This window comes from Amycolatopsis sp. NPDC000009, assembly GCF_055563465.1.
The window spans coordinates 181,570-239,240 of record NZ_JBVHDI010000005.1; the positions used below are offsets into that span (position 1 = coordinate 181,570).

The 57,671-nt window shown below is 68.9% G+C and carries 46 protein-coding genes (2 of these 46 only partly in view); 22 read left to right on the forward strand and 24 right to left on the reverse strand.

Annotated elements, in window-relative coordinates:
- Nucleotides 1-2,708, forward strand: the 3' portion of a protein-coding gene (cobN, locus tag ACZ3HL_RS16835; RefSeq protein ID WP_465531870.1) for a cobaltochelatase subunit CobN. 874 nt of this gene lie to the left of the window's left edge; only the last 2,708 of its 3,582 coding nucleotides appear in the window; the start codon falls outside the window, past its left edge; its stop codon occupies nucleotides 2,706-2,708.
- Nucleotides 2,709-2,912: 204 nt separating this feature from the next.
- Here cobN and ACZ3HL_RS16840 read toward each other — a convergent pair whose 3' ends face one another.
- A complete protein-coding gene (locus ACZ3HL_RS16840; RefSeq protein ID WP_465531872.1) occupies nucleotides 2,913-4,001 on the reverse strand; it encodes a dihydrofolate reductase family protein in 1,089 nt (362 codons plus the stop codon).
- A gap of 939 nt (nucleotides 4,002-4,940) precedes the next feature.
- On the opposite strand from ACZ3HL_RS16840, the gene ACZ3HL_RS16845 reads away from it, so the two are divergent.
- A complete protein-coding gene (locus ACZ3HL_RS16845) occupies nucleotides 4,941-6,512 on the forward strand; it encodes an ABC-F family ATP-binding cassette domain-containing protein (protein ID WP_465531874.1) in 1,572 nt (523 codons plus the stop codon).
- Between the two features lie 60 nt (nucleotides 6,513-6,572).
- On the opposite strand, the gene paaE is transcribed toward ACZ3HL_RS16845, so the two are convergent.
- Genes paaE through paaZ form a run of 6 tightly spaced genes read right to left on the reverse strand, consistent with a single transcriptional unit; the run spans nucleotide 6,573 to nucleotide 12,302 of the window.
- Entirely contained in the window at nucleotides 6,573-7,643 is a 1,071-nt protein-coding gene (gene paaE, locus ACZ3HL_RS16850) for a 1,2-phenylacetyl-CoA epoxidase subunit PaaE (protein ID WP_465531876.1), read from the reverse strand.
- Nucleotides 7,643-8,131: a 1,2-phenylacetyl-CoA epoxidase subunit PaaD gene (paaD, locus tag ACZ3HL_RS16855; RefSeq protein WP_240594874.1), complete on the reverse strand. Its 489-nt coding sequence runs from the start codon at nucleotides 8,129-8,131 to the stop codon at nucleotides 7,643-7,645. The genes paaE and paaD overlap by 1 nt, the downstream gene beginning before the upstream one ends.
- Entirely contained in the window at nucleotides 8,125-9,051 is a 927-nt protein-coding gene (gene paaC, locus ACZ3HL_RS16860; protein ID WP_465531878.1) for a 1,2-phenylacetyl-CoA epoxidase subunit PaaC, read from the reverse strand. Before paaC ends, paaD begins: the two co-directional genes overlap by 7 nt.
- Nucleotide 9,052: 1 nt before the next feature.
- Complete coding sequence (gene paaB / locus ACZ3HL_RS16865; protein ID WP_005168080.1) at nucleotides 9,053-9,337, reverse strand: 1,2-phenylacetyl-CoA epoxidase subunit PaaB; 285 nt, start codon at nucleotides 9,335-9,337, stop codon at nucleotides 9,053-9,055.
- On the reverse strand, nucleotides 9,337-10,275 hold the full coding sequence (paaA, locus tag ACZ3HL_RS16870) for a 1,2-phenylacetyl-CoA epoxidase subunit PaaA (protein ID WP_465421870.1): 939 nt from the start codon (nucleotides 10,273-10,275) through the stop codon (nucleotides 9,337-9,339). Before paaA ends, paaB begins: the two co-directional genes overlap by 1 nt.
- Entirely contained in the window at nucleotides 10,272-12,302 is a 2,031-nt protein-coding gene (gene paaZ, locus ACZ3HL_RS16875) for a phenylacetic acid degradation bifunctional protein PaaZ (protein WP_465531880.1), read from the reverse strand. Before paaZ ends, paaA begins: the two co-directional genes overlap by 4 nt.
- Nucleotides 12,303-12,504: 202 nt before the next feature.
- On the opposite strand from paaZ, the gene paaI reads away from it, so the two are divergent.
- The 3 genes from paaI to ACZ3HL_RS16890 are packed head-to-tail and all read left to right on the forward strand — an operon-like array spanning nucleotide 12,505 to nucleotide 14,767.
- On the forward strand, nucleotides 12,505-12,894 hold the full coding sequence (paaI, locus tag ACZ3HL_RS16880) for a hydroxyphenylacetyl-CoA thioesterase PaaI (RefSeq protein WP_465421904.1): 390 nt from the start codon (nucleotides 12,505-12,507) through the stop codon (nucleotides 12,892-12,894).
- Nucleotides 12,891-14,177, forward strand: coding sequence for a phenylacetate--CoA ligase PaaK (gene paaK, locus ACZ3HL_RS16885; protein ID WP_465531882.1), 1,287 nt, complete (start codon nucleotides 12,891-12,893; stop codon nucleotides 14,175-14,177). Before paaI ends, paaK begins: the two co-directional genes overlap by 4 nt.
- On the forward strand, nucleotides 14,174-14,767 hold the full coding sequence (locus ACZ3HL_RS16890) for a TetR/AcrR family transcriptional regulator (RefSeq protein ID WP_126737382.1): 594 nt from the start codon (nucleotides 14,174-14,176) through the stop codon (nucleotides 14,765-14,767). Before paaK ends, ACZ3HL_RS16890 begins: the two co-directional genes overlap by 4 nt.
- A gap of 27 nt (nucleotides 14,768-14,794) precedes the next feature.
- Here the strand turns inward: ACZ3HL_RS16890 and ACZ3HL_RS16895 are convergent, their stop codons facing one another.
- Complete coding sequence (locus ACZ3HL_RS16895; protein WP_410650827.1) at nucleotides 14,795-15,061, reverse strand: hypothetical protein; 267 nt, start codon at nucleotides 15,059-15,061, stop codon at nucleotides 14,795-14,797.
- A 186-nt stretch (nucleotides 15,062-15,247) separates the two neighbouring features.
- On the opposite strand from ACZ3HL_RS16895, the gene ACZ3HL_RS16900 reads away from it, so the two are divergent.
- Nucleotides 15,248-15,763, forward strand: coding sequence for an NUDIX domain-containing protein (locus ACZ3HL_RS16900; RefSeq protein WP_465421877.1), 516 nt, complete (start codon nucleotides 15,248-15,250; stop codon nucleotides 15,761-15,763).
- Nucleotides 15,760-16,425, forward strand: coding sequence for a TetR/AcrR family transcriptional regulator (locus ACZ3HL_RS16905; protein WP_465531884.1), 666 nt, complete (start codon nucleotides 15,760-15,762; stop codon nucleotides 16,423-16,425). The genes ACZ3HL_RS16900 and ACZ3HL_RS16905 overlap by 4 nt, the downstream gene beginning before the upstream one ends.
- On the opposite strand, the gene ACZ3HL_RS16910 is transcribed toward ACZ3HL_RS16905, so the two are convergent.
- A complete protein-coding gene (locus ACZ3HL_RS16910) occupies nucleotides 16,352-17,380 on the reverse strand; it encodes an AraC family transcriptional regulator (protein ID WP_465484140.1) in 1,029 nt (342 codons plus the stop codon). The two genes, ACZ3HL_RS16905 and ACZ3HL_RS16910, sit on opposite strands and share 74 nt — an antisense overlap.
- A gap of 78 nt (nucleotides 17,381-17,458) precedes the next feature.
- Here ACZ3HL_RS16910 and ACZ3HL_RS16915 point away from each other — a divergent pair, with 78 nt between their 5' ends.
- The 4 genes from ACZ3HL_RS16915 to ACZ3HL_RS16930 all read left to right on the forward strand — a co-directional run bounded on the left by ACZ3HL_RS16915 (nucleotide 17,459) and on the right by ACZ3HL_RS16930 (nucleotide 22,715).
- The gene (locus ACZ3HL_RS16915; RefSeq protein WP_465531886.1) at nucleotides 17,459-18,562 is read left to right on the forward strand and encodes a winged helix DNA-binding domain-containing protein; all 1,104 of its coding nucleotides are present in this window, start codon (nucleotides 17,459-17,461) and stop codon (nucleotides 18,560-18,562) included.
- Nucleotides 18,563-18,686: 124 nt separating this feature from the next.
- Nucleotides 18,687-20,144 (forward strand): flavin-containing monooxygenase, encoded by a 1,458-nt coding sequence (locus ACZ3HL_RS16920; protein ID WP_465532237.1) that lies wholly within the window; start codon nucleotides 18,687-18,689, stop codon nucleotides 20,142-20,144.
- Entirely contained in the window at nucleotides 20,141-21,808 is a 1,668-nt protein-coding gene (locus tag ACZ3HL_RS16925; protein WP_465531888.1) for a GMC oxidoreductase, read from the forward strand. Before ACZ3HL_RS16920 ends, ACZ3HL_RS16925 begins: the two co-directional genes overlap by 4 nt.
- A gap of 86 nt (nucleotides 21,809-21,894) precedes the next feature.
- Nucleotides 21,895-22,715, forward strand: a protein-coding gene (locus ACZ3HL_RS16930; protein ID WP_465531890.1) for an IS5 family transposase whose coding sequence is annotated in 2 segments (ribosomal slippage) — nucleotides 21,895-22,237 and nucleotides 22,237-22,715 — 822 coding nt in all. Because the reading frame shifts where the segments join, the coding sequence is not laid out codon by codon here.
- A 133-nt stretch (nucleotides 22,716-22,848) separates the two neighbouring features.
- On the opposite strand, the gene ACZ3HL_RS16935 is transcribed toward ACZ3HL_RS16930, so the two are convergent.
- Entirely contained in the window at nucleotides 22,849-24,333 is a 1,485-nt protein-coding gene (locus tag ACZ3HL_RS16935; RefSeq protein WP_465421889.1) for a chitinase, read from the reverse strand.
- 161 nt (nucleotides 24,334-24,494) lie between these two features.
- Here ACZ3HL_RS16935 and ACZ3HL_RS16940 point away from each other — a divergent pair, with 161 nt between their 5' ends.
- Complete coding sequence (locus ACZ3HL_RS16940) at nucleotides 24,495-26,867, forward strand: Tex family protein (protein WP_465421891.1); 2,373 nt, start codon at nucleotides 24,495-24,497, stop codon at nucleotides 26,865-26,867.
- Between the two features lie 66 nt (nucleotides 26,868-26,933).
- Here ACZ3HL_RS16940 and ACZ3HL_RS16945 read toward each other — a convergent pair whose 3' ends face one another.
- Both ACZ3HL_RS16945 and ACZ3HL_RS16950 read right to left on the reverse strand, forming a co-directional pair.
- A complete protein-coding gene (locus ACZ3HL_RS16945) occupies nucleotides 26,934-28,664 on the reverse strand; it encodes an acyl-CoA dehydrogenase (RefSeq protein WP_465531892.1) in 1,731 nt (576 codons plus the stop codon).
- A 25-nt stretch (nucleotides 28,665-28,689) separates the two neighbouring features.
- Complete coding sequence (locus ACZ3HL_RS16950) at nucleotides 28,690-30,027, reverse strand: serine hydrolase domain-containing protein (RefSeq protein ID WP_465531894.1); 1,338 nt, start codon at nucleotides 30,025-30,027, stop codon at nucleotides 28,690-28,692.
- Nucleotides 30,028-30,299: 272 nt separating this feature from the next.
- Here ACZ3HL_RS16950 and ACZ3HL_RS16955 point away from each other — a divergent pair, with 272 nt between their 5' ends.
- Nucleotides 30,300-31,988, forward strand: coding sequence for a DEAD/DEAH box helicase (locus tag ACZ3HL_RS16955; protein ID WP_465531896.1), 1,689 nt, complete (start codon nucleotides 30,300-30,302; stop codon nucleotides 31,986-31,988).
- Nucleotides 31,989-32,339: 351 nt separating this feature from the next.
- Here ACZ3HL_RS16955 and ACZ3HL_RS16960 read toward each other — a convergent pair whose 3' ends face one another.
- The 5 genes from ACZ3HL_RS16960 to ACZ3HL_RS16980 all read right to left on the reverse strand — a co-directional run bounded on the left by ACZ3HL_RS16960 (nucleotide 32,340) and on the right by ACZ3HL_RS16980 (nucleotide 37,135).
- Nucleotides 32,340-33,272, reverse strand: coding sequence for an acyl-ACP desaturase (locus tag ACZ3HL_RS16960; RefSeq protein ID WP_465531898.1), 933 nt, complete (start codon nucleotides 33,270-33,272; stop codon nucleotides 32,340-32,342).
- Between the two features lie 90 nt (nucleotides 33,273-33,362).
- Nucleotides 33,363-34,370, reverse strand: coding sequence for an iron-siderophore ABC transporter substrate-binding protein (locus tag ACZ3HL_RS16965; RefSeq protein ID WP_465531900.1), 1,008 nt, complete (start codon nucleotides 34,368-34,370; stop codon nucleotides 33,363-33,365).
- Between the two features lie 27 nt (nucleotides 34,371-34,397).
- The gene (locus tag ACZ3HL_RS16970; protein ID WP_465531902.1) at nucleotides 34,398-35,291 is read right to left on the reverse strand and encodes an ABC transporter permease; all 894 of its coding nucleotides are present in this window, start codon (nucleotides 35,289-35,291) and stop codon (nucleotides 34,398-34,400) included.
- On the reverse strand, nucleotides 35,278-36,060 hold the full coding sequence (locus ACZ3HL_RS16975) for an ABC transporter ATP-binding protein (protein WP_465422296.1): 783 nt from the start codon (nucleotides 36,058-36,060) through the stop codon (nucleotides 35,278-35,280). Before ACZ3HL_RS16975 ends, ACZ3HL_RS16970 begins: the two co-directional genes overlap by 14 nt.
- Nucleotides 36,061-36,076: 16 nt before the next feature.
- On the reverse strand, nucleotides 36,077-37,135 hold the full coding sequence (locus ACZ3HL_RS16980; protein ID WP_465531904.1) for an ABC transporter substrate-binding protein: 1,059 nt from the start codon (nucleotides 37,133-37,135) through the stop codon (nucleotides 36,077-36,079).
- 216 nt (nucleotides 37,136-37,351) lie between these two features.
- Here ACZ3HL_RS16980 and ACZ3HL_RS16985 point away from each other — a divergent pair, with 216 nt between their 5' ends.
- Nucleotides 37,352-38,872, forward strand: a complete 1,521-nt coding sequence (locus tag ACZ3HL_RS16985; RefSeq protein ID WP_465532239.1) for a sensor histidine kinase — start codon at nucleotides 37,352-37,354, stop codon at nucleotides 38,870-38,872.
- Here the strand turns inward: ACZ3HL_RS16985 and folP are convergent.
- A complete protein-coding gene (folP, locus tag ACZ3HL_RS16990; RefSeq protein WP_465422294.1) occupies nucleotides 38,869-39,735 on the reverse strand; it encodes a dihydropteroate synthase in 867 nt (288 codons plus the stop codon). The genes ACZ3HL_RS16985 and folP overlap by 4 nt on opposite strands.
- Before the next feature lie 159 nt (nucleotides 39,736-39,894).
- Between folP and ACZ3HL_RS16995 the strand changes: the two genes are divergently transcribed.
- Both ACZ3HL_RS16995 and ACZ3HL_RS17000 read left to right on the forward strand, forming a co-directional pair.
- A complete protein-coding gene (locus ACZ3HL_RS16995; protein ID WP_465531906.1) occupies nucleotides 39,895-41,055 on the forward strand; it encodes a glycoside hydrolase family 88/105 protein in 1,161 nt (386 codons plus the stop codon).
- 143 nt (nucleotides 41,056-41,198) lie between these two features.
- A complete protein-coding gene (locus ACZ3HL_RS17000) occupies nucleotides 41,199-42,203 on the forward strand; it encodes an ArsR/SmtB family transcription factor (RefSeq protein ID WP_465531908.1) in 1,005 nt (334 codons plus the stop codon).
- A gap of 49 nt (nucleotides 42,204-42,252) precedes the next feature.
- Here ACZ3HL_RS17000 and ACZ3HL_RS17005 read toward each other — a convergent pair whose 3' ends face one another.
- Nucleotides 42,253-43,824 carry an alkaline phosphatase D family protein gene (locus tag ACZ3HL_RS17005; RefSeq protein WP_465422291.1) on the reverse strand — a complete coding sequence of 524 codons (1,572 nt, stop codon included), beginning with the start codon at nucleotides 43,822-43,824 and terminating at the stop codon, nucleotides 42,253-42,255.
- A 43-nt stretch (nucleotides 43,825-43,867) separates the two neighbouring features.
- The gene (locus ACZ3HL_RS17010; RefSeq protein ID WP_465422290.1) at nucleotides 43,868-44,524 is read right to left on the reverse strand and encodes a hypothetical protein; all 657 of its coding nucleotides are present in this window, start codon (nucleotides 44,522-44,524) and stop codon (nucleotides 43,868-43,870) included.
- A gap of 143 nt (nucleotides 44,525-44,667) precedes the next feature.
- On the opposite strand from ACZ3HL_RS17010, the gene ACZ3HL_RS17015 reads away from it, so the two are divergent.
- The 4 genes from ACZ3HL_RS17015 to ACZ3HL_RS17030 all read left to right on the forward strand — a co-directional run bounded on the left by ACZ3HL_RS17015 (nucleotide 44,668) and on the right by ACZ3HL_RS17030 (nucleotide 51,887).
- Complete coding sequence (locus ACZ3HL_RS17015; RefSeq protein ID WP_465422289.1) at nucleotides 44,668-47,619, forward strand: AfsR/SARP family transcriptional regulator; 2,952 nt, start codon at nucleotides 44,668-44,670, stop codon at nucleotides 47,617-47,619.
- Between the two features lie 107 nt (nucleotides 47,620-47,726).
- Nucleotides 47,727-48,953, forward strand: a complete 1,227-nt coding sequence (locus ACZ3HL_RS17020) for a hypothetical protein (RefSeq protein ID WP_465422288.1) — start codon at nucleotides 47,727-47,729, stop codon at nucleotides 48,951-48,953.
- Between the two features lie 233 nt (nucleotides 48,954-49,186).
- Nucleotides 49,187-50,572, forward strand: coding sequence for an FAD-binding oxidoreductase (locus tag ACZ3HL_RS17025; protein ID WP_465531910.1), 1,386 nt, complete (start codon nucleotides 49,187-49,189; stop codon nucleotides 50,570-50,572).
- A 94-nt stretch (nucleotides 50,573-50,666) separates the two neighbouring features.
- The gene (locus tag ACZ3HL_RS17030; RefSeq protein ID WP_465532241.1) at nucleotides 50,667-51,887 is read left to right on the forward strand and encodes a glycoside hydrolase family 88 protein; all 1,221 of its coding nucleotides are present in this window, start codon (nucleotides 50,667-50,669) and stop codon (nucleotides 51,885-51,887) included.
- A gap of 502 nt (nucleotides 51,888-52,389) precedes the next feature.
- Here ACZ3HL_RS17030 and ACZ3HL_RS17035 read toward each other — a convergent pair.
- On the reverse strand, nucleotides 52,390-52,914 hold the full coding sequence (locus tag ACZ3HL_RS17035) for a DUF4396 domain-containing protein (protein ID WP_465531912.1): 525 nt from the start codon (nucleotides 52,912-52,914) through the stop codon (nucleotides 52,390-52,392).
- 236 nt (nucleotides 52,915-53,150) lie between these two features.
- Here ACZ3HL_RS17035 and ACZ3HL_RS17040 point away from each other — a divergent pair, with 236 nt between their 5' ends.
- Nucleotides 53,151-54,167, forward strand: coding sequence for an autoinducer 2 ABC transporter substrate-binding protein (locus ACZ3HL_RS17040; protein ID WP_465531914.1), 1,017 nt, complete (start codon nucleotides 53,151-53,153; stop codon nucleotides 54,165-54,167).
- 1 nt (nucleotide 54,168) lies between these two features.
- Here ACZ3HL_RS17040 and ACZ3HL_RS17045 read toward each other — a convergent pair whose 3' ends face one another.
- Nucleotides 54,169-55,374, reverse strand: a complete 1,206-nt coding sequence (locus ACZ3HL_RS17045; RefSeq protein ID WP_465531916.1) for a DUF6923 family protein — start codon at nucleotides 55,372-55,374, stop codon at nucleotides 54,169-54,171.
- A gap of 4 nt (nucleotides 55,375-55,378) precedes the next feature.
- Nucleotides 55,379-56,143 carry a bestrophin-like domain gene (locus ACZ3HL_RS17050; protein WP_465531918.1) on the reverse strand — a complete coding sequence of 255 codons (765 nt, stop codon included), beginning with the start codon at nucleotides 56,141-56,143 and terminating at the stop codon, nucleotides 55,379-55,381.
- A 425-nt stretch (nucleotides 56,144-56,568) separates the two neighbouring features.
- Here ACZ3HL_RS17050 and ACZ3HL_RS17055 point away from each other — a divergent pair, with 425 nt between their 5' ends.
- Nucleotides 56,569-57,594: a family 2 encapsulin nanocompartment cargo protein polyprenyl transferase gene (locus ACZ3HL_RS17055; protein ID WP_465422283.1), complete on the forward strand. Its 1,026-nt coding sequence runs from the start codon at nucleotides 56,569-56,571 to the stop codon at nucleotides 57,592-57,594.
- Between the two features lie 58 nt (nucleotides 57,595-57,652).
- Here the strand turns inward: ACZ3HL_RS17055 and ACZ3HL_RS17060 are convergent, their stop codons facing one another.
- Nucleotides 57,653-57,671 carry the end of a CapA family protein gene (locus ACZ3HL_RS17060; RefSeq protein WP_465531920.1) on the reverse strand. The gene runs 1,109 nt beyond the window's last position, so the window shows 19 of its 1,128 coding nt (coding positions 1,110-1,128); its start codon lies beyond the right edge, outside the window; it ends in the stop codon at nucleotides 57,653-57,655.

Below are 57,671 nucleotides of genomic sequence, written 5' to 3' on the forward strand. Positions count from 1 at the left end.
ACGACGACGGCCTCCCCAAGTACGTGCCGGACGCCGAGCGCGCGTCCCGCGTCGCGAAGATCGCGCTGGCCCACGCCCGGTTGCGCCACACTCCCCCGCCGGAGCGCCGCATCGCGCTGATGCTGTCCGCGTACCCGACCAAGCACTCCCGCGTCGGCAACGCCGTCGGCCTCGACACGCCCGCGTCCGCGATCGAACTCCTGCGCCGCATGCGCGACCAGGGTTACGACCTGGGCGAGGACCCGTTCCCCGGCGTCGAACCCACCGGCACCGACCAGCCCGACGGCGACGCGCTGATCCACGCGCTCATCGCCGCGGGCGGGCAGGATCCGGAGTGGCTCACCGAGGAACAGCTGTCCGGTAACCCGATCCGGGTCCCCGCCGACAAGTACCGCCAGTGGTTCGCCGAGCTGCCCGCGGAGCTGCGCGAGGGCATGGAGGAGCACTGGGGTCCCGCGCCCGGCGAGCTCTACGTGGACAACGGTGACATCGTGCTCGCGTCCCTTCAATCGGGCAACGTCATCCTGATGATCCAGCCGCCGCGCGGTTTCGGCGAGAACCCGGTGGCGATCTACCACAACCCGGACCTCCCGCCGAGCCACCACTACCTGGCCGCGTACCGCTGGCTGGAGGAGGAGTTCGGCGCGCACGCCGTCGTCCACCTCGGCAAACACGGTTCGCTGGAATGGCTTCCCGGCAAGACCGCCGGTCTTTCCGACTCGTGCGCGCCGGACGCCGTGCTGGGCAATCTGCCGCTGATCTACCCGTTCCTGATCAACGACCCCGGCGAGGGCGCGCAGGCGAAACGGCGCGCGCACGCCACGATCGTCGACCACCTGATCCCGCCGATGGCCCGCGCCGAGAGCTACGGCGACATGGCCCGCCTGGAGCAGCTCCTCGACGAGCACGCCAACATCGCCGCGATGGACCCGGCGAAGCTGCCCGCGGTCCGCGCGCAGATCTGGACGCTGATCCAGGCCGCGAAGCTGGACCACGACCTCGGTGTCGAGGAACGCCCGCACGACGCGGAGTTCGACGACTTCCTGTTGCACATCGACGGCTGGCTGTGCGAGGTCAAGGACGCCCAGATCCGCGACGGCCTGCATATCCTCGGCGCCGCGCCGGTGGGCGAGGCGCGGATCAACCTCGTGCTCGCCATGCTGCGGGCCCAGCAGATGTGGGGCGGCAAACAGGGCGCGGTTCCCGGACTCCGTTCCGCCTTGGGACTCAAGGAGAACAGCGACGCACCACTGTCCGAAGTGGACGCCATCGAGCAGACGGCCCGCTCGCTCGTCGAGGCGATGGAGGCCAGGGACTGGTCCCCCGCCGCCGTCGCGGAGGTCGTCGCCGAGGTGCCGGAACACCAGGAGGTCGCGCGCGTGCTGACCTTCGCCGCCACCGAGATCGTGCCGCGGCTGGCGGGCACCGGCGCCGAGATCGACGCCGTGCTCCACGCGCTCGACGGTGGCTACATCCCGGCCGGGCCCAGCGGTTCGCCCCTGCGCGGCCTGATCAACGTGTTGCCGACCGGCCGCAACTTCTACACCGTGGACCCGAAGGCCATCCCGAGCCGTCTCGCGTGGGAGACCGGGCAGGCGCTCGCGGACTCGCTTCTCCGCCGCTACAAGGAGGACACGGGCGACTGGCCGCGTTCGGTCGGCCTCTCGGTGTGGGGCACGTCGGCGATGCGCACCTCGGGCGACGACGCGGCGGAAGTCCTTGCCCTGCTGGGTGTCCAGCCGATCTGGGACGAGGCGTCGCGGCGCGTCACCGGCATCGAGGCGATCCCGCTCGCCGAACTCGGCCGCCCGCGCATCGACGTCACCGTGCGGATCAGCGGGTTCTTCCGCGACGCCTTCCCGCATGTGATCACCCTGCTGGACGACGCCGTGCGCCTGGTGGCGAACCTCGACGAGCCGGACGAGCAGAACTTCGTCCGCGCCCACACCCGCGCGGATCTGGCCGCGCACGGTGACGAACGCCGGGCCACCACGAGGATCTTCGGTTCCAAGCCGGGCGCGTACGGCGCGGGCCTGCTGCCGCTGATGGATTCCGGGAACTGGCGCGACGACAAAGATCTCGCCGAGGTCTACGCGGTGTGGGGCGGTTTCGCCTACGGCCGCGACCTCGACGGCAGGCCGGCGCGCGAGGACATGGAGAACTCGTACAAGCGGATCGTCGTCGCGGCCAAGAACACCGACACCCGTGAACACGACATCGCCGACTCCGACGACTATTTCCAGTACCACGGAGGGATGATCGCGACGGTCCGCGCGCTGACCGGGACCGCGCCCGCGTCCTACGTCGGCGACAGCACCACCCCGGACGCCGTCCGCACGCGCACCCTCGGCGAGGAGACCGCCCGCGTCTTCCGGGCCCGCGTGGTCAATCCGCGCTGGCTGGCGGCGATGCGCAAGCACGGTTACAAGGGAGCTTTCGAGCTCGCGGCGACCGTCGACTACCTCTTCGGTTTCGACGCCACCGCGGGCGTGGTGGGCGATTGGATGTACGAGAAGCTCACCGAGTCCTACGTGCTCGACGAGGTCAACCAGGAGTTCCTGCGCCAGGCCAACCCGTGGGCGTTGCGCGGCATCATCGAGCGGCTGAACGAGGCGGCCGACCGTGGGCTGTGGGCGGAGCCGGACGCCGATCTTTTGGCTCAGCTGCGCGAGGTCTACTTATCGCTGGAGGGGGATCTCGAATCCTGACGTCACCCCTTGGAGCAGACCCGTGGCACTCCCGGCGGTACCACTGTCATATGCGCAGAACTTAGCGTGACAAGGGCGGTGGGACGTCAATGATCGGGAGGACAGCGATGATCAAGCGTCTGTTGAAGGTCGTGCTTCGCCACGGTTGCTGCTCGGCGTGCACCGGTCTGGGCTGCGGCTGCTGCGACGCCTGCAAGTAGAAGTTCAGGGGTGGACACCCGGGATATGGGTGTTCGCGCGGCGGACGCCGGCGGCGAGGGCGGGTACCTCGATCACCCGGCGTCCGGCCGCCTCCAGCGTTTCGGCGCCGACGCAGTCGACGAACACCGACGGCTCGCGCCAGGCGAAAACGACGCGCGGGATACCGGCGTCGAGGATGAGCTGGGTGCAGCTTCGCGGATGTGACGTCCGCGAGCTGCACGGCTCCAGCGACGTGTACATCGTCGCCTCCGCCAGCCTCGGATCTCCCGGTTCGAGCTTGGCGAGGGCGGCTTCTTCGGCATGGTTGGCGGGGTCGCCGTCGCCCGAATAGCCGGTGGAGATCACTTCGCCGTCGGCGGCGGCGATGACCGCGCCGACGCGGAACGTGCGCGGCGGGCAGTTCTCGGCCAGTGCGATGGCCTCGCGCAGCCGCAGAATGTCCACATCGGACGGTTCGGGCGTCGCGTGGTACTCCAGGACGGCGATGTCGCCCAACCTCGTCGTTCCGGTCAATGCCAGCCCACGCGGGAAGGCGCCCGGACCGACGAAGCGTGGCGCGCGCGGATCGCCGACGAAGAACGGCGCGACGGCCAGATGCAGTTCGTCGACCAGTCCCTCGGTGAGGAACTGGGTGTGGATCGAGCCACCGCCTTCGACCATCAGCCGCCGGACGCCGCGCGTGTAGAGGTCGGCCAGCACCTCGCTTAGGCCGGACAGTTCGACGACGGTCGCCTTCACACCCGTGACGACGCCGGACGGCGCGTAGACGAGCTTCTCCGTGTCGCCGACGGTGAAGAACTGAGCCGCCGGATCGAGTGACCCGCTCCGCGTGAGGGTGACCTTGACCGGTTGCTCCGGGCTTCCTTTTGCGACCCTTTTCGCGACGAGCTCCGGCGAGCGGACCAGCAACCGCGGATTGTCCGCGCGCACCGTGTTCGCGCCGACGAGGATCGCGTCCGACGCGGCGCGCAGCCCGTCCACCCTGGCCCAGTCCTCCTCGTTGGACAGCACCAACCGGTTGTCGCTCGCGTCGTCGAGGTAGCCGTCGAGCGAGACCGCGGCGGACAGCAGGACATGAGGGCGTTCGATCACGCCCGCCAGTATGCCCCCGCCGGTCGCGGGTCGCCGAGGTGACAGACCGCTGTCTCGGGGCGGTGAGGCTTGGGCCAGGTCCTTCGTGCCGTCGCCGAAAAACGGCAAAGGCTGGCATCCCGGGGCATCCCGGCGCCGCCTCGGAGCCGTCGCCGAAAAACGGCAAAGGCTGGCATCCCGGGGCATCCCGGCGCCGCCTCGAAGCCGCCGCCGAAAAACGGCAAAGGCTGGGAGCTCCGGGCAACGTCCCGCTGTCATGTGATCGAGGGCACCATCGCCGAAATCCGGCGACAGCCGCCCTCCGGTCCGGGGGAACGTCCCGAAGCCACGGGCCGAGACCGACACCTCCGCTGTCGCCGAAATCCGGCAACCACCACCCGCCGACCCCGGGAAACGACCCGAAACCACGTGACCAAAACCAACACCTCTGCCATCACCGAAATCCGGCAACCACTAGCAAAGGAGCGCCACCGTTAGCGCAACAACGATCGACACACTGGCAACCATTACCGAAATCCGGCAATGCAAGACCCCCTGATTCCACGGGCGGCAGGCAAAGAAAACCTGTCGGCGCACCGCTGACCACCGCCAGGCGAACATCCCAGAGTTCCTTGCCACGGCCGCCATCACCGAATATCGACGACCAGCTTCGCGCAGCCGGCCCCCTCACGGTGCCGCGGCGGATCATCACCGACCCGCTGCCAGGTCTGGTCGCGGATCTCGGCGGGGCCGGTATCGCCCGACGGCCGGTCCTGCCGAGTTCGACCTGGTCCGCGAATGCCGCAGGCCATTCCTGACGTTTCGTTGCCGGGAAACGGCGACCTGTCTCACGCTCTCCGCGAAATTCGATCGCCACGCGGCAACCTCGCGCGCTACCCTGTCGCGGTGATCTTCTGAGACGAACCTGCGCCCTCATCCACCTCCTTCGCAGGGAGTCTCATGTCTTCTTCCTTGACGCTTTCCGACGTCACCTTCACCTGGCCCGACGGCACACCGGTCTTCGAACGCCTTTCGCTCACCATCGGTGCCGGCCGCACCGGCCTGGTCGGCACCAACGGATCCGGTAAGTCCACGCTGCTCAGGCTGCTCGCCGGCGACCTGCGGGCCACCACGGGTTCCATCACCGCACCGGGTGAGCTCGGTTACCTGCCACAGAACCTTGTGCTGGACACCGGCCGCCGCGTCGACGACGTCCTCGGTGTCACCGCGATCCGCGCGGCGATCCGGGCCGTCGAGAGCGGTTCCGCCGCCGAAGAGCATTTCGCCACCATCGGCGACAACTGGGACGTCGAGGAGCGCATCCACGCGATCCTCGACCGGCTCGGCCTGGGCGCCGTCCGGCTGGACCAGCGGGCGGGCGAGTTGTCCGGTGGCGAGCTCACGCTGCTCGGGCTGGCCGCCCTGCTGCTGCGCCGTCCCGCCGCGCTGCTGCTCGACGAGCCCACGAACAACCTGGACCTGCGGGCCCGTGAGCTCGTACACCGCGAGGTGGAGAGCTGGGGCGGGATCCTCGTGGTCGTCTCGCACGATCGCGAGCTACTCCAGCTGGTCGACCGGATCGCCGAGGTCCGCGACCGCGAGGTCACGCTGTACGGCGGAAACCTCGCGGACTACGAACAAGCCGTCGAAGTCGCGCAGGAGGCGGCGCGGCGGCACCTGCGCGCGGCGGAGTCGGATGTCAGACGGCAGAAGCGTGAGCTGGTCGAGGCCGGGATCAAACTCGCCCGGCGCGCCCGTTACGGCCAGCAGATGTGGGACCGGAAACGCGAGCCCAAGGTGCGGATGCGCAAACGCCAGGAGGACGCCCAGATCGCCGCGGGCAAGTACCGGAATCTGCACACCGACCGGCTCGAAGGCGCCGTCGAGGCGATGAAGGCCGCCGAGGAGCTGGTACGGGAGGACGCCGAGATCCGCGTCGAACTGCCGGAAACGACGGTCCCGCGGGGAACGGACGTGCTCCGGATCGACGCCGTCCCCCGGTTCGGCCCGGCGGTGGACCTGCACGTCATGGGCCCCGAGCGGATCGCGCTCGTCGGCCCGAACGGTTCGGGCAAGACCACCCTGCTCCGCACGATCACCGGCGAAATCCCGCCGGAGTCGGGTGAGGTGGGGTTGTTCGTGCCCGCCGGGCTGCTCCCCCAGCGGCTCGACGTCCTCGACGACACGATGTCCATTGTGGACAATGTGCGGCTGGTGGCGCCGTCGCTCACGGACAACGAGATCCGCGCGAGGCTGGCGCGGTTCCTGTTCCGGGGCAAGGCGGCCGACCGCGAGGTGGCGTCGCTGTCCGGCGGGGAACGGTTCCGCGCCACGCTGGCGACGTTGCTGCTGAGCGAGCCCACGCCCAGGCTGCTGCTGCTCGACGAGCCGACGAACAACCTCGACCTGGCGAGCGTGCGGCGGCTCACCGAGGCGCTACTGGCCTACCGGGGCACGCTGATCGTGGCGAGCCACGACCGGCCGTTCCTGGCCGACATCGGCATCACCCGGTGGCTCCCCCTCGGCATTTAGTCCTCTGGATGCGGTAGTTGCACACGCAACTACCGCATCCAGAGGACGAAACGCGGGTGGTCAGGCGTCGAAGTCCACCGTGACGGCATCGGAGACGGGCACCGACTGGCAGGTGAGCACGAAACCGGCGTCGACCTCGGCCTTCTCCAGGGCGAAGTTGCGCCGCATGTCCACCTTGCCGTCGCAGATCTTCGCCCGGCAGGTGCCGCACACCCCGCCCTTGCAGGCGAACGGCAGGTCCGGACGGTACTTCTGCGCACCGTCGAGCACCGAGGTCCCGCGCGGCAGCGTCATCGTCGTCGACCGGCCGTCGAGCACCAGCGTGACCTCGCTGGACGCACCCACGACGGCCGGATCGACGTGGTGCACCGGCTCCGGCGGAGTGTCCACATAGAACAGTTCCTGATGCACGCGGTCCTCGGCGACGTCCAGCGAGCGCAGTAGTTCCTGCGCGCCTGTCACCATCTCGAACGGCCCGCACAGCCACCAGTGCGCGACGTCCTCGACCGGGATCAGCACCGTGCACAGTCGCCGCAGCTTCTCGACATCGAGCCGTCCGGTGAACAATTCGGCCTCACGCGGCTCACGCGACAGCACGTGGACGAGTTCGAGCCGCGCGGGGTAACGGTCCTTCAGGTCCGCGAGGTCGTCGGCGAACATGACGGTGTCCGTCCGGCGGTTGCCGTACAGCACGGTCACCGTCGCGTCGGAGTCGCTGAGCAGCGAAGACGCGATCGACAGCACCGGCGTGATCCCGGAACCGGCCGCGATCAGCACGTGGTGGCCCGCGGCTGCCAAATCGGGGCTGAAGTTGCCGGTCGGCGGCGCGACCTCGATCTCATCGCCGGGTTTCACGTCGCGCACCAGCCACGACGAGAACAGCCCGCCCGGCACCTCGCGGACGCCGACCCGCGGCGCCGCACCCGCGGGCGCGCAGATCGAGTACGAACGGCGCTCGTCGCGGCCGTCGATCTCGCGGCGCAGGGTCAGCGACTGTCCCGGCTTGAAGCGGAAGGTGTCCGCGAGGTCTTCGGGCACGTCGAAGGTCACCGCGACGGCGTCGTCGCACAAACGCTGGACGTCGGACACCTTGAGGGGGTGGAAACCCGTGCGGCGCAGGGTCGCTGTCACTAGATCTCCTTGACGTGTTCGAACGGTTCGAGGCAGAACCGGCAGCGGCGCAGGGCCTTGCACGCCGTCGCACTGAACCGGGACTGCTCCTCGGTGTCCGCGGAACCACAATTCGGGCAGCGGACCGACGACACCGGCGGGCTCAGCGTGAGCGGGATCGGGCCGGTCCGCCGCGGCGCGGCCCCCGGCGGCGCGATCCCGGCCTCGGCCAGTTTCCGTTTGCCGTCCTCGGTGATCCAGTCGGTGGACCAAGCGGGCTGGAGCACCGTCCGGACCTCGACCTCGCCGTAACCCGCGCCGGTCAGCGCGTGCACGAGGTCGTCGCGCATGGTGTCCATCGCCGGGCAGCCGGTGTAGGTCGGGGTGATCGCGACGACCACCCGGCCGTCGGATTCGGACACTTCACGCAGCACGCCGAGATCGGCGAGGGTGAGCATCGGCAGTTCCGGATCGGTGACCGTGGCCGCCACGGCGTACGCGGTCACCATGTCGCGTCCGGATGTTCCCTGGCGACACTCTGCAGGGTCGCCAGCAGGAAGCCCATCCGCTCGGTGTGCACGCCGTCGCGGCCCATCCGGCCGGAAACCCCGGCGATGGCACCGATTTCGGGACGTTTCAGCGTCGCGACGGCCAGCACTTGGTCCAGGATCGCGTCGAACTCCGGCCGCAGCGACGGCGACTCGACGAACTCGATCTCGTGCGCCGTGAACAACTCGTCCACGTACGGCCAGACCGCGTCGAGACCTTCCTGCATCCGCTCATGCGAAAGTTCGGTGCCGTCGCCGAGGCGCACGGCCCACTGGGCGGCGTAGTCGCGGTGATACGCGACCTCCTTGACCCCCTTGTCCGCGATGGCCGCCAGCACGGGGTCCACAGAGGACTCCGCCGACGTACTCTTTCCCGCGGAGGCGGCATTGGACTCAAGCCGCTGCAGCAGGGCGAGTCGCCAGATCGAGAACACCAGCAGCCGCGCGATCAGATGCCCGAAGTGCCCGCCTTCGAGTTCGGCGAGGCGGACGTTGCGGTATTCCTGCTCGCTGCGGAAGAAGGCGTACGAATCTTCCGAACGCTCGCTGCCGTCGGCCTTGCCCGCGCGGGCGAGCAGCAGCCGGGCCTGCCCGAGCAGGTCGAGCGCGATGTTGGCGATCGCGACCTCGTCCTCGAGTTCGGGCGCGTTCGTGCACCACTCCTGCAGCCGGTGTGAAAAGATCAGCGCGTCGTCGCCGAGCATCAGGCAGTAGGCCGCCAGCCGGTCACCGTCCACACCGGACGGAACGGCTGTGTCCACACCCGACAGCGGCCCCTCACTCTGCCCTGTGGGGGACACCCCCACACCCCCGAAGGTGCCGAAGGCCCAGCGGGAGTCGTTCTCCTCGGTGATCGCCTCGTAGGCGTTGTCGAAGCTCATGTCAGATGTGGGGAACGTTGTCGGGGATGTCGTAGAACGTCGGGTGCCGGTACACCTTGTCGCCGCTGGGCGCGAAGAACGGGTCCTTCTCGTCCGGCGAGGACGCCGTGATGTCCGAGGCCCGCACGACCCAGATCGACACGCCTTCATTGCGGCGGGTGTACAGATCCCGCGCGTGGTGCAGCGCCATGTCGTCGTCGGCGGCGTGCAGCGAGCCCACGTGCACGTGGTTCAAGCCGCGCTTGCCCCGGACGAACACCTCGTACAACGGCCAGTCGTGTTTCATCACGAACCCTTCTTCGCTGCGTGCGCCGAGGCGGCTTCCCGCACCCACGCGCCGTCTTCCTGTGCCCGCCGCCGGTGCGCGATGCGCTGGGCGTTGCAGGGGCCGTTGCCCTTCAACACGTTCTTGAACTCGTCCCAGTCGACGGCGCCGAAGTCGTAGTGCCCGCGTTCGGCGTTCCACTTCAGGTCCGGGTCCGGGAAGGTGACACCCAGCGCCTCGGCCTGCGGGATGGACATGTCGACAAAACGCTGGCGCAGCTCGTCGTTGGTGTGCCGCTTGACCTTCCACGCCATCGACTGCGCGGTGTTCGGCGAATCGGCGTCCGGCGGACCGAACATCATCAGCGACGGCCACCACCAGCGGTTCACCGCCTCCTGCACCATTTCGCGCTGCCGCGGGGTGCCGCGCATCATGGTCATCAGCAGTTCGTAGCCCTGCCGCTGGTGGAAGGACTCCTCCTTGCAGATGCGGATCATGGCGCGCGCGTACGGCCCGTACGAGCTGCGGCACAACGGAACCTGGTTGCAGATCGCCGCGCCGTCCACCAGCCAGCCGATCACGCCCACGTCGGCGAAGGTCAGCGTCGGGTAGTTGAAGATCGACGAGTACTTCTGCTTGCCGTTGATCAGCTTGTCGGTCAGATCCGCGCGGTCGGCGCCGAGGGTGGCGGCCGCGGAGTACAGGTACAGCCCGTGCCCAGCCTCGTCCTGCACCTTGGCGAGCAGGATCGCCTTGCGCCGCAAGGAAGGCGCGCGGGTGATCCAGTTGCCCTCGGGCTGCATGCCGATGATCTCCGAATGCGCGTGCTGCGCGATCTGCCGGATCATCGTCTTGCGGTAACCCTCGGGCACCCAGTCACGCGGCTCGATGCGCTGGTCGCGCTCGATGGTGTGCTCGAAATGCCGTTCGAGATCTTCCTCAGGAAGGGTGGCGGTCATGACTGCTCCTTGGCGACCAGGGTCAGCACGTCGTACTTGGCGACCGAATCGCCGTCGGCGTTGGTGACGTCGGCGTCCCAGCGGACTTCGCCGTACTCCTGGTCGATACGCGGGGTGATCTGCTTGGCGGTCAAGGTCACCGTCAACGAGTCGCCGACCTTCACCGGAGTGAGGAACCGCAGGTTCTCCAAGCCGTAGTTGGCCAGCACCGGACCGGGCTCCGGCGAGACGAACAGGCCCGCCGCGAACGAGACCACGAGGTACCCGTGCGCCACGATCCCGCCGAACAGCGGGTTCGCTGCCGCGGCCTCGGGATCGGTGTGGGCGTAGAAGGTGTCGCCGGTGAATTCGGCGAAGTGGTCCACGTCCTCCTGGGTGACGGTGCGCGGACCGGCGACCACGGAGTCACCGATCTTCAGCTCCGCCAAGGACTTCCGGAACGGGTGGACGTCGCCCTCGGTGCGCGGCGCACCCGCGACCCAGCGGCCGGTGACCGTGCTGAGTACCTTCGGGCTGCCCTGGACAGCCGTGCGCTGCATGTGGTGCAGCACGCCGCGGACGCCGCCCATCTCCTCGCCACCACCGGCGCGGCCGGGGCCGCCGTGCACCAGCTGCGGCATCGGCGAACCGTGGCCGGTCGACTCCTTGGCGTCTTCGGCGTCCAGCACCAGCAGACGGCCGTGGAACGGCGCGACACCGAGGACGACCTCGCGTACGAACTCCTGGTCCGCCGAGACGACGGAACCGACGAGGCTGCCGCCGCCGCGCGCGGCGAGCTCGATGACCTGTTCGGTGGAGGTGTAGGGCAGCAGCGTCGACACCGGGCCGAACGCCTCGACCTCGTGCGGCTCGGAACGCTCCGGGTCGGCCTTCAGCAGTACGGGTGAGATGAACGCGCCGCGTTCGGCGTCCGCGCCGACGACCTCGACCTGCTCCGGGTCGCCGAAGACGACCGTGCCGGCGTCCAGCAGCGCCTTGAGCGACCGCCGGACCTCCTCACGCTGCTCCAGGCTCGCGAGCGCACCCATCCGGACGCCTTCGGCGGTGGGGTTGCCGACGGTGGTCTTCGCCAGGCGCGCGCTCGCGGCCTCGGCGACGTCGTCCACCAGGTCGGCCGGTACGAAGGCGCGGCGGATGGCGGTGCACTTCTGGCCCGCCTTGACCGTCATCTCGGTGGTCAGCTGCTTGACGAAGAGGTCGAATTCGGTGGTGCCGGGTTTGGCGTCCGGGCCGAGGATCGACAGGTTGAGCGAGTCGGCCTCGGCGTTGAACCGGACGGAGTTGCGCACGATCGCCGGATGCGCGCGCAGCTTCTGCGCCGTCGACGCCGAACCGGTGAACGACACGAGGTCCTGCGCGGTGGCGTGGTCGAGCAGGTCGCCGACGCTGCCCGCGACGAACTGGAGCGTGCCCTCGGGCAGGATGCCGGAGTCGATGATGATCTCGACCAGGCGCGCGGTGAGGTACGCGGTCTGGCTGGCCGGCTTGATCAGGCTCGGCACGCCGGCGAGGAACGCGGGCGCGAACTTCTCCAGCGGGCCCCAGACGGGGAAGTTGAACGCGTTGATCTGGACGGCGACCCCACGCAGCGGGACGGCGATGTGCTGGGCGACGAACGTGCCGCCCTTGCTCAGCGGCTCGACGTTGCCGTCGACGTAGACGGTGTCGTTCGGCAGTTCGCGCTTGCCCTTGCTGGAGTAGGCGAACAGCACGCCGATGCCGCCGTCGATGTCGACCATCGAGTCGCCCTTGGTCGCGCCGGTGCGCGCCGAGAGCGCGTACAGCTCCTCGCGGTGTTCGCGCAGGTGGGAGGCCAGCGCCTTCAGCAGCGCTGCGCGCTGGTGGAAGGTCAGCTCGCGCAGCGCGGGGCCGCCGACGCGGCGCCCGTAGTCCAGCGCGGCGGCGAAGTCGATTCCCTCGGACGAGACCCGGGCGACCTCTTCGCCGGTCGAGGCGTCGTGCAGCGGTACTCCGTCGTTTTCCGCCGTGTGCCATCCGCCGGAGACGTAGCTGCGCAGCAATGCCATGGGGCGACCCTTCATGGTGGATTTACAGACCGTCCGTTCAGTAATTCACTGTAGCTCGTGACGGGGGTCTTGCAAACCCCCTGACGGCGGTGGACCCTTGACATCTGCCCGAAAGCGCGCCTTTACTTGCGGCACCCTTTAACAACCGTCCATTCGGTCAGTAACTAGGTGGTCAGGCTTGACTAGCAACGCCGCGCACACGATGTTCGCCGACGACCAGGCGTCGAAGGCGCTGGGCATCGAGCTGGTCGAGGCCGCCGAAGGGCACGCCGTCGCCACCATGCGGATCACCGAGACGATGGTCAACGGCCACGACATCGCCCACGGCGGCTACGTCTTCCTGCTGGCCGACACGACGTTCGCCTGCGCCTGCAACAGCCACGGGCCGGTCACCGTCGCGTCCGGCGCCGAGATCTCCTTCGTCGCGGCCGGCAAACTCGGCGACCACCTCATCGCCACCGCCACCGAGCGGACCCGCTACGGCCGCAACGGCATCTACGACGTCACCGTGCACCGGGAGACCCCCGACGGGCCGGAGGTCGTCGCCGAATTCCGCGGCCGCAGCCGCACCATCGAGAAAGCATCACGATGACCGCCTTCAGTGACGAAGCCGAGAACCTGACCATCGACGAACTCCAGGCGCTGCAGCTGAAGCGCCTCCAGTGGACGTTGCGGCACGCCTACGAGAATGTGCCGTTCTACAAGCGGAAGTTCGACGAGTCCGGCGTTCACCCGGACGACTGTAAGGCGCTCGAAGACCTGGCGAAGTTCCCGTTCACCACGAAGCAGGACCTGCGCGACAACTACCCGTTCGGCATGTTCGCCGTACCGGAGTCGCAGGTCAGCCGCATCCACGCGTCCAGCGGGACCACCGGGAAACCGACCGTCGTCGGCTACACGTCCGAAGACATCGACACCTGGGCGACGGTGATGGCGCGCTCGATCCGCGCCGCGGGCGGACGGCCGGGCGACAAAGTCCACGTGGCCTACGGCTACGGCCTGTTCACCGGCGGGCTCGGCGCGCACTACGGCGCCGAGAAGCTCGGCTGCACGGTGATCCCGGCGTCCGGCGGGATGACCGCGCGGCAGGTGCAGATCATCACCGACTTCAAACCCGAGATCATCATGGTCACCCCGTCGTACATGCTGACGTTGCTGGACGAGTTCGAACGGCAGGGCATCGACCCGCAGACGAGTTCGCTCAAGGTCGGCATCTTCGGCGCGGAACCGTGGACCGAGCAGATGCGCGCGGAGATCGAGGAACGTGTCGGCATCGACGCCGTCGACATCTACGGCCTGTCCGAGGTGATGGGCCCCGGCGTCGCGCAGGAATGCGTCGAGACCAAGGACGGGCTGCACATCTGGGAGGACCACTTCTTCCCCGAGGTGATCGACCCGTTCACCGAGAAGCCGACCGACGCCGAGGGTGAGCTGCTGTTCACCTCGCTCACCAAACAGGCGCTGCCGATCATCCGGTACCGCACGCGCGACCTCACCCGGCTGCTGCCAGGCACCGCGCGGCCGGCGTACCGGCGGATGGAGAAGGTGACCGGGCGCAGCGATGACATGATCATCCTGCGTGGCGTCAACGTCTTCCCCACGCAGATCGAGGAAGTCGTGCTGGTGACCCCCGCGCTCGCGCCGCATTTCCAGTTGATCCGGTCGACGAAGGGCCGGATGGACCACCTGACGGTGCGGGTCGAAGCGCGTCCGGACGCGTCCGCCGAGCAGCGCGCCGAGGCCGCCGCCCGGCTGATCGCCGGCGTCAAGGACGGGGTCGGGGTGAGCGTCGGCGTCGAGGTCGTCGACCCGGACACGCTGGAACGGTCGCTGGGCAAGATGCGCCGCGTACTCGACGAGCGGGACCGAGGTTGAGCACCCCCGCCCGCCGGGGACGCCCCGGCTACGACCTCGAGTCGCTGCTTCAGGTCGCGGTGAAGCTGTTCAACGAACGCGGCTACGACGGCACCAGCATGGAGGACCTCTCCCGCAAGCTCGGTATCACGAAATCCGCGATCTACCACCACGTGCCGAGCAAGGAGGAACTGCTGCGGCTCGCCGTCGACCGCGCGCTGAACGGCCTGTTCGCCGTCGCCGCCGAAACGGAATCCTTCGAGGGCAAGGCGATCGAGAAGCTGGAGCATCTGGTGCGGGGCAGTGTCCTCGTGCTGGTCGAGCAGCTGCCGTTCGTGACCCTGCTGCTGCGGGTGCGCGGCAACACCAAAATCGAACGGGCGGCGCTGGCGCGACGGCGCGAGTTCGACCGGCTCGTCACGGAACTGGTGAAACAGGCCGAAACCGAGGGCGACGTGCGGCCCGACATCGATCCCGCGGTCACGGCGCGGCTGCTGTACGGCATGGTGAACTCGCTGATCGAGTGGTACCGGCCGCGCCGGGGCTCCGCCGGCACCGAACTCGCGGACGCCGTCTGCAAGATCGCCTTCGACGGCCTGCGGACCCAGTAGCGGGCAGGGACTGAAGGGGACTTTCCGCTACTCCCCCGCGGCCTTGGGCGGCCGTCGCGCCTGCCAGATCAGCGCGTCGCGCAGTTGCTGGATGAGCTGTTCGTCGTCGGCCTCCGACGGATCGACCCCGAGCGGGATCCAGCGTTCGCCGACCTCGGCACCGTTCTCGAAACTGGTGATCACGATCCCGGCGTAGGAGACACATTCGTCCTGGACGCGGACGTCACGATGCTGCAGCCGCACACTGACCCACCGTCCGGTGCGGCGAACCGGCTCGCGTTCGGCACTGGCCATTCGTCCCTACCCATGACACCCGGTCCCCCCGCCCCCAACGTCGCCGCGAAGGCCCCGGGGGTTACCGGCGAGTTGTTCCGAATGCGTAACGGCAGGCGGTCACTTGAAACGGTTACGCTCGGCCCATGAGCACCGATCCGGAGAAGCACGGTCTCTGGAGTGGCAAGGGCGGTAGCCTCCGAAATCGTGGAACTCCTCCCCTTCGGCGAATACGCGGCCTCCCTCAACCGGAAACGCACCGCGGCAGGAGTGCTGCTTCGCGACGCCCGGTCGCGAGTACTGCTGGTAGAGACCACATACAAGCCCGAGTGGGAGATCCCCGGCGGCGCCGTCGAGGCGGAGGAGACGCCGTGGGCGACGGCGGCACGCGAACTCCACGAGGAGCTGGGCATCATCCGCGCCCTCGGCGCATTGCTGGTCATCGACCACGTCCCTACGCATGGAGTCATGCCGGAGGGACTGGCGTTCGTGTTCGACGGCGGCTTGATCACTGAAGAAGAAGTAAGCGCTGTCGAGTCGACAGACCCCGAGATCCGATCTGTCGGGTTGTACTCGCCGACTGAGGCAGGTCGGTTGGTGAAGCCGACCCTTCACCGCCGGATCAACGCCGCGTTGTGCGCGGTGCACAGCGGCGAGACCGTGTTCTGCGAGTCCGGTAGCCCATCCAAAGCTCCCTTTGAAACGGTTACGCTCGGCCCATGAGCACCGATCCGGAGCACCGGCGGCGCCGCCTCGAACCGGCCGCCCGGCGCGCCGAGATCCTGACCGCGGCCCGGCGGCTGTTCGGCGAGGGCACCTACGCCTCGGTTTCGACCTCGGACATCGCGAAGGCCGCCGGCGTGGCCAGGCCGCTGATCAACCACTACTTCGGTGGTAAACGCGAGCTGTACCTGGAAGTCGTCCGGCAGATGATGATCGTCCCGGCGCCGGTGATCGAGAACCTGCCCGACACCAGCGCCGAGGAGCGGCTCGCGATCAGCGTCCGGCACTGGATCGAGGTCGTCGAGCGCAACGAGCAGGCGTGGCTGACCGCGATCGGCTCCGAGGCGGTCGGCCGCGATCCGGAGATCGAGCGGATCATGCTGGAGGCCGACGAGATCGCCGCCGATCGCGTGCTCGCGGCCGCGTTGATGAGCGAAGTCACCGAGGGCCGCGAAGAACTTCGCGCGATGATCCGTTCGTACGGCGGGATGTTGCGCGCGGCGTCACGCGAATGGCTGATCCGCGGCACGCTCGGCCGGGACGAGCTGCGGGTCTTCCTCACCGACTCGATCCTGCACCTGCTGCGGGTCACCTACCCGGCCGTGCTCGCAACGCGTTCCGCCGGGCATAAGCCGCCGGCGTCATCCCCTTCCAGCGTTTGAAGGCGTAGATGAAACTCGACGCTTCGGCGTAGCCCAGCCGCAGCGCCACGTCCTCCACGCTGAGCGCGCCGGTGTCGAGCATCTCCTCCGCCAAGGCCTGACGGACCTCGTCGAGCAGCGTGCGGTAGCCGGTGCCGGCCTCGAACAGCCGCCGTCGCAGCGTGCGCGGGCTGAGCGCGAGCTGCCGCGCGACCTCGTCCATCCCGGCGTCGACGCCGCCGAGCCGCACCAGCCGTTCGCGGACCTGCTGGGCGATCCCGGAGCGGGCCCGTTTCCGCGACACCAGCAGATCGCATTGCGCGGCGCAGACCGCGACCGTCTGGTCGTTGGCCTGCGGCAACGGTTTGTCGAGGAAGAGCGGATCCAGGGTGGCGAGATGCGACGGCGCGGAGAACGACGGCGTCAGCCCGAAGGTCCGCGTGTATTCGTCCACAGTGGAGGGTTTCTCGTGCCGGAAGGCCAGGGAGCGCAAGGATATGTCCGGCAGGATGTCACGCATGACGGTGTGGATGGCGCCGAGGTCGCGCAGCACCAGGAAGCGGGCGACGTCGCCCGGCACGCGGCTGTCGTCCATGGCCAGCGCGAGCCGTCCCGCCTCGACGGTCACGTGCGGGATGCAGAAGGTGAAACTCAGGTCGAGGTAGCGCAGGGCGAAGCGCATCGCGTCCCCCAGCGTCGGGCTGCTGATGCACGCGAAGCCGAAGATGCCGAACGCGCTGACCCGGTACCGCCTGCTCAGCCGCAGCGCGACGTCGTCCCCGCCACCGAGCCCGCGAACCAGCGCCCGGACCACCGCGAGCTCCTGCCGCGCGTCGACCTGACCGTCCACGGGGGCGTGCTCGTAGGACTCCAACCCTATGACGCCGTTCTCGGCGGCGAAGCGGGCCATGAGCACGATGCTCGCCGTGCCGCGCGGATAGTCCCAGTCCCGGATCACCGGCGGCGGTAGTTCCATGGCCGGGATTATGGATCCAGGCAACGCCCGGCGCATTGAGGACCGTAACTGTCCTTGATCCCGATTAGGGTGAGCGGCATGTCCGACACGTTGAGCAGGCGCGCGCTGAACCGCGCCATGCTGGACCGGCAGCTGCTGCTCCGGCGTTCGAAGATGACCGCGCTCGAAGCGGTCGAGCACCTGGCCGGCTTGCAGGCACAGGCCCCGAACCCGCCGTACTTCGCGCTGTGGACCAGGCTGCACGGGTTCCGCCAGGAAGAGCTGGCAAACCTCCTGCTCGACAAGAGCGTCGTGCGGATCGCGCTCATGCGCGGCACGGTGCACCTGGTCACGCCGTCCGACGCGCTGGCATGGCGGCCGATCGTGCAGCCCCTCTACGACCGCTCGGTGCTCGGCAACACCCAGCACGGCCCTGACATCAAGGGCCTCGACCACCAGGAGATCGCCCGCACCGCCCGCAAACTGCTCGGCGAGCGGCCGCTGTCCTCGGCAGGCCTCGGCGCGGAACTCGCGAAGCACTGGGAGGGCGTGGCGCCGTCGTCGCTGGTGCACGTCGCGCGGGCGCTGCTGCCGCTGGTGCAGATCCCGCCGCGCGGTGTCTGGGGCAAGTCCGGGCAGCCGACGTATCAGACCACCGGGGACTGGCTGGGCGCCGAGCCGGATTCGGCACCGTCCCCGGACGCGATGTTCCTGCGCTATCTGGCCGCCTTCGGGCCCGCCAGCGTGCAGGACGCGCAGGCGTGGGCCGGCATCACGAAGCTCGGCGAGGTCGCCGAGCGGTTGCGGCCGCGACTGCGGACGTTCCGTGACGAGAACGGCCGCGAGCTCTTCGACCTCGAAGACGCCCCGCGACCGGACCCGGACACTCCCGCACCCGCCCGGCTGCTGGGACCGTTCGATCAGACCGTCCTGTCCTACGCCGACCGCACGCGGGTGATCAGCGACGAGCACCGCAAGGTCGTCATCACGCAGAACGGCCTGGTCAAGGGCACGATCCTGGTCGGCGGGTTCGTGAAGGGGTGCTGGGAGATCGAGGCCGTGAAGAAGGCGGCTTCGGTGGTGATCACGCCGTTCGAGCGCGTCCCGAAACGGGATCTGGACACGCTGGAGAGCTCCGCTCACCGCCTCCTGGCCTGGGCGCACCCGAACGCCGAGTCCCACTCCGTGCATTTCGTCCTCTGAATGCGGTAGTTCGCGCCACCAACTACCGCATTCAGAGGACGAAATGCGGGCAGGGGGTGGCCGGAAATCTCGATTGAGTGGCCGGTCGTGTACTTCCACCAGGGGTGACCGCTGGGTAACTTCGATCGGCATGACGAGTGTGCTGATCGTAGGGACGGGCTTCGGCGGGGTCGGGACGGCGATCGAGCTCAAACGTGCCGGGTTCGACGACTTCACCATCCTGGAGAGCGCCGGCGAGCCGGGCGGCGTCTGGCGGGAGAACACGTACCCCGGCGCGGGCTGCGACATCCCGTCGCCGCTGTACTCGTTCTCCTACGAGCCCAATCCCGACTGGCCGAAGCGGTTCTCGCTGCAACCGGACATCCACGAGTACCTCAAACGCGTGGTGCGCCGCTACGGGCTCGAACCGCACATCCGGTTCGGCGTCCGTGTCACCTCCGCGGCCTTCGACGAGGAGCGCGGTCTCTGGCGGGTGGAGACCGCGGGCGGCGAGACGTTCGAGGCGAACGTCTTCGTCCCCGCCGTCGGCCAGCTTTCGCGCCCGGTCCAGCCGGACATTCCCGGCCAGGAGACGTTCAAGGGCGCCAGTTTCCACTCCGCGCACTGGGATCACGACGTCGACCTGCGCGGCAAGAAGGTCGCGGTGATCGGCACCGGCGCGAGCGCCATCCAGTTCGTGCCCGAGCTCCAGCGCCAGGCGGGCGAGCTGACGGTCTTCCAGCGCACCGCGCCCTACATCATGGCCAAACGGGACACGAGTTACCGGCGCTGGCAGCAGCGGCTGTTCCGGCATCTCCCGGCAACACAGCTGCTCGGCAGGCTGCGGATCTTCCTCCTCGCCGAGTACGCGACCTACGCGATGACCAAACATCCGTTGCTCGCCAAGGTCTTCGAACTGCGGACGGCCCAGCTGCGCCGCCGTCACATCAAGGACCCTTCACTGCGCGAGAAGCTCACCCCGGACTATCCGCTGGGCTGCAAGCGGATCCTGTTCACCAACGAGTACCTGCCCGCGCTGGCGCAGCACAACGTCGCCGTGGAGACGCGGCACATCAGCGCGATCACTCCGTCCGGGGTGCTCACCGAGGACGGCGTCGAACACGAAGCCGACGTCATCGTCTACGGGACAGGTTTCGCGGCGACCGATTTCCTCGGTGAAATCAAGATCGAGGGGCTCGGTGGGCGGGCGCTGTCCGACGCGTGGAAAGGCGGCGCGCGGGCGTACCTCGGCATGGCCGTGCCGGGTTTCCCGAACCTGTTCTGCGTCTACGGGCCCAACACGAACCTCGGCGCGGGCTCCATCATCTACATGATCGAACGCCAGGCCCGCTACATCCGCCAAGCCGTCGAGCATCTCGCCAGACCCGAAGTGTCCTATATGGACGTCGTGCCGGAGGTCGAGCAGGCCTACGACGAGGAGATCCAGCGACGTCTCGGGCGCAGCGTCTGGACGTCCTGCGCCAGCTGGTACCGCCAGGAGAACGGCCGGGTGAGCACGAACTGGCCGGGCCTGGTCACCGAGTACGACCGCCGGACGAAGAAGCTCGACCTCGGCGACTACCGGACGGCGGGAGCGCGATGAACTACGACGTGCTGGTGATCGGCTCCGGTTTCGGCGGCAGCGTGACCGCGCTTCGGCTCACCGAGAAGGGGTATCGCGTCGGCGTGCTGGAGACCGGCCGCCGGTTCGCCGACGACGAGTTCGCGAAGACGTCTTGGCGGCTGCGAAAGTACCTCTGGGCCCCGAAATTGGGCTGTTACGGCATCCAACGGCTCACGTTGCTGAAGAACACCTTCGTGATGAGCGGCGCGGGCGTCGGCGGCGGGTCGCTCGTCTACGCGAACACGCTCTACGAACCCCCGGACACCTTCTACCAAGACCCGCAGTGGGCGCACATCACCGACTGGAAGGCCGAACTCGCCCCGCATTACGACCAGGCGAAACGGATGCTGGGGGTGAGGGAGAGCCCGCTGGTCACCCCGGCAGACCGCGTGCTGCGCGAGGTCGCCGAGGACATGGGCATCGCCGACACCTACCGACCCACCCCGGTCGGCGTCCATTTCGGCGAGCGCGACGTCGACCCTTTCTTCGGCGGCGAGGGTCCGCTGCGGAAGCCGTGCACGCACTGCGGCGAATGCATGACCGGCTGCCGGGTCGGCGCGAAGAACACGACCGTCAAGAACTACCTGTACCTGGCGGAGAAGGCGGGCGCGGAGGTCCATCCGCTGACCACCGCCCTGTCGGTCCGTCCGATCGACGGCGGCTACGCGGTCGATACCGTCCGAACGGGACGGTGGGCCCGCAAGGGCAAGCGGACTCTCACCGCCTCCGAAGTCGTGTTCGCCGCCGCTTCCCTTGGCACGCAACGGCTTCTGCATTCCTTGAAGGATTCGGGAACGCTGCCGAACCTGTCACCGCGGTTGGGTTTGCTCGCCAGGACGAACTCCGAGGCCGTGCTCGCCGCGCGTTCCCTGCGGAAGGACACGGACTTCACCCGCGGCGTCGCGATCACGTCGTCGATCCATCCCGACGCCGTCACGCACGTCGAACCGGTGCGTTACGGCAAGGGCAGCAACTTCATGGGCCTGCTGACGACGGTGCTCGTCGACGCCGAGCCGGGGAAACGCCGGTGGGCGCTGGGCGCGCGCGAACTGTGGCGGAACCGCCGGCGGCTGGTGCGGCTGCACAACCCGCGACGCTGGTCGGAACGGATGGTCGGGCTGCTGGTGATGCAGACGCTGAACAATTCCGTGACCACGTACACGAAACGCGGGCTCTTCGGCCGCCGGATGACCACGAAGCAGGGCGTCGGCGAGCCGAATCCTGAGTGGATCCCGGCCGGGCACGAGGTCACCAGGCGGGTGGCGGACAAGATCGGCGGGCTGCCGCAGGGCGCGTGGACGGATCTGGCGAACATCCCGATCACCGGACATTTCATCGGCGGCTGCGCGATCGGCGACAGCGCCGAGACCGGCGTCGTCGACCCGTACCAGCGCGTGCACGGCTACCCCGGGCTGCATGTCGCGGACGGCTCGGCGATCTCGGCGAACCTCGGGGTGAACCCGTCGCTCACCATCACCGCGCAGGCGGAACGCGCGATGTCGTTGTGGCCCAACAAGGGCGAGGCCGACCCGCGGCCGCCGCTCGGCTCCCCCTACCGGCGCCTGTCCCCCGTCGCCCCGCTCAAGCCCGTCGTGCCCCCACACGCCCCGGCCGCCCTGCGCCTCCCCCTCACCCCGCTCTGACCTCACGCATTTAGGGGTCCTAACAGAATGATCTTGGGTGTGGTTTGATGCCGTGTCTCGGTGTTCTTCGGTGAGAGGTGGGCTGGGTGGGGCAGCGGCGTCCGTGGGAGGTCGATGACGCTCTGTGGGAACGGATCGAGCCGTTGTTGCCGCGGGTGGAGCGTCGGTTTCGGCATCCTGGGCGTAAGCGGTTGGACGACCGTAAGGCGTTGTGCGGGATCATGTTCGTGCTCTATACCGCGATCCCGTGGGAGTTCCTGCCGCAAGAGCTGGGCTATGGCTCAGGCATGACCTGCTGGCGCCGGCTGCGGGACTGGACCGAGGCCGGGGTGTGGCAACAGTTGCACGAATTGCTTCTCGCGGAGTTGCATGCGGCGGACCTGCTGGATTGGTCGCGTGCGTCGGTCGACGGATCGCATGTGCGGGCGTTAAAAGGGGGCCGAAAACCGGCCCCAGCCCGGTAGACCGAGCCCGCACCGGGTCGAAACACCACGTGATCACCGACGGTACCGGGATCCCGCTGGCGGCCACCCTGACCGGCGGGAACCGGCACGACGTCACCCAGTTGATGCCGTTGATCCACGCGATCCCGCCGGTCCGGGGCCGTCGTGGACGGCCCCGTCGTCGGCCCCGCCGGATCTACGCCGACCGCGCCTACGACCACGACAAGTACCGACGCCTTGTCCGTGCCGTAGGCATCACCCCTGCCATCGCCCGCCGCGGCGAGGAACACGGCTCCGGCCTCGGCGTGCACCGGTGGGTCGTCGAGGGCGCATTCGCTCTGCTGCACTGGTTCCGGCGCCTGCGCATCCGATGGGAGGTCCGCGACGACATCCACGAAGCCTTCCTCACCCTCGGCTGCGCCATCATCTGCTGGCGCAGACTCAAGACCCACTCATTCTGTTAGGACCCCTTAGTCCTCTGGATGCGGTAGTTCGCCCTGCCAACTACCGCTTCCAGAGGACTAAATGCATGAAGTGGAAAGGGCGGGGCACCGTCGCCCGCGCGACGGCGGTGCCCCGCCCCGGTCTACTGGGGCGTCACGGGAGGCCGGCCAGGCCCGCGCTCACCGTGTTCGACCACGCGTAGCCCTGCGAGGCGTCCCAGTTGATCGACCAGGTCATCGCGCCCCGGATCGCCGGGTACGTCGTCGAGGGCTTGAACGAACCGCAGTTCGTGCCCTTCGCCAGGCAGTTCAGCGCGTTGACCGTGTTGCCGGGCGCCTGGTAGCCGCCACCGGCCGCCGAACCCGACGCGGGCAGGCCGAGCCCGACCTGGTCGGCCCGCAAACCGCTCTGCAGCTGGATGCAGGCCAGCGCGGTGAGGAAGTCCACCGTGCCCTGCGAGTAGACCTTCTGGTCACAGCCGAGCATCGTGCCGCTGTTGTAGTACTGCATGTTGACGATCGTCAGGATGTCCTTGACGTTCAGCGCCAGCTTGAAGTACTCCGCCGCCGGGCTCTGCATGTCGATCGTCTGCGGCGCCATGGTGATGATCGAGCCGCCCGCCGCGTGGATGCTGCGCAGCGCCTGCGCCATGTAGGTCGCGTTGACGCCGTTCTCCAGGTCGATGTCGACGCCGTCGAAGCCGTAGGTCGCGATGAGCGACTTCATGCTGTTCGAGAAGTTCGTCGCCGCGGCCGAGGAGTCGACGCGGATCGTGCCCTTCTCACCGCCGACGGACAGGATGACCTTCTGCCCACGCGCCTGCGCCGTCTTGATGTCGGCCTTGAACTGCGCGTCGGTGTAACCGCCGAGCTGGCTCGACAGGCCGGAGTCGAGGGTGAAGCTGACCGCGCCCGGCGTGGCCGTCGCGTCGGCGAAGGACACCGCGATGATGTTGTACTTCGTCGGGACGTCGGCGAGCTTGAGCGCCTTCGCGCCGTTGTAGAAGTTCTGCCAGTAGCCGGTGATCACGTGCTTGGGCAGGTTCCCGGTCGGCGGGGTACTCGTCGTGGTCGTCGGCGGGTTGCTGGTCGTGGTGGTGGTCGGCGTGGTGGGGGTCGTCGGCGTCGTGGTGGGTGAGCCGCCGGGGCCGTCGAGGTTCACGTCGTCGGCGAAGTACGCGGGCTGGCCGTACCAGCCGTGCAGGTAGATCTCGACGCTCGTGGTGGACGCGCCGGTGGTGAAGCTCAGCGAGAGCTGCGACCAGCTGCCGCCACCCGGGGTCCAGGTGTTCTTGTCACCCGTCCCGGTGCCGGTGACGCCCAGGTAGGTGTAGCTGCCCTGCACCCACGCCGAAAGCGTGTACGCGGTGTTGGCCTTCACCGCCACGCTCTGCGAGCAGCGGGCGTTGTCCTGCCCCGCCGGGGTGGCGCTGAGCGCACGCGTGCCCGAGTGGACCGGCGTGGTGACCACCGCGTTCGCTCCGGTGCAGGTCCAGCCGCTCGTGGTCCCGAGCTCGAAGCCGGGGTTGGTGAGGATGTTGGCGGCCGAGGCGCTGCCCGAGACCGCGAAAGTCACCCCCAGGCACACGGCCAGTGACGACAGCAGGGCGAGGAACGCGTGTTTGGGCTTCACTTTCACGACTGGCCTCCACGAACGGGTGATGTCGGCCACATCAAAATGGTACAGACCAATACAACTGTCAAGGGTTCGGTTAGGGGAGGCCATACGAAAGTCGGCTCGGCGCGAGCGGCAGAATGCAGGGTCCGAGAGCACCCGAGGGCGGATTCAGGAGCGTGGGAGTGAGCGTGCAGGGCCTGCAGACAGTCGAGCAGAAGATCGCCGAAGAACTCGGTGTGCGCGAAGGGCAGGTCAAGGCGGCCGTCGACCTGCTGGACGGCGGATCGACCGTGCCGTTCATCGCCCGGTACCGCAAAGAGGTCACCGGGATGCTGGACGACACCCAGCTGCGCACGCTCGAAGAACGCCTCCGCTACCTGCGGGAACTCGGCGAGCGCAAGGTCGCGGTGCTGGAGTCGATCCGCAGCCAGGGCAAGCTGGACGAGGCGCTCGAAGCGTCGATCATGGCGGCGGACACCAAGTCCCGCCTCGAAGACATCTACCTGCCGTACAAGCCCAAGCGGCGGACGAAGGCGATGATCGCCCGCGAGGCCGGTCTGGAGCCACTGGCCGACGGGCTGCTGAGCGACCCGGACACCGACCCGCAGGCCGCCGCCGCGGTGTTCGTCGACGCCGACAAGGGCGTCGCGGACGCGCAGGCCGCGCTGGACGGCGCCCGCGCGATCCTCGTCGAACGCTTCGCCGAGGACGCCGACCTGATCGGCGAACTGCGCGAGAAGATGTGGGCGGAAGGCCGTCTGGCCTCGAAGGTCCGTGACGGCAAGGCCGAAGAGGGCGCGAAGTTCTCCGACTACTTCGAGTTCTCCGAGCCCTACACCAAGCTCCCCTCGCACCGCATCCTCGCGATGTTCCGCGGTGAGAAGGAGGAGATCCTCGACCTCACCATGGAGTCGGAGGAGCCGTCGGAAGAGCCGCGTACGGGGCCGACCGAGTACGAAAACCGCATCGCCCACAAGTTCGGCATCTCGAACGAAGGCCGCCCGGCCGACAAGTGGCTCGGCGACACCGTCCGCTGGGCGTGGCGGACGAAGATCCTGCTGCACCTGGGCATCGACCTGCGGATGCGGCTGCGCCAGTCGGCCGAGGACGACGCCGTCCGCGTGTTCGCCGCGAACCTGCGCGACCTGCTGCTCGCCGCCCCGGCGGGCACGCGCGCCACGATGGGCCTCGACCCGGGTTTCCGTACCGGGGTCAAGGTCGCCGTCGTCGACGCGACCGGCAAGGTCGTCGCCACCCACGTGATCTACCCGCACCAGCCCGCGAACAAGTGGGACCAGTCCATCGCCGAACTCGCCGCGCTGTGCGCCCGGCACAAGGTGGACCTGATCTCGATCGGCAACGGCACCGCGTCGCGCGAAACCGACAAGCTGGCGGGCGAGCTGATCAAGAAGCACCCGGAACTGAAGCTGACCAAGGCCGTCGTCTCCGAAGCGGGCGCGTCGGTCTACTCGGCGTCGGCCTTCGCTTCGCAGGAGCTGCCGGGCATGGACGTCTCGCTGCGCGGCGCGGTCTCCATCGCGCGGCGGCTGCAGGACCCGCTGGCGGAGCTGGTGAAGATCGACCCGAAGTCGATCGGTGTCGGGCAGTACCAGCACGACCTGTCCGAGATCTCGCTGTCGCGTTCACTCGACGCGGTGGTCGAAGACTGTGTGAACGCCGTCGGCGTGGACGTCAACACCGCGTCGGCGCCGCTGCTGACCCGCGTCTCGGGCATCACAACGACCCTGGCGGAGAACATCGTCGCGCACCGCGACGAGAACGGTCCGTTCAAGACCCGCAGCGGGCTCAAGGAGGTCGCGCGGCTCGGCCCCAAGGCCTTCGAGCAGTGCGCGGGCTTCCTCCGGATCCCGGACGGCGACGACCCGCTCGACTCGTCCTCGGTGCACCCGGAGGCGTACCCGGTGGTTCGGCGGATCCTGTCCTCGACCGGCACGGACATCCGTTCGCTGATCGGCAACTCGCGGACGCTGCAGGCGCTGAAGCCCACGGAGTTCGTCGACGACACCTTCGGTCTCCCGACGGTGACCGACATCCTCGCCGAACTCGAGAAGCCGGGCCGCGACCCGCGTCCGGCGTTCAAGACCGCGACCTTCGCCGACGGCGTCGAGAAGATCGGTGACCTCAAGCCGGGTATGCGCCTGGAAGGCGTCGTGACGAACGTGGCCGCGTTCGGCGCGTTCATCGACGTCGGCGTGCACCAGGACGGCCTCGCGCACGTCTCGGCGCTGTCGAAGAACTTCGTCAAGGATCCGCGTGAGGTCGTGAAGCCCGGCGACATCGTCAAGGTGAAGGTGCTGGAGGTCGACGTGCCGCGCAAGCGGATCTCGCTGACCCTGCGGCTGGACGACGAGCCCGGCAAGCCCGCTCGCGAGCAGGGCGGCGGCGGTCGTGACCGCGGCCAGGGCGGTCAGCGTCAGGGCGGCGGTCAGCGTGGCGGCCAGGGCGGCCGTGGTGGCGGCCGGGACCGCGGCGGGAACTCCGGGGGCGGCGGCGCCATGGCGGACGCGCTCCGGAAGGCCGGCTTCGGCAAGTAAGGCTCAGAAGTCCGTGAAGGCCTCCTTCCCTACCCTCAAGGTAGTGAAGGAGGCCTTCACGGACTTTTAGGGATTCATCGCGTAGGTGCCGGAGAGATCGCGGACCAACGACCACACGTGGTCGAAGCGCGCCGCGTCGACCACCGGCTTGCGGATCGAAGCCAGCGCGAGCGCCTGCTGCGCGTCCGTCGAGGACGACTTCCCGTGCAGATCGATCGCGGTGACGCTGAAGTCCTGCACCAGGATGGCGAAGATCTGATCGACGACCTCGGTCTCGATCCCGGTGATCTCCGCCTGCTCCAGCACCAGCTGCCCGTACACGACCAGCGTGAACAGCTCGGTCAGCGCGAGGCCGAAGTCGATGTCCTGCTGCTGCGCCTCGTCGGGAGCCGCGTCGGTGAACAGCTTCACCAGCGCCTCGGCCTGCTCGGTGAACCGCGCGACGTTCGGGATCGCGGACGCCTTGGCGTAGGCCTCGCGCCAGTCGTGGAACCGCACCTTCGAGAGCCCGCGCGCGGGACCCTGGCGGAACAGGAACTCGTCGTCGGCCGCGTCGGAACGGGTCGGCACCGGCTCGTAGGCCTGCGGCGCGAACAGGTACGCGGGCACGAACTTCGCGATCAGCGCGAGGTTCACCGCCACCGTGCCCTCCAGCTTCGGCAGGCCGTCGATGTCGTTCTTGGACATCGCGAGATAGGTGTCGGCCTCGAAACCCTTGGCCGCCACCACATCCGCGACCAGGCCGATGACCTTCTGCGCCTCGGTGGTCACCTTCATCTTGGTGATCGGGTTGAACAGCAGGTACCGGCGGTCGTCCGCGTTCGCGCTGCGGAAGTAGTCCACGGCACGGTCGGAGAACAGCTTCATCGCGACGAGCCGCGCGTACGCCTCGACGAATTCCCTGCGCACGTGCGGGAAATCGGTGACCTTCTTGCCGTAGAGCACCCGGTTGTGCGCGTGCGTGATCGCCTCGTACAGCGAGTGCGTCGACATCCCGATTCCGCCGAAGCACAGGTTGAACTTGCCGATGTTGACCGTGTTCAGCGCCGCCGAGAACGCGTCGGCGCCGACGTGCAGAATGTCCTCTTCGGACACCGGGTAGTCGTTCAGCTCGAACTCGGCGACGTACATCTGCGACGGCACGACGTTCTTCACCACACGGTAGTTCGGGTGTTCCGAGTCCGCGTAGAAGAACACGTACTGATCCGGCCCTTCGACGCCGTCGATGCGGCCGAACACGGACACGGTCCGCGCGCAGTTCCCGTTGCCGATGTAGTACTTCGACCCGTTCGCGCGGTAGCCGCCCTCGCCGTCCGGGGTGAGCACGAGGTCCGACGAGTAGATGTCGGCCCCGTGCTCCTTTTCGGACAGTCCGAACGCGGCGACGCCGCCGGCCGCCAGCGAGTCCGCCGCGCGTTTGCGGGCGGCCTCGTTCGCGCTCTGCCACACCGGGCCCAGGCCGAGGATGGTGACCTGCCACGGGTACCAGTAGTTGAGCCCATAGAAGCCGAGGATTTCCGACAGGGCCGCGACCCGCGCGGTGTCCCAGCGCTTGTCGGGATTCCCCTCGGCGTTCGCGCCGGGAGTGAGGAACGTCGAGAACAGGCCTTCCTTGCCCGCGAACTCGATGAAGTCCGCGTAGAAGGTCCGGTCGTGGTAGTCCTCGACGAGCTTGCGCTTGCCACGCTGTTCGAACCACTCGATGGTGGCACGCAGCAGGCGACGCGTCTCCGGGTCGAACTGCCGTGGGTCGTACCCACCCGGGTTCAGCAACAACGCGGTCGCCTTTTCGCTCATGGTCACTCCTGGTCAGCCGAAGTTACTACCCGGTAACCGTAGCGCCTCGCTTCGCCGTCCGGCCACCGAACTCGACCGAAGTCACCCGTCCACGCTCGTCGCGCAGGAACCGCGCGGTGGGCTTGCGGGTGTCCGCGGCCGGGGCGATCGCGTCTCCGCCCACGAAAACGGCCTCGAACGGCGGAGGCGACGGGAAGTCCTCGATATCGGCGACCAGCTGGGCCCAGAGGGCGCCCTCCCGGTCGCTGACCACGAACGCCAGGTCGCCGGTCTGGTAGCGGCCCAGGTACTCGGCGACGTCCGGCTGGGGCACCGGCGGCGGGGTCGCGAGCGGCGGCAGCCCGACCAGGTGTTCCAGGCACCAGTCGACGATCTTCGCGCCGAGCGCGGACCCGCCCGCGCTGTTGGTCAGCACCGTGACGGCGAAGTCGTGTTCCGGCACGGTGACGAAGTCCGACAGCTGCAGGTTGCTCACGTTGCCGCCGTGCCGGACCAGCCGGGCGGCGCCATGGGTCGTGTGCAGCCAGCTCAGCCCGACCTCTTCGAAGCGCAACGCGGCCTTGCGTTGCGGCGCGCGCATGAGGTCGCGGGTGGCCTCGCTGATCGGCGGCTCGCCCTCGGCTTCGCCGGTCAGGAAGAACCTGGCCCACTTCAGCTGGTCTCCCGCCGTCGACCACAGTCCGCCGCTCGCGCTGTCCGCACGGGTCAGGCCCACGGTGTGCTCGACCGCCGGTTCGCCGTCGCGCAGCACGTGACCGACGGCGTGACGACGGGTGAGCACCTCCCACGGCAGGTAATACGACTCGGTCATGCCGAGTGGTTCGAGCAGCCGGGCGCGGACCACGTCCTCGAAGGGTTCGCCCGCCACCACCTCGACGACCCGTCCGGCCAGCTGGAATCCGGCGTTGCAGTAGGAGAACACCTCGCCCGGCGCGAAGTTCTGCGGCAGGTCACCGAACTTCGCGATCGCGAGGGCCAGCGCGTCGTCACCCCACCCGGTGGTGAAGTCGACGTCGCCGAGGAACCCGGCGGAATGGGTGAGCAGATGACGCAGGGTCACCGTCTCGCGCGCCACCGGATCCGCCAGCGGGAGATCGGGGAGGTACTCGACGACGGGCTTGTCCAGGTCCAGCACACCGTCTTCGACCAGGGCGAGACCGGCGGCCGCGGCGAAGGTCTTGCTGGTGGAGCCGATCATGAACAACGTGCCCGGATCGACCGGAAGCCCGGTGTCCACACTGGACACTCCGGTGGCGATCACCGACTCCTCGCCCCGGTACGTCACCCCCACCACCGCTCCGGGCACGTTCGCGCGACGCGCCTCCTCGTCGAGCACCCCTTGCAGTTCCTGAACGTCCGACACCCGTGTCCCCTTTCGTCCGGTCGGACCAGCGTTTCACCGCGACGCCGCGTCCGGCTCGTCCGAACCGACGAACATCACCGGTCCGGTGCGGGCGATATCACGTAGCCCGGGAGATCACGACCCAGTACACTGGCCTTGCGGTCCGCTCAGTTCTGCCTCGGGCCGCGTTTCGTTGTCGAAGACCACGCGCCGCGGCCCCCGAGGTCTGCGCCGGGCAGGACAACCGTCCTATCCTTACGGAGATACCAGGGCGCCCGTGCGCCCACACGCTTATGAGCACACCTACTTTCACCGAACTCGGCCTGCCCAAGACCCTCGTGGACTCGCTCGCCGAACAGGGCGTCACCAGCCCGTTCCCGATCCAGGCCGCCACGCTGCCGCATTCGCTGGCCGGCCGGGACGTCCTCGGCCGCGGCCGCACCGGCTCCGGCAAGACGTACGGCTTCGTGCTGCCCGTCCTCGCCCGGCTCGCCGAAGGCCCGACCCGCCGCCGCCCCGGTCGCCCGCGTGCGCTGGTCCTGGCGCCGACGCGCGAACTGGCGACCCAGATCGAGGCGTCGTTCCTGCCGCTGGCCAAGCCGCTCGGCCTCAAGGTCACCACGATCTTCGGCGGCGTCAGCCCCAACCCGCAGATCACCCGCCTGCGTGACGGCGTGGACATCGTCGTCGCCTGCCCCGGTCGTCTCGCCGACCACATGCGCTCCGGCGAGGCGAAGCTCGACCACGTCGAGATCACCGTGCTGGACGAGGCCGACCACATGGCCGACCTCGGCTTCCTGCCGGACGTCCGGCGCATCATGGCCGAGACCCCGGAGCGCGGGCAGCGGCTGCTGTTCTCCGCGACCCTCGACGCGGGCGTCGACGTACTGGTCAAGCGCTTCATGCACGACCCGGTGACGCACAGCGTCGACTCGGCCCAGTCGCCGGTCTCGACGATGAAGCACCACGTGCTGCACCTGGAGGAGACCCACCGGCTGCCGGTGCTGATCGACCTCACCGCCGCGCCGGGCCGCACGCTGGTGTTCACCCGCACGAAGCACCGCGCCAAGCAGCTGACGCGCAAGCTCATGGCCTCCGGCGTGCCGGCGGTCGAACTGCACGGCAACCTCGGCCAGACGGCGCGCACGCGGAACCTGGAGGCGTTCGCCTCCGGCGCGGCGAAGACGCTGGTCGCGACCGACATCGCCGCGCGCGGGATCCACGTCGACGACGTCACGCTGGTCATCCACGCGGACCCGCCGGTCGAGCACAAGGCGTACCTGCACCGCTCCGGCCGGACGGCGCGGGCCGGTGCGTCCGGCACCGTCGTCACGCTGATGACCGACGCGCAGGTCGGCGACGTCCGCGACCTCACCCGCAAGGCGGGTATCAAGCCGACCACGACGCAGCTCGGCCCCGGCCACCCGCTGCTGTCGGAGCTGGCGCCCGGTGACCGTTCGTTCACCGCTTCGCCGCGGCGGCCGATCGTGGACACGCGGCCGAAGCGGGTCAGCGCCAGCGGCGAGGCGATTCCGGGCAAGGGCGACGACGAAGACCGGCCGGCGGGCCGTGGCCGCGGTCCCCGCACCGGTCGCGGACGTGGCCCCTCCGCCGGTGGCCGTGGCGCCTCCGGTGGCGGCCGTGGTGCCTCTGGTGGTGGCCGTGGTGCCTCCGGTGGTGGCCGTGGCGCTTCCGGCGGTGGCTCTGCCGACGGCCGTTCGCGTCAGCCTCGCGCCGAGGGCGACCGTCGCGGCGCCTCCGCCGGCCAAGGCCGTCGTGCGGCCGAAAGCATCGGACGTCGCGAAGGCGCGCCCAAGGGCGGCCAGGCCCGTCGCGGTTCCGCCGAATCCCAGCCTCGCCGGGGCTCCGGCGCCGCCAAGGCGCAGTCCTCGCGGAACCAGTCCGGCGGCGCTCCGGCCCGGCGCGGCGGTGCCGCCGCGTTCTCCTCGGGGACCCGCGCCGGCTCGCGTCGCTCGCGCTAGCCCTCCCCTGCGTCGAACACGCGAGTTACGCCTCCAAGCACGCGAGTTACGCCTCCAAGCACGCAAGATCCGCCTTCGGTGACGCGTGATCGGATGGCCGACACGCGTGATCCGGCGGACGACACGTGAGTCGTCCGTCTGATCACACGTGTCGTCCGTCTGGTCACGTGAGTCGGCCGTCTGATCACATGTGACGGCCGCCGGATCACACGTGACGGCCAGCGGGACTCGCGTGGCTGGAGGCGTAACTCACGTGCCTGGGGGCGTAACTCGCGTGCTTGAGGACGGAACTCGCGTGATCGGGGGCGTAACTCGCGTGCCTGGGGGCGTAACTCGCGTGGCTGGGCCGGATCACGCCTGCCGGGCGGCGGCGCGGGCTTCGGCGGCCGCCCGACGCTCCTCGAAGCGCGAAGCCTGCGTGTCGAGGACCTTCAGGAACTGGTCGAGTTCGTCCCGCGCCTTTTCTCCCACCTCGCCGAGCCCTTCGAGCTCGAAGATCTTCCACTGCCGCAGCAACGGCCAGATCACCTCGTCGTGGTGGATCCGCAGGTCGTAGATGCCCGCCTTCGCGATCAGCGCGGCCTTCCGCACGAAGCTCGGGATCACCGCGCCCGGCATCTGGAACTGGACGACCTCGTCGGTGATGGCGCGCATCATCGCGTCGGGTGAAAGCTCCAGCGACGCCTGCACCAGGTTCCGGTAGAAGAGCATGTGCAGGTTCTCGTCCATCGCGACCCGCGCGAGCAGCTTCTCGCACAGCGGATCCTCCGTGTATTTCCCGGTGTTGCGGTGCGAAATCCGCGTCGCCAGCTCCTGGAAGGACACGTACGCGAAGACGTTCAGCAGCTCCTTGTCGCCGCTGTCGTACCCGGCCTGCATGGTCTCCATCCGCATGCGCTCCAGCTCGACCGGGTCCACCGCGCGCGTCACCAGCAGGTAGTCGCGGATGCAGATCCCGTGGCGGCCCTCCTCGGCGGTCCAGCGATGCACCCACGTGCCCCACGCGCCGTCGCGGCCGAAGGCGCGCTCGATCTCGCGGTGGTAGCTCGGCAGGTTGTCCTCGGTGAGGAGGTTGACCTCCAACGACGTCCGCGCGATCGGCGACACCCGCGACTGCCCGGGATCCCACGCCTCGCCGCCGAGATCGGCGAAGTTGCGGCCCTCGTCCCAGGGCACGTACTCGTGCGGCATCCATTCCTTGGCGACCGTGAGATGCCGGTTGAGGTTCTCCTCCACCGTCCCCTCGAGCTCGAGCATCAGCCGGGTGGTTTCGGGGACCGCCATGCGTCTCGTCCTTCCAGGGTACGGAAAACGCCTACCTACGACACCGTAACTTACGGTGTCGTAGGTAGGCCACCTCCGGAAGGTGAACGCTCAGGAGCTCGCCAGCTTCGGCACCAGCTGCTCGATCGCGTAAGGGATGCTCAGCACGGTGTTGAACGAGATCGCGGCGCCGACCGGCGGGTTCTCGTAGGTGATGAACAGATCCCGCTTCTCCGCCGACACCTTCAGCTTCCGGTACACCGGATCGGCCCGCACCCTGGTCTCCGCGTTCACGTCGGAGTTCAGCCACACCAGGCGATCCGCGTCGAACAGGTCGAACCGTTCCGACGAGACCTCGACGACGTTGTTCTCCGGTTTGCTCAGCGCCTCGACCGGTTCGAACGGCCGGAAGCCCAGCTCGGTCATGAAGATCATCTTCGGGTCGGTGGTGGTGAACGCGGAGAACTTGCCCGCTTCGAAGGTGTCGGCGACGACCATCGTCAGCTTCGCGAACTCCGGGTGTTCGGCCCGCGCCTGCGCGAACCGCCGGTCGATCCCGGCGATCAGCTCGTCGGCCTTCCGCTGGAGCCCCAGCGCGCGGCCGACCATCCGGGTCGTCTCCTGCCACGGCGCCGCGTAATCCTCGTACTTCGGCGGCTGCGCGACGACCGGCGCGAGCTGCGAGAGCTTGTCGTACTGCTCTTTCTTCATCCCGCTGTACTGGGCGAGGATCAGGTCCGGTTTCAGCGCGGCGATCTTCTCGAAGTTGAAGTCGTCCCGTTCGCCGACGACCTCCGGCTGCTTGTCACCCCAGCGAGCCTGGGTCCACGGCCACTTCCCGTACGGCCGCTCCTTGAACCAGTCGACGGCGCCGACCGGCCGGATCCCGAGTGCCAGCACGGCGTCGTGATCGGACAGGCCGAGCGTGACGATCCTCGAAGGCTGCTTCTCGACCGTCGTCGACCCGTATTTGTGCTCGACGGTCACCGGGAAGGTGCCCCGGGCCTCCGGCGGCACCGAGGTCTCGTCGGCCGATTGCGAAGAACCGCAACCGGCCACCAGCAACGACGTCATCAACGCGGTCAGGGTCGCCTTGACCCGCACCCCAGTAACGGACATGCGGGTAAGGCTAGCCTGCCCAAAGTCCTAAAGGGACGCGGTGAGACCACGGGCACGCAGGACCGACCGTTCCAGCGGCCGGAACACCACCAGTTCGATCCCGACGCCCACCAGCAGGATCAGGAAGATCGCCGAGATCACGCCTTCCATGCTGTTGAACGACGAGCCCTCGTAGAGGTACGCGCCGAGGCCCTTGCCGAGCGCCGGGGACAACGCGATCAGCTCGGCGGCCATCAGCGAACGCCACGAGAACGCCCAGCCCTGTTTGAGCCCGGCCAGGAACCCGGGCAGCGCGGCGGGCAGCAGGATGTGCCGCGCCGACGAAAGCCGGTTCGCCCCCATCACCTGGCCGACCCTCGGCAGGATCGGCGGGATCTGGTCGATACCCGAGACCAGACCGTTCGCGATCGAAGGCACCGACCCCAGCAGGACCACGAAGTAGATCGAGGCGTCGTTCAGCCCGAACCACAGGATCGCCGCGGGCACCCACGCCACCGACGGCAGGCTCTGCAGCCCGGTCAGGAACGGGCCGACGGCGGCGCGCACGATCCGGACCTTGGCCACCAGCAGGCCGAGCGGAGTCCCGATGACCACGCCGATCAGGAAACCCAGCGCGGCCCGGTGCACCGACGTCCAGACGAACTCGAAGATCTCACCGTCGACGGTGATGCCGACGAGTTCACCCCACACCGCGAGCGGCGCGGGCAGCATCGACTCCGGCCAGAACGCGGCCGCCCACAGGGCCTGCCACAGCGCGACCAGCAACGCCAGGAAGGCCACCGGCGGCACGAAGCCCCGCAGGAATCGCTTTCCCCGGCTTTCCCGGCGTTCCCCGGCCGGGGTGTCGAGCGAATCGAGTCCAGCGCCGACGGCTTCGTCGGCGTCCTCCACCGCGGTTTCGGGGCGGTCAAGCCGCGGCATGGGTACTGATCACCTCCCGGAGGTGACCGGTGATCTCCAGCGTCAGCTCCTCGGCGTCGGAGGCCTGGACGTCGCGCCATTCCCGCACGACCCGGCCCGGTCGCGACGAAAGCAGCACGACCCGCTGGCCGAGCCGGACGGCCTCGCGGACGTCGTGGGTCACGAACAGCACCGACGTGCCGGTGCTGCGGTAGACGCGCAGCAGTTCACCCTGCAGGACGTCGCGGGTGATGGCGTCGAGCGCGGCGAACGGCTCGTCCATCAGCAGCAGCGACTGCTCCGGGTCACCGCCGACGCGCAGGGTGGCGGCCAGCGCCCTGGCGAGCGCGACGCGCTGCCGCATCCCGCCGGACAGCTCGTGCGGCCGCTTGCCGCCCGCGCCGCCGAGCCGGACGAGTTCGAGCAGCTCGGCCGCCTTTTCGCGCCGCTCGGCCCGGCCGAAACCGGCGAGGCGCAGCGGCAGTTCCACGTTGCGGGCCGCGGTCAGCCACGGCATCAGCGCGGCCTCCTGGAACATGACCGCGGGCCGGGAGGTCTCGAGCGTGATCGAGCCCGACGTCGGCCGGTCGAGACCGGCGACCAGGTTCAGCAGGGTGCTCTTGCCGCAACCCGAGGCGCCGAGGAGGCAGACGAACTCGCCGGGGGCGACCGTCAGGTCCATCCCGTCGAGGGCCACGACGGCGCGCCCGGTCGGCCCGAAAGCCTTCCGGACCCCGTCGAGGCGTACGGCGACACCGGTGGACAGGCCGGGCTCCAAGGTGGTCGTCATCGCTGATCCCCTCCGGTCACTTCGTCAGTCCGGGCGCGTTCACGCCGGGCTTGCCCTGCTCGGAGAGCACGGCGTTGAGCGGGCCGAAATCGGCGAACCCCTTGAGGTCCACCGCGGACTTCACCACGCCCGCGGTCACCGAGTCCTGCGCGAGCTGGCTGAAGGTCGACGCCACCGGGTCGATGCCGAGTTCGATACCGGAGAACGCGCGATCGAGGACGGCCTCGTTCAAAGTGCTGCCCGCCAGCGTCTTGAGCTCGCCGTTGACCACCTTCTTCGCCTCGGCGGGGTTGGTCTTCGCCCACTCGATGGCGGCGAGTTCACCCTTGAGGATGGCGGTGACGGTCTCCGGGTGCCGCTGCAGGAACTCGCTGCGGACGATCACGACCGTGGTCGGGAACTTGCCTTCCGGCCACAGCGTCTTCTCGTCCAGCAGGACCTTCGCGCCTGCGTCGAGCACGAGCCGCGAGGACCACGGCTCCGGCAGCCAGCCGCCGTCGAGCTCGCCCTTCTTGAAGGCGTCGAACGTCTTCGGGTTGTCGAGGTTCGTGACCTTGACGTCCGGCAGCTTCTTCTCGGCGACGAACTTCTTGAGCGCGACGTCCTGGGTGTTCGCCAGCGACGGCGTCGCGATGTTCTTGCCGGTGAGCTGCTCGGGCGCGGTGATCTCGGGCTTCACGACCAGCTGCGCGCCGCCGGTGACCGCGCCGGAGACCAGCTGGATGGCGCCCTTAGACTTGGTGAAGGCGTTGATGGCCGGGCCGGAGCCGATGAACGCGATGTCGAGCGAGTCGCCGAGCAGCGCGTTGACCTCTTCGGGTCCGGCGTTGAACGTCTGGGTGGTGAGCTTCGTCGAGCCGAGTTCCTTGGCGAAGAAGCCGTTCTTGGTCCCGATCAGCGCGGGCGCGTGCGTCACGTTCGGGAAGTACCCGAGGCGCACCTCGGCCGCGGCCCCCTGGCTCTTCTGCTCCACCCCGGTGCCCCGATCGGCACGCGAACACCCGGCGATCCCACTGGCCAACGTCAAGGCGGCGAGGACCGCGGCCGGCCAGCGGGTTCTGTGGTGGGTGTGCACGGGGGGTCGCCTTTCGGAGGGTACGACTCGGCTCGGGTGGTGGCGCGAGAGTCGCATGTTCACCCACGTGCCTGCATCGCCATCCGAATGACGGGAAAGATGCGGAGAATCCTTGACACCAGGCGGAACTCCTGTTCCACATTTCAGGACCGGTGTAACGGATCGGGCCGAACGGGCGAATCACGCTTAGTGGTGACGCACCCTCGTACCGTCGCGATGGCGGGCGTGCTGACCGCCGGGATCGGGATGGGTGTCGTCGCGACGACGCTCAAGATCGCCGACGGCACGCACACCGTGCTCGACACCACCCTGTCCTCGACGACGGGATTCCTCTTCCTCCTGGCCGGCGCCGTCGCGCACGTGCGCCGCGCCTCGAACCCCATCGGCCTGCTCATCGCCCTGGTCGGGCTCGCGTTGTTCACCGAGGACCTGCAGTTCGCCGACGAACCGCTGGTGCATACGGCGGGGCTGGCGCTGTCCGCCGCGTCCAGCCCGGTGATCGCGCATCTCGTCCTCGCCTTCCCGCACGGGAAACTCCGGTCGCGCTGGGAACGGGTGCTCGCCCTCGCCGCGTACGCCGTGGTGTTCGGCTCGGCCGTCCTCGGCCTGCTGGTCAACGACGATCCGAAGAACCTCGCCGCCATCGCCGCGTCGCCGGAGGCCGAACAGCTGGTCAAACGGCTGCTGGAGCTCGTCGGCGCGCTGATCGGCGGCGGGGTCGTGGTGGTACTGCTCTACCGCTGGCTCACCGGGCGGATTCCGCAGCGGCGGCTGCTCTCCCCCGTCCTCGCGATCGCCGTGGCCGGCGCGGTGAGCACCACGGTCGGCAGCGCGCTCGGCTCCGGGCACCCGCTCGCCGAACCGCTGCTGGACGTCTACCGGATCTCGTTCTGCCTGTGGCCGCTGACGTTCCTGATCGGGGTGCTGCGGGCGCGGGTCGGCAACGCGGAGATGATCCGGCTCCTGCTGGAACGCGACGGCACCGGGCTGGCCGCGCTCGTGCAGGACGACGAGGTGTGGAAGGACAGCCGGTCGATCGACGCGCTCAACGCGGCCGCCGGGCTGGTGCTGGACAATCAGCGGCTCGCCGCGGAACTGGAGGAGCGCCTCGTCGAGGTCCAGGCCTCCCGCGCCCGTATCGTGGCCGCCGCCGACGACGAACGGAGGCGGGTCGAGCGGGACCTGCACGACGGCGCGCAGCAACGTCTGGTCAGTGTCGTCCTGCTGCTTCGGATGGCGGAACGCCGGCTCGGGGGCGAGCTCACCCCCGCCGTCGCGGCACTGCTGCGGAGCACCATCGACGAACTGCAGGCCACGGTCACCGAACTGCGCGAACTCGCACGCGGGCTCCGCCCCGCGATCCTCACCGAGGCCGGGCTGATCCCCGCGGTCCGGTCACTGCTGGACCGGGTCCCGCTCGCCGTCGACCTCGCGGGTGCGGACGTGCCGCGGCTCAGCGGTGCCGTCGAGGCGACGGCGTACTTCGTCGTCTCGGAAGCGGTCACCAATGCCTTGAAACACGCGCGGGCGGAGGAGGTCCGCGTGTGCATCCGGGTCGAGGACGACGGCCTGCGGGTGAACGTCCACGACGACGGCACCGGCACGGCCGACCTCGGCGGCGGCTCCGGGCTGTACGGCCTCCGTGACCGGGTCCGCGCGCTCGGCGGCGAACTGACCGTCGCGAGCGAACCCGGCTCGGGCACCACGGTTTCGGCGGTGATCCCGCTGGACGGCTAGGCGAGCCCGCGGATGGCGCGCGCGGGCGGCCGCGTCCCCTGGATCGACGCGACCATCTCCAGCACCTGACGGGTGCGCCGCACCTCGTGCACCCGGAACACCTTGGCCCCCTCGGCCACCGCCCAGGCCGTCGCGGCGAGCGTGCCGTCGACCCGCTCCGCGAGTTCGACACCGAGCGTCTCGCCGACGAAGTCCTTATTGGACAGTGCCATCAGCACCGGCCAGCCCGTGTCGGCCAGCTCCCGCGCGTGCCGCAGCAACGCCAGGCTGTGCCAGGTGTTCTTGCCGAAATCGTGCGTCGGATCGATCAGCACCCCCTCACGGGGGACACCGAGCGCGACGACGGCTTCGGCGTGCGCCGTGGTCTCCGCGACGACGTCCGCGACGATGTCCGGGTAGCGCACCCGGAACGGGCGGGTCCGCGGGACGGCGTTCCCGGTGTGCGAACAGACGTAGCCGGTGCCGAACTCGGCGGCGACCTCGGCCAGTTTCGGATCGGCTCCCGCCCAGGTGTCGTTGATCAGGTCGGCGCCGGCCTCCGCCGCGCGCCTGCCCACCTCGTGGCGCCAGGTGTCGACACTGATCACCAGGCCGGGGTGCAGTTCGCGGATCCGCTCGACGAACGGGACCACCCGTCGGATCTCTTCCTCGACGTCGACCTCCGCGCCGGGCCCTGCCTTGACCCCGCCGATGTCGACGATGTCCGCGCCGTCGGCCACCGCCCTGTCGACGGCGGCGAGCGCGTCCGGATCCGAGAAGGTCGCCCCCTTGTCGTAGAAGGAGTCCGGGGTGCGGTTGACGATCGCCATGACCAGGGCGCGGTCCCGGGCGACGCGGCGCCCGCGGAAGGTCAGCTCGTTCACGTACCGATCGTAGGCGAGCCGCCGGCTTCGGAGGAGAGTGCCGCCCAGCGGGAAGAGATCCGATCTCTCTTGACTCGCCGACGAGCACCCGGGTAGACGTTGTCCCCTAAGGAAGTTCAGCCCGGCGACCCGTTTCCCGACGTAGGAAAGGGCCCTCTGATGTCCCCAGATCCTCTTCGCGCGGCACGGCTTTCCCGGCGCACGGTGCTGGCGGGAACCGCGGGCGCCGTCGGCGCGCTCGCCCTCCCTGGCTTGGCTTCCGCGGCTCCGGTGGATTGGTCGCGCGCCGTCGTCGACTCGACGATGAAGCGGCATACCCCGGCCACCCTCGGCGGCTGGGGCTACACCCGCGGGCTCTATCTCTATGGCCAGTACCTGGTGTACAAGCGCACCAGCGAGAAGTCCTACCTCGACTTCATCCTCGCCTGGTACGACCGGTTCGTCACCGAGAGCGGGATTTCCAACAACTTCACCAATCTGGACGCGATGCGCTCCGGGCAGATGTTCCCCTTGCTGTACACCGAAACCGGGCAGGCGAAGTACAAGACCGCGGCGGACCAGTTGCGCGCCCGGTTCCCGTCCTATCCCCGGACGTCCGACGGCGGGATGATCCACGCCACGAGCCGGGTCGGGCAGCTGTGGGCGGACGGCGTGTACATGGCGCAGCCGTTCCTCGCCCTGTACGGCAAGACCTTCGGCGATGCCGCCTACTGTTACGAAGAGGCCGCCAAGAACGTCAGCGTCTACTTCGACCGGCTCAAGGAGCCCGCGAAGGGCCTGCTGTACCACGCCTACGACGAAGACGGCTCGGAATCGTGGGCGTCGGGTCCCGGACGGCATTCGAAATTCCACTGGGGCCGCGCGATCGGCTGGCTCGGGATGACCGCGATCGACCTGCTCGAAATCCTCCCCCGCGACCATCCGCGACGCCGTCGTCTCGTCGACGTCGTGAAATTCCTCGCCGCGGGGTACGCCCGCTGGCAGGACCGGGCCTCGGGCCGCTGGTTCCAGGTCGTCGACCGGGGCGGAGACAAGGACAACTGGCTGGAGACCTCGGCTTCGGCGATGTACACCTTCCTGCTCTCCCGCGCGGTGGAACGCGGTTACGTCGGCGCCGAGTACCGGCACGTGGCCGCGAAGGGCTATCGCGGGGTTCTGTCCCAGGTTTCGACCGGAGCCGACGGATCGACCGACATCTCGAACATATCCGAAGGTACGAACGTCGGGGACACGGCGTATTACTACGCGCGTAAACGCAACACCAACGATTTCCACGGTCTCGGCGCGTTCCTCATCATGAATGAGCAACTCGCCCGCTGAGGCACCACACCGGCCAAAGGGCGCTTTCCCCGCTTCCGACCTGGGGAAAGCGCCCTTCGGCCGTTTTCCGGCCGGATTCCGGGTATTGACCGGAGGCGCTAACATCGCGTGCTGCGAAGCCCACTCCCAGGAGGGACGACCGGATGCGCGAGACGCCGCCCCCGGCTTCTTATACCCGGCTCGAACTCGGTGACACCAGCACGATCCCGGTCGGTGTGACGGTTTCCCCGCACATCTCGCTGGTTTCGATGCTCGTCGAGGTCGTCGGCGGGTACGACCGAGGCCTGCCCGCCGCCTGGCGCCGTCAGGTGGGCTCGGCGATCCCCGAGCAGGGCTACCGCGCGGCGAGCTCACTCGCCCGCCGCGGCACCTCGGTGCAACCGGACTTCATCGTCCCGATCAGTCCCGGTGCGGACGCTTCCGCCGCGACTCAGGCGGAAATGCTGCGTGAGCTGACGGAATCCGACGTCCTGAAAGGCCTGGAAGAGGTCTTCGGCGACCAGGTGCCCGCTCAGTGGCGGCAGGCCGCCGACCATCCGAGACGCTGGGCCGCCTCGCTCGCGGACGCCTTCACCGCGACCAGGCTGGCGACCGAAACCCTCTGGGCCAAGGCCCGTCCCCTGCTCGACCGCGAGATCGAACGGATCGGCGTCGCCTCCGTCCGTGGCGGGACCGACGCGGTGCTCGGGCTGCTGCGGCCCCATTTCCGGTTCAGCAACGGCTGTCTGCTGCTGCCCGACGCCGAGCCGGCGAAGTACGCCGTCCGTGGCCGCAAACTGATCCTCGTCCCGATGCTCGCGGGCAGCCGCTCGGTGGTGTCCAACTTCGACGAAGAGGACGCCGTCTGGATCGGCTACCCGCTGCCGGGGCTCGACGGCCTGCTCGACACCGGCAGGACCGAACCGGCCCCCGGTGTCGACGGGCTCGACCTGGTCGTCGGCGCCCACCGCGCGAAACTGTTGCGGCATCTGGGAAAGCCCGCCCGGATGGGCGAGATCGCGAATCTGCTGTCCTGCGCCGCGAGCACCGCGACCTACCACTGCGAACAGCTCGTCACGGCGGGGTTGATCCAGCGGCACCGCGAGGGTCAGGTGGTGCTGGTGGTCCGGACGCCCCGCGGCGACGCGCTGGTGGACCTGCTCTCCTGACTCGTGAGTGGTAAGGACGGTTCTAACCGTCCTTACCACTCACGAGCCCCTACACCCTCTGGAGCCCCGGCTTCCCCGCCTCGACGACGTAACTGCGGTCCGCGGCCAGGACGACCTTCGAGAAGTCGTACTCGCTGGTGTCCGAAACCGTCATGAAGTCCGCCCGCATCTGCGTTTGCGACGCCGTCACCCGGACGTAGCCACGCTTTCCCCGGCAGTACTTGATATGCGGGTTGCGCGAAAGCCACGTCGACGACGGATCGGTCGCGGTGTCGCTGTTGCTCGTGACCGAGGTCGTCACCAGTTCCGAACCGAACACCGGGTCGCTGTGGTTGAAGTAGTCGCGGCGCAGGTCGGCCGCCCAGTGCCGGTGGACGTCGCCGGTCAGCACGATCGGGTTCGGCACCTTGCGGTCCACGATGCCCTTCGCGATCCGGTCACGGGAAGCCTCGTAACCCTGCCAGGAATCGGGGCTCTCGCAGGTCGCCTTGTTGCCGTCTCCGTCACGGGTGGCGAAGAAGACCTGCTGGCCCAGGAAATCCCACTTCGCCGGATGTGTTTCCAGCGCCTTCAGCAGCCAGGCCTCCTGCGTCGTGCCCAGGATGCTGCGCGACGTCGACCGCATGTCGGTGCACGACGGGCCCGCCGAACCGGACGGGTCGGTCACCTGCGCGTTGCGGTACTGACGGGTGTCGAGCATGTGGAACCGGGCGAGGTTGCCCCAGCCGAACTGCCGGTACAGGCGGATCGACGCGCCACTCGGCTTCGCGGTGGACCGGATCGGCATGTTCTCGTAGAACGCCTGGAAACCGGCGGCCTTGCGCTCGGCGGTGGCCGGGCTGGTGGTGCCGTTCCAGTTGTTCATCACCTCGTGGTCGTCGAAGACCACGACCCACGGCGCCATCGCGTGCGCGTTCTGCAGGTCGGCGTCGGTCTTGTGCTGGGCGTGCCGCGCGCGGTACTGGGCGAGCGTCTTCACGTCCTCGGTGAAGGCCAGCCTGCGCGGGTTCCGGTCGGCGGCGGCGCGGCCGGACTTCCGCTCGTACATGTAGTCGCCAAGGAACAGCACCAGATCCGGGTTGTCGGCGAGCATGCCCTTGTACGAGTGGTACCAGCCTTCCTCCCAGTGCTGGCAGGAGGAGAAGCAGTACTTCAGCTGGTTCACCGCGGCACCGGCGGCGGGGGCGGTCCGCGTCCGGCCGACGGGCGAGATGTGGCCGCTGGTCTTGAACCGGTAGAAGTATTCCCGTCCCGGCTCCAGTCCGACCGGTTCGATGTGCACGCTGTGCCCGGAAGCGCGGGCCGCGGTCACGGCGCCCTTCTGCACGACCGAGGAGAACGCCTGGTCGTTCGCGATCTCCCAGTCCACTGTGTACGAAGCGTCCGGCATACCGCCGAAACCGTCGGGGTTCAGCGGGGCGGGGGCGAGCCGCGTCCACAGCACGACACTGTCCGGCAACGGGTCACCCGAGGCGACCCCGAGCTGGAACGGGTCGTGGATGGCGGGCGCAGCCGCCAGTGTTCTCGCGTTCGCCCACGAAGGCACCGTCGACGACAACGCCGCCGCCGAAACCGCCGCGGCCCCGCCGAGGAGTACCGCACGCCGATTCACCTGGCCCATGAAAATTCAACCTTTCGAAGTGGGGAAAGAGCGGGGAGGGATTTCACGCGGCGTAATCGGTGATGCCGCCACTACAGGCTTCGAGCACCGGGTTGGCGGCGGCGTCGGCGACGCAGACCTTGTAATAGACCCACGACCCCTTCGCGACCGGCACGGCCTTGTCGACGTGGGTGCCGTTGCCGCCGGAGGCCCAGACGTAGAACGGGCCGGCGCCGCCCTTCAGCCAGTACGCGACCACGGCGGACTTCCCGTCGGCGTTCCGGTCGTAGACCAGGAAATGCGCGTCCGACGAGCGGAACCGGCCTTCACCCGCGCAGACGCCGGTGGAGCATTCGGCACTGCCGGAACCGACCCCGCAGTCGGGCGCGACCCGCTGATCCGAACCGGTGTAGACGTAGCCGTCCGAGATGTAGCCACCGAGCGCGGGGACGTAGTCCCACAACGTCGTGGTGCCCAGCGGGCCGGCGACCGAGGTCCCGGTCGTCTGGCAGTCGATGGTCACCGTGGCGCCGTTGGCCACCGTGCGCACCGTGGTCGAGGAGGTGCTCGGGGCGCGGCGGACGTTCAGCGGATCACCCGCCGTCTTCACGGTCCCGGTGGCCGCGGCCAGTGCGGGAGTGGCTCCGGCGAGGCCCAGGGCGCCCGCCGTCACCAGCACGAGAAAGAAACCGGCGAGCCGCCGGACACTTGAACGCTTCATGACCGCAGGGTCGACCGGCGTCGTACACATCACGTACAAACGCCGGCCGCTGTCTGCACATGCATGCGAATGGATCTAGCCAACCATGGCGGGACGGCAATATTATCAGCGGATATGGGGCTCCTGCCGTATTGGCGGTTTAGGTGACTATTCTCGGGTTTCGCGTTCTCGGTCCGCTCGAAGTGGCGGTGGACGGGCAGGTGGTGCCGCTCGGCGGGCCCAAACCCCGGCTGCTGCTGGCCGCTCTCCTGCTCCAGCCCAACGTCGTCGTCTCCACCGAACTGCTGATCGAGGTCCTGTGGCCTTCGTCCGCTCCCCGTTCGGCGGCGGCGAACATCCGCACCTACGTCCATTCACTCCGCAAACGTCTCGCCGACCACGACCCCGAACTCGGGGAGCGCATCGGAAGCCGGGCATCCGGATACATCCTCAAGGCCACCCCCGGCGAGATCGACCACATCCGCTTCGGTGAATTGGCCGCCCGCGCGCAGGACGCGCTCGGCCACGGGGAAGCCGAATCCGCCCTCGGCCTGCTGGATCAAGCGGAAGCACTGTGGCGCGGAGAAGTTCTCGAAGGTCTCCCCCACGACCACGGCTGGGGCGCGACGGTCGCCCGGCTGACGGAACTGCGGCTCGCCGTCCAGGAGCAGCGCCTGCGGGCGAGGATCGAACTCGGCCGGACCGCCGAGGCCGTCGCCGAGCTGCGCGGCCTGGTCACCGAACATCCCCTGCGCGAGGAGCTCTGGCAGCAGCTGATCGTCGCGCTGCGGGCCGACGGCCGCACGGCCGACGCGATCGAGGCCTACGAAACGGCCGAGAAGGTCTTGGCCGACGAGCTCGGCACCGAACCGGGGCCGCGGCTGCGGGAACTGCGGGCCTCGCTGGTGCTCACCCCGGCCGCGACCCAGGACGCGGTGTCCGCCGCCCTCACCGTGCCGATGACCCCGGTCTGCCAGCTGCCGCTGGACCTGCCGGACTTCACCGGCCGCGACGAGGTGGTCAGCGCGCTCGTCGGCCTCTTCCACAAGCGTCGTGCACAGGGAAAGCCCGCGATCGCGGTGCTTTCGGGGGCGCCGGGGATCGGCAAGTCGTCGGTCGCGATCCGGGTGGCGCACGCGGTCCGTGACGACTTCCCGGACGGTCAGCTGCACGTCGACCTCGCCGGGACGTCGTCCTCGCCCCGCCCTCCGATGACCGTGCTCGCCGAGTTGCTCCGCGCGCTGGGCGTCCCCGACGCCGGGCTGCCGCGTGATCTTCCCGAGCGCGCCGCGTTGCTGCGGTCCCGGCTCGCGACCCTGCGGATGTGCGTCGTCCTCGACGACGCCGGCAGCGCGGCGCAGGTCCGCCCGCTGCTGCCGGGCGCGGGTTCCTGCGCGATGCTGATCACCAGCCGGGTCAGGATGCCGGATCTCGCCGGGGCCACCCCCGTCGACGTCGACCTGCTGCCCGAAGCCGAGGCCGCGACGCTGCTCGAAGGCATCGTCGGCACCGAAAGGGTCGCGGCGGAGCCGGAATGCGCGACCGCGATCCTGCGCCACTGCGGATATCTGCCGCTGGCGATCCGGGTCGCCGGGGCGAAGCTGACCCACCGGCCTGGCTGGACGTTGCGCGTGCTGGCCGACCGGCTGCGCGACGAAAGACGAAGATTGGACGAACTCCGCGTCGGCGATCTCGCCGTACGGGCCAGTGTCACGCTCAGCTACGACCTGCTGCCGATGTCGGCGGCGACGGCGTTCCGCGGCCTCGGCGGGCTCGGCTCGGTGCAGTTCCCCGGCTGGGTGATCGCGGCCCTGCTCGGGCGCACGCATGGTGAAGACGTCCTCGACGTGCTGGTGGACGCTCATCTGGTCGAGCTCAGCGGCTCGGACGCCACCGGCGAGCCCCGCTACCGCCTGCACGACCTGTTGCGGTGTTACGCCCTCGAACTGCGGGCACAGGACGTCCCGCTGAAGGCGCGCGACGCCACGAAACGGGTGCTGGAGGGCTATCTCGCGCTCGCGGTCGAAGCCGCGGACCGGATGCCGATCCATTTCTTCGGGCTCTACCGGGACGACACGGCCGTCCAGCCCGCGCTGCCGCCGGGCACCGCGCATCTGATCGAGGATCCGGCCGCGTGGTTCGCCGCCGAGCGGCACACCTGCGTCGCCGCCGTCTCGCTCGCCGCCGATCTGGGCTTCGACTCGCTGGCCTGGCGGCTCGCCGCCGCGCTGGCGCCGTACTTCGACCAGCGCGGTCACCAGGACGACTGGATGCACACGCACGCCGTCGCGCTGGCCGCCGCCCGCCGGTCCGGCGAGGTCCGCGGCGAGGCGATCATCCAGCGCAACCTCGGGCAGATCCAGCTGTACCAGGACAGCTACGCCGAGGCCCTGGTCGCGTTCGAGCAGTCGCAACTGCTGTTCGACAAGATCGGTGACGCGCGGGGCGCGGCGATCGCGCTGGCCGGGCTGGGCACCGTGCTGCGGATCAAGGGCGAGGACACCGTCGCGTTGGAACACTGTCACGCGGCGCTCGACCAGTTCTCGGCGGCCGGCGATCCGCACGGCGAGGCCGTCGCGCGCATCGCGATCGGCGCGGTGTGGCTGGCGCGGCGCCGGTACGACGACGCGGAACGCTGGTTCACCGAGGCGCTGGAGCAGTCCGCCCGGATCGGCGACCGGCACCGCGAGGCGCACGCGCTGAAACGGCTCGCCATGCTGCGTCAGCACCAGGGCAATCTCGCGGGCGCGCGGGAGCGGGTCGACCGGGCCATCGCGATCTTCAACGAACTCGGCGACGACCACTGCGTCGGTTACGCGAACCAGAACCTCGGCGAGCTGTATCTGCACAGCGGCGACCTCGCCCACGCGCAACTGCTGCTGGTCAATTCCTTGAGCGTGCACCGGCGCAACGGGGACCGCCGATCCGAGGCCGAGGTTTCGCAGTTGCTCGGGGAACTGCACGAGGCACTGAGCCAGCCCGAGCGGTCGCGGACGTATTCGGAGCGCGCGCTGGCGTTGTGGCGGGAACTCTCCGCGCGCCCGCAGGAATCCGCGCTCGCCTCACGCCTGCAGGAGTCGGCCGAAGCGTCGTACGACGACTCGGCGAGCGCCTGAAGGTTCACCCACCGCGACCAGATGCCGAATGGCGTTTGTATCGATCGTGTACAGGTCCCGGCGAAGCTCCCTTCGTAGCAACCGAGAGTGCTCGAAGGGAGACCGGAATGGTCCGGACCGTTAAGGCCCGCCGGGTGATGGCGGCCGTGCTGGCCGTGGGGGCGGTCACCGCCTTGGCCGCCAGCCCCGCGAACGCGGCGCCCGAAGGAAGCTGGCGCGCCGACCTGTCCACTGTGGACGGCGACGACGTCAACGTCCGCAGCGACGGCGGCGTGCTCAGCCTGGAAAACGCCGCCTGGCACAGAAAACCCGACTCCGTCGGCAGCCAGGGTTACCTGCTGCTCGCCGAGCAGAAGCTCGGGAAGCCGGTCAACCGCGTCACCGCCCAGGTGACCGCCGACGCGCCGAAGGGCACCGAGGTCGAGGTCGACGTCCGGGGCAAGCTCAACTCCCAGGACTGGACGGAGTGGACGCCCACCGAAGGCGGCGCCGCCCAGCTGTCCGCTTCGGTCTCCACGGTCCAGGTCCGCGTCGGGCTGCGCACGGTGACCGACGGTGTGACCGCGAAGGTCAGCGACGTCACCCTTCAGGGTGAGCTCGGCCCGCAGGTGAACGCGATCGGCGCGGCCGCCGCCGCGCTGACGTACAAGGTCTACGGCACCCGCGAGGGCCTCGTCGGCGGCACCACCGCCAACGGCCACGTGATCAAGTCCCGCGACCACTTCGTCGCCCTCCCCTCGGGCCGCGGCCTGGCGCCGAAGAACACCGGCAACTACACCGTCCGCGTCTGCCGCACCGACAACAGCCGGTGCGAGTACGCGCCGGTGTGGGACGTCGGCCCGTGGAACACCAAGGACGACTACTGGAACCCGTCGGCCACCCGTCAGATGTGGAAGAACCTGCCGCAGGGCAAGCCCGAGGCGCAGGCCGCGTACCAGGACGGCTACAACGGCGGCAAGGACGAGTTCGGCCGCAGGGTGGCCAACCCGGCGGGCATCGACCTCGCGGACGGCACCTTCTGGGACGGCCTGAAGATGTCGGACAACGGCTGGGTCAACGTCTCCTACCTGTGGACCGGCTCCGGCCCGACCGGCGTCATCAGCACCGCCGGCGACCCGATGAACGTCCGGGCCTCGGCAAGCACCTCCGCGGCGATCAAGGGCCTCGCGGCGAACTACGCGAAGGTCAACATCGAGTGCTACGTCGAGGGCGAGACCGTCACCGGCAGGTTCGGCACCAGCAAGATCTGGGACCGGATCGGCCCGGGGCACTACGTCTCCGACACCTACGTGCAGACCGGCTCGGACCTGCCGGTGGCGCCCAAGTGCTCGTGAAACACCCCTGAACCCGCTTCGGCCGAAGGCCCCGCTATCGCGGTGGCAGGCCGCGCCCTGCCGACGTCGATCGCGGTCGCGGGTTCAAAGGCCGAACACAGACGCGAAGGCCCGGCGTACCCCATAGCGCCGGGCCTTCGCCCTTTCGTCCGCCCTTTTTCCCGCGCGGGCGGACCTGGGTCCAGGCGTCCGCCATCGAGACCATGCGGTGGCCACGACCTGAGGGGGTCCGCATGAATCCGCCTGAAACGACCACGTTGCGCGAAAAACTCTCCGGCACGGTGATCACCGCCGCCGATCCGGGTTACGACGCCGCCCGCGCCGTGTGGAACGGCGACATCGACCGGCGCCCGGCGGTGGTCGCCGAATGCGCCACGCGCGAAGACGTCGTCACCGCGCTGGCCTTCGGCCGCGACAAGGGACTCGAAATCACCGTGCGCGGCGGCGGGCACAGTTTCAGCGGTTCCGCCGTCGCCGACGACGGTCTGGTGATCGACCTCGGCGGGCTGCGCCGGATCACCGTCGACCCGGACGCCCGCACCGCACTGGCCGGCGGCGGCGCGCTCTGGGCCGACGTCGACGAGGCGACGCAGCGGCACGGGCTCGCGACGGTCGGCGGCACGGTGAGCGACACCGGCGTCGGCGGCCTCACCCTCGGCGGTGGTTTCGGCTGGCTGACCGCGAAACACGGGCTCACGATCGACAATCTGCTCTCGGCGGAGGTCGTGACGGCCGACGGCCGGATCCTGCGGGCTTCCGAGGCGGAGCATCCGGATCTCTTCTGGGCGCTGCGCGGCGGGGGCGGGAACTTCGGCGTGGTCACGGAATTCGAGTTCCGGCTGCACCGCGTCGGCCTCGCCGAGGTCGGGCTGTTCTTCTGGACACTGGCGGACGCGTCCGAAGCGATGCACTTCGCGAAGGGCGTCATCGCGTCCCTGCCGCCAGGCACCGGTTCCATGCTCGTCGGGCTCAACGCGCCGCCCGCGCCGTTCGTCCCACCGGAGCTTCACCTCGCGCCGGGTCTCGCGCTGGTCGTCGCCGGCTTCGACGGTCCCGAACGGCACGCCCGGCTGGTCGAGCGGATCCGGGGCGGCCTGCCCGCGGCGTTCGAACTGGTCACGCCGATGCCGTACGCCGATCTGCAGAAACTGCTCGATCCGACCGCGCCGCGAGGCATCCTCGCCTACGAGAAGTCGCTGTACGTCGCCTCACTGTCCGAAAAGGTCATCGACCTCATCGCCGCGCGCCTGCCGGACAAGGCGTCGCCGACGACCGTGCTGCCGATCGTGCCGCTGCAGGACGCGTTCTCGACGGTGCACGACGACGCGACCGCGTTCGGCGGGCCGCGGACGCCCGGATTCGTCGTCGGGCTGGCGGCGACCGCCTCGACACCGGAACTGCTGGCCGCGGACCGCGTCTGGGCGCGGAGACTGTGGGAGGAGCTCCTGCCGCATTCCAACAACCACGGCGGCTACCTGAACTTCATGAACGAATACGACGAAGACCGGGTGCGCACGGCGTTCGGCGCGGAGAAGTACGCGCGGCTGGCCGCCATCAAGGCGGTGTACGACCCGGACAACGTGTTCCGGCACAACGCGAACATCCGTCCCGCTGAGTGAGCCCTGTATTCACAACCATGAACGGTCTTCACAATACCGGCATTGTCATGCGAAACTCCCGTGACGCATTTCCCACTGACGAATGGCGGGCATTGTGAGCGTTTCCCGGCGAACCCTGTTGACCACCGCTGCCGGTGCCGCCGTCGCGGCGACGACGATCACCCCGGCCGCCGGCGCGGCCGAGGAAACCACCGACAGCCTAAGGACTTTCCGCCGAACGGCCGATTACGCGGTGACCAAACTGCGGGCCGTCGCACCCGGCGTGACGGCGTTTCCGGAGATCACGCGGTTCGAGAAATGGACCTATTCGCAGAACGGCGGCTGGATCGGCGGATTCTGGCCGGGCACTTTGTGGCTCGCCTCGATCCACAGCGGCGATCCGCAATTCCGCACCCTCGCCATGGCGTCGGCGGAAAAGCTCGCGCCGCGCCAGTACGAGACGCGGGACCACGACCTCGGATTCCTCTTCTACCCGTCGTGGGTGACCGGCTGGCGGCTCACCGGCGACGAGAAATGGCGCACCGGCGCGCTCAACGCCGCCGCGTCGCTCATCCAGCGCTACAACGAAAAAGGGAGGTTCATCCGGGCGTGGGGCGCGCTCGGCACACCGGGCAACGCCGGCCGGGTCATCATCGACACGATGATGAACCTGGATCTGCTGACCTTCGCGAGCAAGCAGACCGGTGACCGGAAGTACCTCGACATCGCCGTCTCCCACGCGAAGACCACCGAACGGGTCTTCCTGCGCCCGGACGGCTCGACGCCGCACGTGTTCGACTTCGATCCCGACACGGGCGCCGAGATCGGGCCGAACACCGTGCAGGGTTACAGCCCGACGTCCTGCTGGTCGCGCGGACAGGCCTGGGGGATCTACGGGTTCACCACGATGTACCGGCGTTCCGGCGACCCGCTGTTCCTGCGGACCGCGCAACGCCTGGCCGACTTCGCGTTGCGCGCCCTCACCCCGGACAACGTGCCGGTGTGGGACTACCTCGCCCCGCAGGCGCCTTACGACATCAAGGATTCCTCCGCCGGTGCGGTGATGGCGTGCGGTCTGCTCGACCTGGCGAAGGTCGCGAACCGGCCGCACTACCGCGAGGCGGCGATCCGGATCCTCACCGCTTTGTGCGACACCTGCCTGACCACGAAGTCCACCCGCGCCGAGGCGATCGTGGCGCGGGGGACGCGCAACCGCCGGGCCGAGGACGGGGTCGAGGCTTCGTTGCCCTACGCCGACTACTACCTGCTGGAGGGCATTCTGCGGGTGCTGATGCCGAAGGAGATCGACAAGGCGATCGACCTGTCGAGCGTCTGAGCCCGGCGTCGCGGCCTTCGCGGTGTTGCGAAAGCCACTTTCGCAACCTTCAACGCTGTGAAAGTGGCTTTCGCAACGTACCTGCACAGGGAGGGAGGCCGCCTTCATTACCAGCCCGAAGGGGCAGAGCGACGGTTCGGCTTTCTCAAGGGATGAGCCACGCCCTGGATGTCCACAAAGGACACCACCGGATAGGTGCGGGCCCATTTGAGGCTTGTATGTTCGGTTTTCGACTGGGGTCGTGACCAGGGCTGAAGGCTCCCTTCACCGCGCCTTACGCAGCGAAGGGAGCCTTCACATACTTGGCGAGGAAGTTTTCTCGGCTGAGCCGAGGGACGGGGTCCTTCACGCACCACCGCTGGGACTGCTGGGACTGCTGGTGTCACCGAGGCACCGGGGCGGCGATCGCGTAGTCCGTGAAGGCCTCCTTCCCTACCTTGAGGGTAGGCAAGGAGGCCTTCACGGACTTCCAGTCAACCGCGACCCACGCAGCGAAGAGCGCTCAGTGCGCGTGGTGGCCTTCGTGACCCTCGTGACCCTCGTGACCCTCGTGACCACTGTGGTCGCCATGCCCGCCGTGGTGCGCGTGGACCTTCGCGTGCCCCAGCCCGCGCCCGATCATCCACTTGTTCACCGGCACCGTCAGCACGAACGCGACCGCCAGCGCGAACGCCAGCGCGCCCCAGAACAGCAGGCTCGCGAGCCCCGCCTCCATCGCGCCGGGCACCACCAGCATGATCCCGTTGTCGACGATCTCCATGACCGCGATCGACACGGTGTCGGCCGCCAGCGCCACCTTGAGCGCAGTGCCGAACGGCAGGCCCGACTTCAGCACGCCGCGCATGGTCAGCGCGTAACCGAAGACGAAGGCGAGCGCCACCGCGAGGATGATCGTCGCCACGTTGCCGAGGCCGAGCGCCGTGCCGATCACCATGCCGAGGACCTCACCGATCGCGCAGCCGGTGAGGCAGTGCAGGGTCGCCGACGCCGCCATCGACCAGCTTGCTCCATGCCGCGTCTCGTTCATGCGGGAACCATACCCCCCACCCGTATAAACGGCACAGTGACCCGTGTCTCGCGATCGCTCACCGTCACCCCCGTAGGCCGACCCGGTAATCAGCCCAGGTCGATGAACTCACTTCCGTAACCCTTTGCGCTCATCCGGTTGACCGGGGTAACCGGGGACCCCTAGTTTCGCCGGAGGTCTCCACCGCGCGTAGACCGATCGGCTGGTTCAGGTAGTTCCGTGACTATGGGGTGGAGATGCGAGGGCCGACGAAGACGCTCGTCGTTGCCACTGTGCTCGCTTGGGGCATGGTGTTCGGGCTGACCGGCTGCGGGGGTGGGGAACCGCCGGAGACGGCGGCGAAGCCGATCCGGATCGCGTTCGTCCCCAAGGTCGCCGGCATCCCGTACTTCGAGGCGATGAACACCGGCGGGCAGGCCGCGGCCAAGCAACTCGGTGTCGAATGGAGCTCGACCGGCCCGGTCACGGTGGACCCCGCGGCGCAGGTCTCCATCGTGCGCAACCTCGTCGACCAGCGGGTGGACGTCATCGCGATCGCGCCGAACGATCCGAGGACGATCGCCCCCGCGATCACCGAGGCGCGGGCCAAGGGTGTCCATGTGATCACTTCGGACACCGACGCGCCCGGCACCGATCGTGAGCTCTTCGTCAACCAGGCGACCCCGGAGGGCATCGGCAAGGCGCTCACCGACGCCCTGATGAAGAAGATGGGGAACGCGGGCAAGTACGCGATCGTCTCCTGCGGCAAGACCGCCGAGAACCTCAACGCGTGGATCGCCGTTCAGCGTGCGTATACGGCTACGGAGTACCCCCATGCGCAGCTCGTCGAGACGGTCTACGCCGGCGAGGACAAGGACAACGCCACCGCGCTGGCCAAAGAGCTGATGGCCAAGTATCCGGACCTCACCGGCCTGGTCGGCGAGTGCACGACGTCCGCGCCCGGGGTCGCCGAGGCGGTGCGGTCGCAGCAGAAGATCGGCCGCGTCTTCACCGTCGGCGTCGGGACACCGCAGGCGATCAAGCCGTACCTGCTGGACGGTTCCGCGTCGCTGTCGGTGCTGTGGAACGTCGAATCGCTCGGTTACCTCACCGCGTGGGCCGGCAAGCAGATCGCCGAGGGCAAACGGCTCAGCCCGTCGAACAAGGTCAACCTCGAACTCCCCGCGATCAAGTACGACGAGGACACGAAGACCGTGCTCCTCGGCGATCCGCTGCTCATCACGCGCGAGAACGTCGACCAGTTCAAGTACTGACTCACCGGGCCCGCCGGACGGCGCCCGCGGCCGCGCCGCCACCGAGGATCAGCACCAGCGCGGTCAATCCCCACCGCCGCTTCTCCTTCGTGTGGGCGAGGGAATCCGTCTCCTCGGCTTCCTTCCGTTCCCTGGGCGCGGCCGAACGAGACGGCTTCGGAACGGGCGGCGGGACCGCCTGAGGCGCGGGCGTGGGAGTGGGCGCCGGGCTCGACGACGGTGTCGGAGAAGGACTCGAACTCGGCGTCGAAGACGGGCTGGGCGAAGGAGTGGAGGACGGACTGGGAGACGGAGTAGGTGACGGCGTCGGAGTCCGTGTGGGTGACGGCGTGGGCGTGGGTGTCGGAGTCGGCTTGGGCGGCTCGGGTTTCGGCGGCTCGGGCGCGGTGAGGCAGCCCGCGGCGTCCGAACCCGCCAGCGGCGGACCCGAACGCACCACGGTCACCTGCCCGCTCCGGTCCAGGCGGTAGAGCACGCTGCGGCCGCCGATCCGGTTCGCCATGGCGTACAGGGCGCCGTCGCGGCCGAGCACGACGGAGCCGTAGACGTCGGCGGGCGGGAAACGCGCGTCTTCGGCTTCACGGACCTTGCCGGACGCCGGATCGATGGTGATCACGGCGCCCTTTCCGCGCCAGGTGGTGGACACGCCGTAGAGCAATCCGTTGTGGTACGCGAAATCGTTGACGTCATGGGCGAGCGTGATCGGCCGCAGGAACACCGTCCTGATGATCCGCAGGTATCGTTCCCCCGGCGACAGGTCCACTGTGTACAGTGTGCCGTTCCTGAGCAGGTACCAGGAATTCCCGCCGATCGCGCCGGCGGTCACCCCGGCGACGGGGCTCCACACCGGCAGCCGGTTCCCCGCGCGGGTGACCGGCCCGAGATCCTGGGTCTTCCCGTCACGGTCGATCGTCACCGCGTGCGCGCCCTTGCCGAGTCCTTCCGCGATGCCGTAGACGAGGTTCCGCGTCGCGGAGTAGCCGAGCGCGTTGAGCCGGTAACCCGGCTCGGTCACGCGTGAAGTGGTCCCCGATCCGGCGTCGAACCAGCGCAGCTTCGACGTCCCGTGCGACCCGGTCTCCGCCTGCACCACGAAGCAGGACTCGGCGGCGCGCGCGGCCATCGGAGTCAGCAGTGCCGACGCCCCCACCAGACCGGCGACGGCCACCGTCGCCGCCGTCCGCGTCAGCCGGTCCACTGTGCTCACCGGCTCAAGCGATCCTCGCCAGCGCGGCGGTGAACGCGTCCGGCGGGATCCGCACCCCACCGCCGAACGGGTTCTGCAGCTGGTAGATCGCGAACAGCAGCAAGGTGACCGTGCCGGCCAGCGTGGACACGATCACGAGGTGCGCGGCCAGCCGGGTACCGCCGAACAGGTTGGGCAACAGGGCCGAGACGAGGCTGCCGAGAATGAGCGCGAACCAGACGACGCCGCCGACCCTGCCGCCGACGACCGCGTTGAGCCGGTCCTGCCGGGCCTCGTAGACCTGCCAGAGCTGGGTGGTCGCCTCGGTCTTGCGCTCACGGAACCAGTCGTCGTCCGACGGGGCCTTGTCCACCGCCTTGCGCAACTGGTCGAGCTGCGTCCAGCCGAGATCGGGGAGGCTCGTCTGTCCCCCGGCCATCAACGGCCACTCCTTCTGTTCGACCGTGGTCATGTACTCCACGCTCAGCTTCCGTACCTCGTCCTTGACCTCGGTCCCCAGCGAATCGGCGGCCCAGACGGCGGCGACCAGGCTGTCCGCCTCGTGGTACGAGCCCTCGCGCGCCGCGGTCGCGGAGTCGAAGAGCGAGATCAGGATGAACGCGACCAGGACGGCGTGCAGCCCGCCGACGATGGTGAACACCTGGCCGGCGGCGTCGTTGTTGTCGGGCCGTCCTTCGTCCCAGCCGAACCTGCGGACGAGGTAGCCGACGAAGCCCGCGAGGATCGCCGCGCCGACGACCCAGGCGATACCGGTCAGGTAAATACCCATTCGAGTCCTTCCAGGCGGAGACTGCCGAAACTAGTTCACACTTCCACGAGCGGAAAAGACCGATTGAATCAATTCATACCAGCGGCGGAAGCCGATCGGCCGATCATCACCGGCTCGGCCCAATTTCTCGGCACTCGAAACAATTTCCGGCCACGCGCCGGAAAGGAGCGTCACCGGTCGGAGAGCGCGGCTTCACGACCGAGTGAGCGCCCGCCACGAGAAGTCACCGACCCGGCCGCATACCGGGTATTTCCCGTGGACGTCCGGGTCGGACCGGCAAACAGGTGAACCTCTGCGCAGACCCGATCGAGTTGTTTGTCCCGGCATTACGCCTTGCTATGTTGACGTTGCACCCGCCCCGCTCGAATGGGTATCCACGAATTGCGGAAAACAGCGGTTCACCGGGTCGATCGAAAGGGAGTCCGTTGACGACAACCGAGACCCGTACCGGAGCCCGGCCGGCAGGCGAAGTGCTGACCTGGAGCCGGAATCTGCTCGACCCGGCACTGCGCGAGGCCGTCGACGGCCTGCCCGAATCGATGCGGCTCATCGCCGGCTACCACTTCGGCTGGTGGGACGAACACGGACGACCATCCACTTCGGACAGTGGGAAGGTCTTGCGGCCGGCGCTCGCGCTCTTGTCGGCACAGGCGGTCGGCGGGCACGCCGGGATCGCCGTCCCGGTGGGTGTCGCGGTGGAACTGGTGCACAACTTCTCCCTGCTGCACGACGACGTGATGGACTCCGACACCACCCGGCGCCACCGCCCGACGGCCTGGACCGTTTTCGGCACCGGCGCGGCGATCCTCGCCGGAGACGCCCTGCTGTGCCGGGCCTTCGAGGTGCTGGCCCCGTTCGGGCAGACCGCGCTGCGGGTGCTCAGCACCGCCGTGATCGATCTGCTGGAGGGCCAGAGCGCCGATCTGAAGTTCGAGGAACGCGGTGACGTCGACACCGACGAATGCGTGCGCATGGCCGAGGGGAAGACCGGCGCGTTGCTCGGGGCGTCGTGCACGCTCGGGGCGCTGGCCGGGGAAGGGAGGCAGGATCAGGTCGACCGGCTGACCGAGTACGGGAGGGCACTCGGGCTGGCGTTCCAGCACATCGACGATCTCCTCGGGATCTGGGGCGATCCGGCGGTGACCGGGAAACCGGTCCACTCGGATCTGTCCAACCGGAAGAAGTCCCTGCCGGTGGTGGCCGCGCTCCACTCGGGGACGGACGCCGGGCGAGAACTGGATGCCTTGTACCGCAAGGAAAACCTCGACGCCGCGGAATTGCCCCACGCGGCGGCACTGGTGGAACGCGCGGGCGGCCGGGCGTGGAGTCAGGAGCAGGCCGACGCGCTCCTGACCGGCGCGCTGCATCATCTCGCCGTCGCGAACCCGGTGCCCCGCCCAGGCGCCGAGCTCGCGGCCCTCGCGAAACTGGTGGTGCGGCGACGGTATTGACGGCGGGCACGGTAAGGCAGGGGTGGGCGGGGAAGAGCCCACCCCTGTCCTCCCCTGGTCAGCGGCCGGGCCGGGTC

What these genes read in the sequence shown, in the direction of transcription:
- ACZ3HL_RS16845 (WP_465531874.1), top strand. Translation starts at nt 4,941, where the DNA reads ATGTCTTCTTCCTTGACGCTTTCCGACGTCACCTTCACCTGGCCCGAC.
- paaD (WP_240594874.1), bottom strand. Translation starts at nt 8,131, where the DNA reads ATGGTGACCGCGTACGCCGTGGCGGCCACGGTCACCGATCCGGAACTG.
- paaC (WP_465531878.1), bottom strand. Translation starts at nt 9,051, where the DNA reads ATGAGCTTCGACAACGCCTACGAGGCGATCACCGAGGAGAACGACTCC.
- paaB (WP_005168080.1), bottom strand. Translation starts at nt 9,337, where the DNA reads ATGAAACACGACTGGCCGTTGTACGAGGTGTTCGTCCGGGGCAAGCGC.
- paaA (WP_465421870.1), bottom strand. Translation starts at nt 10,275, where the DNA reads ATGACCGCCACCCTTCCTGAGGAAGATCTCGAACGGCATTTCGAGCAC.
- paaZ (WP_465531880.1), bottom strand. Translation starts at nt 12,302, where the DNA reads ATGGCATTGCTGCGCAGCTACGTCTCCGGCGGATGGCACACGGCGGAA.
- paaI (WP_465421904.1), top strand. Translation starts at nt 12,505, where the DNA reads ATGTTCGCCGACGACCAGGCGTCGAAGGCGCTGGGCATCGAGCTGGTC.
- paaK (WP_465531882.1), top strand. Translation starts at nt 12,891, where the DNA reads ATGACCGCCTTCAGTGACGAAGCCGAGAACCTGACCATCGACGAACTC.
- ACZ3HL_RS16895 (WP_410650827.1), bottom strand. Translation starts at nt 15,061, where the DNA reads ATGGCCAGTGCCGAACGCGAGCCGGTTCGCCGCACCGGACGGTGGGTC.
- ACZ3HL_RS16905 (WP_465531884.1), top strand. Translation starts at nt 15,760, where the DNA reads ATGAGCACCGATCCGGAGCACCGGCGGCGCCGCCTCGAACCGGCCGCC.
- ACZ3HL_RS16910 (WP_465484140.1), bottom strand. Translation starts at nt 17,380, where the DNA reads ATGGAACTACCGCCGCCGGTGATCCGGGACTGGGACTATCCGCGCGGC.
- ACZ3HL_RS16915 (WP_465531886.1), top strand. Translation starts at nt 17,459, where the DNA reads ATGTCCGACACGTTGAGCAGGCGCGCGCTGAACCGCGCCATGCTGGAC.
- ACZ3HL_RS16925 (WP_465531888.1), top strand. Translation starts at nt 20,141, where the DNA reads ATGAACTACGACGTGCTGGTGATCGGCTCCGGTTTCGGCGGCAGCGTG.
- ACZ3HL_RS16945 (WP_465531892.1), bottom strand. Translation starts at nt 28,664, where the DNA reads ATGAGCGAAAAGGCGACCGCGTTGTTGCTGAACCCGGGTGGGTACGAC.
- ACZ3HL_RS16955 (WP_465531896.1), top strand. Translation starts at nt 30,300, where the DNA reads ATGAGCACACCTACTTTCACCGAACTCGGCCTGCCCAAGACCCTCGTG.
- ACZ3HL_RS16960 (WP_465531898.1), bottom strand. Translation starts at nt 33,272, where the DNA reads ATGGCGGTCCCCGAAACCACCCGGCTGATGCTCGAGCTCGAGGGGACG.
- ACZ3HL_RS16965 (WP_465531900.1), bottom strand. Translation starts at nt 34,370, where the DNA reads ATGTCCGTTACTGGGGTGCGGGTCAAGGCGACCCTGACCGCGTTGATG.
- ACZ3HL_RS16970 (WP_465531902.1), bottom strand. Translation starts at nt 35,291, where the DNA reads ATGCCGCGGCTTGACCGCCCCGAAACCGCGGTGGAGGACGCCGACGAA.
- ACZ3HL_RS16975 (WP_465422296.1), bottom strand. Translation starts at nt 36,060, where the DNA reads ATGACGACCACCTTGGAGCCCGGCCTGTCCACCGGTGTCGCCGTACGC.
- ACZ3HL_RS16985 (WP_465532239.1), top strand. Translation starts at nt 37,352, where the DNA reads ATGGCGGGCGTGCTGACCGCCGGGATCGGGATGGGTGTCGTCGCGACG.
- ACZ3HL_RS16995 (WP_465531906.1), top strand. Translation starts at nt 39,895, where the DNA reads ATGTCCCCAGATCCTCTTCGCGCGGCACGGCTTTCCCGGCGCACGGTG.
- ACZ3HL_RS17000 (WP_465531908.1), top strand. Translation starts at nt 41,199, where the DNA reads ATGCGCGAGACGCCGCCCCCGGCTTCTTATACCCGGCTCGAACTCGGT.
- ACZ3HL_RS17005 (WP_465422291.1), bottom strand. Translation starts at nt 43,824, where the DNA reads ATGGGCCAGGTGAATCGGCGTGCGGTACTCCTCGGCGGGGCCGCGGCG.
- ACZ3HL_RS17010 (WP_465422290.1), bottom strand. Translation starts at nt 44,524, where the DNA reads ATGAAGCGTTCAAGTGTCCGGCGGCTCGCCGGTTTCTTTCTCGTGCTG.
- ACZ3HL_RS17020 (WP_465422288.1), top strand. Translation starts at nt 47,727, where the DNA reads ATGGTCCGGACCGTTAAGGCCCGCCGGGTGATGGCGGCCGTGCTGGCC.
- ACZ3HL_RS17025 (WP_465531910.1), top strand. Translation starts at nt 49,187, where the DNA reads ATGAATCCGCCTGAAACGACCACGTTGCGCGAAAAACTCTCCGGCACG.
- ACZ3HL_RS17035 (WP_465531912.1), bottom strand. Translation starts at nt 52,914, where the DNA reads ATGAACGAGACGCGGCATGGAGCAAGCTGGTCGATGGCGGCGTCGGCG.
- ACZ3HL_RS17040 (WP_465531914.1), top strand. Translation starts at nt 53,151, where the DNA reads ATGCGAGGGCCGACGAAGACGCTCGTCGTTGCCACTGTGCTCGCTTGG.
- ACZ3HL_RS17050 (WP_465531918.1), bottom strand. Translation starts at nt 56,143, where the DNA reads ATGGGTATTTACCTGACCGGTATCGCCTGGGTCGTCGGCGCGGCGATC.